The sequence below is a fragment of the Luteolibacter yonseiensis genome (assembly GCF_016595465.1).
Classification (GTDB): Bacteria; Verrucomicrobiota; Verrucomicrobiia; order Verrucomicrobiales; family Akkermansiaceae; genus Luteolibacter; species Luteolibacter yonseiensis.
The window spans coordinates 1-55,975 of sequence record NZ_JAENIK010000011.1 but is presented as its reverse complement, the minus strand read 5'-3'; the positions used below and the strand labels follow the sequence as shown (position 1 = coordinate 55,975).

56 protein-coding genes (1 of these 56 cut by a window edge) are annotated in these 55,975 nt (G+C 60.4%); 30 read left to right on the top strand and 26 right to left on the bottom strand.

Going from position 1 to position 55,975, the window contains the following annotated elements:
* Nucleotides 1-15, bottom strand: the beginning of a protein-coding gene (gene metE, locus JIN84_RS09935; RefSeq protein ID WP_200350899.1) for a 5-methyltetrahydropteroyltriglutamate--homocysteine S-methyltransferase. Its footprint begins 2,316 nt before the window's first position; only the first 15 of its 2,331 coding nucleotides appear in the window; its start codon is at nt 13-15; its stop codon lies off the left edge, out of view.
* Nucleotides 16-102: 87 nt separating this feature from the next.
* On the opposite strand from metE, the gene JIN84_RS09930 reads away from it, so the two are divergent.
* Genes JIN84_RS09930 through JIN84_RS09920 form a run of 3 tightly spaced genes read left to right on the top strand, consistent with a single transcriptional unit; the run spans nt 103 to nt 3,198 of the window.
* Nucleotides 103-1,020 (top strand): LysR family transcriptional regulator, encoded by a 918-nt coding sequence (locus JIN84_RS09930; RefSeq protein ID WP_200350898.1) that lies wholly within the window; start codon nt 103-105, stop codon nt 1,018-1,020.
* A gap of 7 nt (nt 1,021-1,027) precedes the next feature.
* Nucleotides 1,028-1,918, top strand: coding sequence for a helix-turn-helix domain-containing protein (locus JIN84_RS09925; RefSeq protein WP_200350897.1), 891 nt, complete (start codon nt 1,028-1,030; stop codon nt 1,916-1,918).
* Nucleotides 1,919-1,971: 53 nt separating this feature from the next.
* On the top strand, nt 1,972-3,198 hold the full coding sequence (locus JIN84_RS09920) for an MFS transporter (RefSeq protein ID WP_200350896.1): 1,227 nt from the start codon (nt 1,972-1,974) through the stop codon (nt 3,196-3,198).
* A 66-nt stretch (nt 3,199-3,264) separates the two neighbouring features.
* On the opposite strand, the gene tal is transcribed toward JIN84_RS09920, so the two are convergent.
* Nucleotides 3,265-4,209, bottom strand: a complete 945-nt coding sequence (tal, locus tag JIN84_RS09915) for a transaldolase (protein ID WP_200350895.1) — start codon at nt 4,207-4,209, stop codon at nt 3,265-3,267.
* 424 nt (nt 4,210-4,633) lie between these two features.
* Complete coding sequence (locus JIN84_RS09910) at nt 4,634-4,786, bottom strand: hypothetical protein (RefSeq protein ID WP_200350894.1); 153 nt, start codon at nt 4,784-4,786, stop codon at nt 4,634-4,636.
* A 213-nt stretch (nt 4,787-4,999) separates the two neighbouring features.
* Between JIN84_RS09910 and JIN84_RS09905 the strand changes: the two genes are divergently transcribed.
* Nucleotides 5,000-5,407 carry a hypothetical protein gene (locus JIN84_RS09905; protein ID WP_200350893.1) on the top strand — a complete coding sequence of 136 codons (408 nt, stop codon included), beginning with the start codon at nt 5,000-5,002 and terminating at the stop codon, nt 5,405-5,407.
* A gap of 14 nt (nt 5,408-5,421) precedes the next feature.
* Here the strand turns inward: JIN84_RS09905 and JIN84_RS09900 are convergent, their stop codons facing one another.
* The 6 genes from JIN84_RS09900 to JIN84_RS09875 form a co-directional block, all read right to left on the bottom strand.
* Nucleotides 5,422-5,811, bottom strand: a complete 390-nt coding sequence (locus JIN84_RS09900) for a VanZ family protein (protein WP_200350892.1) — start codon at nt 5,809-5,811, stop codon at nt 5,422-5,424.
* A 3-nt stretch (nt 5,812-5,814) separates the two neighbouring features.
* Nucleotides 5,815-6,087, bottom strand: a complete 273-nt coding sequence (locus JIN84_RS09895) for a CopG family antitoxin (RefSeq protein WP_200350891.1) — start codon at nt 6,085-6,087, stop codon at nt 5,815-5,817.
* A 20-nt stretch (nt 6,088-6,107) separates the two neighbouring features.
* Nucleotides 6,108-6,386, bottom strand: coding sequence for a BrnT family toxin (locus JIN84_RS09890; RefSeq protein WP_200350890.1), 279 nt, complete (start codon nt 6,384-6,386; stop codon nt 6,108-6,110).
* A gap of 69 nt (nt 6,387-6,455) precedes the next feature.
* Entirely contained in the window at nt 6,456-7,826 is a 1,371-nt protein-coding gene (locus JIN84_RS09885; RefSeq protein ID WP_200350889.1) for a basic secretory protein-like protein, read from the bottom strand.
* Nucleotides 7,827-8,068: 242 nt separating this feature from the next.
* The gene (locus JIN84_RS09880; protein ID WP_200350888.1) at nt 8,069-9,274 is read right to left on the bottom strand and encodes a bifunctional 3,4-dihydroxy-2-butanone-4-phosphate synthase/GTP cyclohydrolase II; all 1,206 of its coding nucleotides are present in this window, start codon (nt 9,272-9,274) and stop codon (nt 8,069-8,071) included.
* A gap of 15 nt (nt 9,275-9,289) precedes the next feature.
* A complete protein-coding gene (locus JIN84_RS09875; RefSeq protein WP_200350887.1) occupies nt 9,290-9,856 on the bottom strand; it encodes a YqgE/AlgH family protein in 567 nt (188 codons plus the stop codon).
* A gap of 179 nt (nt 9,857-10,035) precedes the next feature.
* Here JIN84_RS09875 and JIN84_RS09870 point away from each other — a divergent pair, with 179 nt between their 5' ends.
* Together JIN84_RS09870 and JIN84_RS09865 are read left to right on the top strand one after the other, a co-directional pair.
* Nucleotides 10,036-12,867, top strand: coding sequence for a PSD1 and planctomycete cytochrome C domain-containing protein (locus tag JIN84_RS09870; protein WP_200350886.1), 2,832 nt, complete (start codon nt 10,036-10,038; stop codon nt 12,865-12,867).
* A complete protein-coding gene (locus tag JIN84_RS09865; protein ID WP_200350885.1) occupies nt 12,864-14,354 on the top strand; it encodes a DUF1501 domain-containing protein in 1,491 nt (496 codons plus the stop codon). Before JIN84_RS09870 ends, JIN84_RS09865 begins: the two co-directional genes overlap by 4 nt.
* 26 nt (nt 14,355-14,380) lie before the next feature.
* Here the strand turns inward: JIN84_RS09865 and JIN84_RS09860 are convergent, their stop codons facing one another.
* On the bottom strand, nt 14,381-14,941 hold the full coding sequence (locus JIN84_RS09860) for a hypothetical protein (RefSeq protein ID WP_200350884.1): 561 nt from the start codon (nt 14,939-14,941) through the stop codon (nt 14,381-14,383).
* Between the two features lie 133 nt (nt 14,942-15,074).
* Nucleotides 15,075-16,154, bottom strand: coding sequence for a M20/M25/M40 family metallo-hydrolase (locus JIN84_RS09855; RefSeq protein WP_200350883.1), 1,080 nt, complete (start codon nt 16,152-16,154; stop codon nt 15,075-15,077).
* Between the two features lie 246 nt (nt 16,155-16,400).
* Between JIN84_RS09855 and JIN84_RS09850 the strand changes: the two genes are divergently transcribed.
* A complete protein-coding gene (locus JIN84_RS09850; RefSeq protein WP_200350882.1) occupies nt 16,401-17,111 on the top strand; it encodes a YebC/PmpR family DNA-binding transcriptional regulator in 711 nt (236 codons plus the stop codon).
* Nucleotides 17,112-17,127: 16 nt separating this feature from the next.
* Nucleotides 17,128-17,535: a DoxX family protein gene (locus JIN84_RS09845; RefSeq protein ID WP_200350881.1), complete on the top strand. Its 408-nt coding sequence runs from the start codon at nt 17,128-17,130 to the stop codon at nt 17,533-17,535.
* 11 nt (nt 17,536-17,546) lie between these two features.
* Here JIN84_RS09845 and JIN84_RS09840 read toward each other — a convergent pair whose 3' ends face one another.
* From JIN84_RS09840 to JIN84_RS09815, 6 genes are all read right to left on the bottom strand, one after another.
* On the bottom strand, nt 17,547-19,184 hold the full coding sequence (locus tag JIN84_RS09840) for an ArnT family glycosyltransferase (RefSeq protein ID WP_200350880.1): 1,638 nt from the start codon (nt 19,182-19,184) through the stop codon (nt 17,547-17,549).
* A gap of 310 nt (nt 19,185-19,494) precedes the next feature.
* Nucleotides 19,495-20,097: a 3-isopropylmalate dehydratase small subunit gene (gene leuD / locus JIN84_RS09835; RefSeq protein ID WP_200350879.1), complete on the bottom strand. Its 603-nt coding sequence runs from the start codon at nt 20,095-20,097 to the stop codon at nt 19,495-19,497.
* A gap of 113 nt (nt 20,098-20,210) precedes the next feature.
* Nucleotides 20,211-21,269 (bottom strand): TraB/GumN family protein, encoded by a 1,059-nt coding sequence (locus tag JIN84_RS09830; RefSeq protein WP_200350878.1) that lies wholly within the window; start codon nt 21,267-21,269, stop codon nt 20,211-20,213.
* Nucleotides 21,270-21,280: 11 nt separating this feature from the next.
* The gene (gene leuC / locus JIN84_RS09825) at nt 21,281-22,705 is read right to left on the bottom strand and encodes a 3-isopropylmalate dehydratase large subunit (RefSeq protein ID WP_200350877.1); all 1,425 of its coding nucleotides are present in this window, start codon (nt 22,703-22,705) and stop codon (nt 21,281-21,283) included.
* A 100-nt stretch (nt 22,706-22,805) separates the two neighbouring features.
* A complete protein-coding gene (locus JIN84_RS09820; RefSeq protein WP_200350876.1) occupies nt 22,806-23,027 on the bottom strand; it encodes a hypothetical protein in 222 nt (73 codons plus the stop codon).
* Nucleotides 23,028-23,190: 163 nt separating this feature from the next.
* Nucleotides 23,191-23,349, bottom strand: a complete 159-nt coding sequence (locus JIN84_RS09815) for a hypothetical protein (protein ID WP_200350875.1) — start codon at nt 23,347-23,349, stop codon at nt 23,191-23,193.
* A gap of 494 nt (nt 23,350-23,843) precedes the next feature.
* Here JIN84_RS09815 and JIN84_RS09810 point away from each other — a divergent pair, with 494 nt between their 5' ends.
* Complete coding sequence (locus JIN84_RS09810; protein ID WP_200350874.1) at nt 23,844-24,443, top strand: hypothetical protein; 600 nt, start codon at nt 23,844-23,846, stop codon at nt 24,441-24,443.
* A gap of 109 nt (nt 24,444-24,552) precedes the next feature.
* Here JIN84_RS09810 and JIN84_RS09805 read toward each other — a convergent pair whose 3' ends face one another.
* Nucleotides 24,553-26,790 carry an MGH1-like glycoside hydrolase domain-containing protein gene (locus JIN84_RS09805; RefSeq protein WP_200350873.1) on the bottom strand — a complete coding sequence of 746 codons (2,238 nt, stop codon included), beginning with the start codon at nt 26,788-26,790 and terminating at the stop codon, nt 24,553-24,555.
* A 226-nt stretch (nt 26,791-27,016) separates the two neighbouring features.
* On the opposite strand from JIN84_RS09805, the gene JIN84_RS09800 reads away from it, so the two are divergent.
* From JIN84_RS09800 to JIN84_RS09780, 5 genes are all read left to right on the top strand, one after another.
* The gene (locus JIN84_RS09800) at nt 27,017-27,289 is read left to right on the top strand and encodes a DUF1844 domain-containing protein (RefSeq protein WP_200350872.1); all 273 of its coding nucleotides are present in this window, start codon (nt 27,017-27,019) and stop codon (nt 27,287-27,289) included.
* Nucleotides 27,290-27,321: 32 nt separating this feature from the next.
* Nucleotides 27,322-28,140, top strand: a complete 819-nt coding sequence (gene kdsA / locus JIN84_RS09795) for a 3-deoxy-8-phosphooctulonate synthase (protein ID WP_200350871.1) — start codon at nt 27,322-27,324, stop codon at nt 28,138-28,140.
* Between the two features lie 11 nt (nt 28,141-28,151).
* Nucleotides 28,152-29,486, top strand: a complete 1,335-nt coding sequence (locus JIN84_RS09790; RefSeq protein ID WP_200350870.1) for a hypothetical protein — start codon at nt 28,152-28,154, stop codon at nt 29,484-29,486.
* Nucleotides 29,487-29,534: 48 nt separating this feature from the next.
* The gene (gene lptB, locus JIN84_RS09785) at nt 29,535-30,317 is read left to right on the top strand and encodes an LPS export ABC transporter ATP-binding protein (protein WP_425563427.1); all 783 of its coding nucleotides are present in this window, start codon (nt 29,535-29,537) and stop codon (nt 30,315-30,317) included.
* Between the two features lie 113 nt (nt 30,318-30,430).
* A complete protein-coding gene (locus tag JIN84_RS09780; RefSeq protein WP_200350869.1) occupies nt 30,431-30,937 on the top strand; it encodes an energy transducer TonB in 507 nt (168 codons plus the stop codon).
* A 13-nt stretch (nt 30,938-30,950) separates the two neighbouring features.
* Here the strand turns inward: JIN84_RS09780 and JIN84_RS09775 are convergent, their stop codons facing one another.
* Nucleotides 30,951-31,970, bottom strand: coding sequence for an acyltransferase family protein (locus JIN84_RS09775; protein ID WP_200350868.1), 1,020 nt, complete (start codon nt 31,968-31,970; stop codon nt 30,951-30,953).
* A gap of 178 nt (nt 31,971-32,148) precedes the next feature.
* On the opposite strand from JIN84_RS09775, the gene JIN84_RS09770 reads away from it, so the two are divergent.
* The 5 genes from JIN84_RS09770 (at nt 32,149) to JIN84_RS09750 (ending at nt 37,655) form a co-directional block, all read left to right on the top strand.
* Nucleotides 32,149-32,619 carry an iron-sulfur cluster assembly scaffold protein gene (locus tag JIN84_RS09770; RefSeq protein WP_200350867.1) on the top strand — a complete coding sequence of 157 codons (471 nt, stop codon included), beginning with the start codon at nt 32,149-32,151 and terminating at the stop codon, nt 32,617-32,619.
* A 75-nt stretch (nt 32,620-32,694) separates the two neighbouring features.
* On the top strand, nt 32,695-34,431 hold the full coding sequence (locus tag JIN84_RS23370) for an ATP-binding cassette domain-containing protein (RefSeq protein ID WP_200350866.1): 1,737 nt from the start codon (nt 32,695-32,697) through the stop codon (nt 34,429-34,431).
* 47 nt (nt 34,432-34,478) lie between these two features.
* Nucleotides 34,479-34,883, top strand: coding sequence for a hypothetical protein (locus JIN84_RS09760; RefSeq protein WP_200350865.1), 405 nt, complete (start codon nt 34,479-34,481; stop codon nt 34,881-34,883).
* 23 nt (nt 34,884-34,906) lie between these two features.
* The gene (locus JIN84_RS09755) at nt 34,907-36,784 is read left to right on the top strand and encodes a hypothetical protein (RefSeq protein WP_200350864.1); all 1,878 of its coding nucleotides are present in this window, start codon (nt 34,907-34,909) and stop codon (nt 36,782-36,784) included.
* A gap of 73 nt (nt 36,785-36,857) precedes the next feature.
* Nucleotides 36,858-37,655, top strand: a complete 798-nt coding sequence (locus JIN84_RS09750) for a tRNA threonylcarbamoyladenosine dehydratase (RefSeq protein ID WP_325099582.1) — start codon at nt 36,858-36,860, stop codon at nt 37,653-37,655.
* A 116-nt stretch (nt 37,656-37,771) separates the two neighbouring features.
* Here JIN84_RS09750 and ykgO read toward each other — a convergent pair whose 3' ends face one another.
* Nucleotides 37,772-37,933 (bottom strand): type B 50S ribosomal protein L36, encoded by a 162-nt coding sequence (ykgO, locus tag JIN84_RS09745; protein ID WP_200350863.1) that lies wholly within the window; start codon nt 37,931-37,933, stop codon nt 37,772-37,774.
* A gap of 173 nt (nt 37,934-38,106) precedes the next feature.
* On the opposite strand from ykgO, the gene JIN84_RS09740 reads away from it, so the two are divergent.
* Nucleotides 38,107-38,277, top strand: a complete 171-nt coding sequence (locus tag JIN84_RS09740) for a hypothetical protein (protein WP_200350862.1) — start codon at nt 38,107-38,109, stop codon at nt 38,275-38,277.
* 72 nt (nt 38,278-38,349) lie between these two features.
* Complete coding sequence (gene pgsA, locus JIN84_RS09735; protein WP_200350861.1) at nt 38,350-38,934, top strand: CDP-diacylglycerol--glycerol-3-phosphate 3-phosphatidyltransferase; 585 nt, start codon at nt 38,350-38,352, stop codon at nt 38,932-38,934.
* Between the two features lie 96 nt (nt 38,935-39,030).
* On the opposite strand, the gene ilvN is transcribed toward pgsA, so the two are convergent.
* From ilvN to JIN84_RS09710, 5 genes are all read right to left on the bottom strand, one after another.
* Complete coding sequence (gene ilvN / locus JIN84_RS09730) at nt 39,031-39,576, bottom strand: acetolactate synthase small subunit (RefSeq protein ID WP_200350860.1); 546 nt, start codon at nt 39,574-39,576, stop codon at nt 39,031-39,033.
* A 105-nt stretch (nt 39,577-39,681) separates the two neighbouring features.
* Nucleotides 39,682-41,409 (bottom strand): biosynthetic-type acetolactate synthase large subunit, encoded by a 1,728-nt coding sequence (gene ilvB, locus JIN84_RS09725; RefSeq protein ID WP_200350859.1) that lies wholly within the window; start codon nt 41,407-41,409, stop codon nt 39,682-39,684.
* A 175-nt stretch (nt 41,410-41,584) separates the two neighbouring features.
* Nucleotides 41,585-42,145 (bottom strand): hypothetical protein, encoded by a 561-nt coding sequence (locus JIN84_RS09720; RefSeq protein ID WP_200350858.1) that lies wholly within the window; start codon nt 42,143-42,145, stop codon nt 41,585-41,587.
* A 108-nt stretch (nt 42,146-42,253) separates the two neighbouring features.
* Nucleotides 42,254-43,510, bottom strand: a complete 1,257-nt coding sequence (locus JIN84_RS09715) for a TIGR03118 family protein (RefSeq protein ID WP_200350857.1) — start codon at nt 43,508-43,510, stop codon at nt 42,254-42,256.
* Between the two features lie 154 nt (nt 43,511-43,664).
* Nucleotides 43,665-44,519 (bottom strand): QcrA and Rieske domain-containing protein, encoded by an 855-nt coding sequence (locus JIN84_RS09710; protein WP_200350856.1) that lies wholly within the window; start codon nt 44,517-44,519, stop codon nt 43,665-43,667.
* Between the two features lie 165 nt (nt 44,520-44,684).
* Between JIN84_RS09710 and JIN84_RS09705 the strand changes: the two genes are divergently transcribed.
* From JIN84_RS09705 to JIN84_RS09670, 8 genes are all read left to right on the top strand, one after another.
* Entirely contained in the window at nt 44,685-46,598 is a 1,914-nt protein-coding gene (locus JIN84_RS09705; RefSeq protein WP_200350855.1) for a hypothetical protein, read from the top strand.
* Between the two features lie 68 nt (nt 46,599-46,666).
* The gene (locus JIN84_RS09700) at nt 46,667-47,284 is read left to right on the top strand and encodes an NF038129 family PEP-CTERM protein (RefSeq protein WP_200350854.1); all 618 of its coding nucleotides are present in this window, start codon (nt 46,667-46,669) and stop codon (nt 47,282-47,284) included.
* A gap of 257 nt (nt 47,285-47,541) precedes the next feature.
* Nucleotides 47,542-48,693 (top strand): hypothetical protein, encoded by a 1,152-nt coding sequence (locus JIN84_RS09695; RefSeq protein ID WP_200350853.1) that lies wholly within the window; start codon nt 47,542-47,544, stop codon nt 48,691-48,693.
* A gap of 14 nt (nt 48,694-48,707) precedes the next feature.
* Nucleotides 48,708-49,358: a MotA/TolQ/ExbB proton channel family protein gene (locus JIN84_RS09690; RefSeq protein ID WP_200350852.1), complete on the top strand. Its 651-nt coding sequence runs from the start codon at nt 48,708-48,710 to the stop codon at nt 49,356-49,358.
* Nucleotides 49,355-49,768, top strand: coding sequence for an ExbD/TolR family protein (locus JIN84_RS09685; RefSeq protein ID WP_200350851.1), 414 nt, complete (start codon nt 49,355-49,357; stop codon nt 49,766-49,768). Before JIN84_RS09690 ends, JIN84_RS09685 begins: the two co-directional genes overlap by 4 nt.
* 104 nt (nt 49,769-49,872) lie before the next feature.
* On the top strand, nt 49,873-50,775 hold the full coding sequence (locus JIN84_RS09680; RefSeq protein WP_200350850.1) for an alpha/beta hydrolase: 903 nt from the start codon (nt 49,873-49,875) through the stop codon (nt 50,773-50,775).
* 136 nt (nt 50,776-50,911) lie between these two features.
* Nucleotides 50,912-51,118 (top strand): hypothetical protein, encoded by a 207-nt coding sequence (locus tag JIN84_RS09675; protein ID WP_200350849.1) that lies wholly within the window; start codon nt 50,912-50,914, stop codon nt 51,116-51,118.
* 17 nt (nt 51,119-51,135) lie between these two features.
* Nucleotides 51,136-51,369: a CDGSH iron-sulfur domain-containing protein gene (locus tag JIN84_RS09670; protein WP_200350848.1), complete on the top strand. Its 234-nt coding sequence runs from the start codon at nt 51,136-51,138 to the stop codon at nt 51,367-51,369.
* Between the two features lie 12 nt (nt 51,370-51,381).
* Here JIN84_RS09670 and JIN84_RS09665 read toward each other — a convergent pair whose 3' ends face one another.
* Nucleotides 51,382-54,069, bottom strand: a complete 2,688-nt coding sequence (locus tag JIN84_RS09665; protein ID WP_200350847.1) for a PVC-type heme-binding CxxCH protein — start codon at nt 54,067-54,069, stop codon at nt 51,382-51,384.
* Nucleotides 54,070-54,179: 110 nt separating this feature from the next.
* Here JIN84_RS09665 and asnS point away from each other — a divergent pair, with 110 nt between their 5' ends.
* On the top strand, nt 54,180-55,541 hold the full coding sequence (gene asnS, locus JIN84_RS09660; protein ID WP_200350846.1) for an asparagine--tRNA ligase: 1,362 nt from the start codon (nt 54,180-54,182) through the stop codon (nt 55,539-55,541).
* The last annotated feature ends 434 nt before the right edge of the window (nt 55,542-55,975 follow it).

The following is a 55,975-nucleotide window of genomic DNA, read 5'->3' as shown; positions in this document are numbered from 1 at the left end:
GCGGATGCTTGACATGACTCCCATTGTTGGAAATCCACCACCATTCACCAAATGCATTTAATCTTGGATCATCATCGGATTTGATTATGATCCCCGCCGGACATGATCGACATCCGCCAGCTCCGCTCCCTCATCGCCATCGCCGAAACGGGCAACCTTTCCAGGGCGGCACAGCGGCTGAACCTTTCCCAACCCGCGCTCTCGCACCAGATCAAGCTGTGGGAGGACCAGCTCGGAGCGGAGTTGTTCGAGAGGAAAAGCCAGCCGCTGAAAATGAGCCCGGTGGGCCAGCGCCTGCTGGAAGCCGCCTATGACACGGACCGCATGCTGCGCCAGGCGGAGCGGGATGTCTTCAGGATTCTGGAAGGGGTTTCCGGGCAGTTGAGGATGGCGGTGGAGTGCCACTCCTGTTTCGACTGGCTGATGCCCTCGATGGATGTCTTCCGCGAAGGCTGGCCCGAGGTGGAAATGGATCTCGTCTCGGGTTTCCACCCCGACCCCGTCGGGTTGCTGCTGGAGGACCGCGCGGATCTGGTGATCGTATCCCGCGCAACCCCACGGGCGGGCATCGCCTATCATCCGCTTTTCAAATACGAGGTGCTGGCATTGATGGCGCACCGCCACCCCCTGGCGGCCAAGCCGTGCCTGCAGGCGCGGGATTTCACCCGGGAGACGCTCGTGACCTATCCCATCCCGGACGAACGCATCGACGTGATCCGCGAAGTGCTCAAACCCGCGGGCATCGAGCCGGAAAGAAGGACCACGGAGCTGACCGTCGCGATCCTGCAACTGGTGGCGAGCATGCGCGGCATCGCGGCGATGCCCGGCTGGGCGGTTCAGCCCTACCTGGACCGGGACTATGTCGCGTCGCGTCCCATCCGCAAGAACGGGTTGTTCGCGAATCTCTACGCCGCAACGACACGGGAGGCGGCGGAAACGCCCTACATGATGGAATTCCTGTCCATCATGAAACGGGTGAGCTTCAACACCCTCACCGGTGTGGAAAAAATCCCAAGCTGACACCACGATGAACCGGCGCGAGATCCCATTGATCGAGATGATCGACTACGGCGAGGAGCACCTGCGCCGGGAGGGATTCGTGGTGATGCCGTTCGATGACTCGTTCAAGAAGGACCCCATGCGGATGAGTCCGCATTACCATGACTTTTTCCAAGTCTCGCTGCTGACGGGGCGTGGCCGGCTGATGCATGATTTCCGCGAGACGGATGTGACGGGCGACACCCTGTTTTTCCTCAGTCCGGGCCAGGTGCATACGGTCCGCCCCGCGCCGGGAACGGATGGGACGATCGTTTCCTTCACCCGCGAATTCCTGGATGATCCGTCGGGAAAACTGCTGGAACTGCCATTCTACTTCGCGACGAACGGCGTGCCCTGGCTGTCCGTTGATCCGGAACACCGTGCGGAAACCCGGGCGATTTTCGACGAGATGCAGGAGGAATTCGACGCGGCGAAACCAGGTGCGGCGGAGATCCTCAGGGCCCTGCTGCACATCCTGTTTGTAAAGGCCGCGCGCTGGTATGGAGCGGGGGAAGAAACGGTCCACGCACGACGGAGTCATGTGATCGTCCGTAAATTTCATCAGGAGGTGGAACGGCACTTTCATGAATGGCAGTCGTTGGAGCCGTATGCGGCATCGCTGGGAGTGAGCGTGAACCACCTCAATGACGTGGTGAGGGAGACCACCGGGGAGTCGGCGGGAGAACACGTCAGGTTGCGCAGGTTGTTGGATGCGAAGCGCTTGCTGCTTTACTCCGAACTGAGTGTTTCTGAAATCGGCTACCAGCTCGCATTCAAGGATCCGTCCTACTTCAGCCGCTTCTTCCGGCGTTACGAAGGAACGACTCCGGTGGAGTTCCGCAGCCAGATCCGAGAAAAATACCAGCAAGAGACCGGATAGCACCGTTGGTGGTGATTGCCTGCCGCAACCTCCCGGAGGACGGTTCGCGCCGCATGAAAGATTCCATCGCAAGCACCTCAATGGAGGTGGGAGAGCCGCCGGCGCTGAACACGGTTTACACCATGTTGTTCGCGATCAGCTTTTCCCACATGCTCAATGACACGATCCAGGCGCTGTTGCCTTCGATCTATCCGTTGCTGAAGTCATCTTACCAACTGAGCTTCGCACAGCTCGGGATGATCACCTTCACCTTCCAGCTCACCGCCTCGCTGCTCCAGCCGTTGGTCGGATTCATCACCGACCGCAAGTCCATGCCCTACTCCCTGCCGGTGGGCATGGGACTGACAGGCATCGGCCTGATCTCGCTGGCGATGGCTTCCAGCTTCGCCACCATCCTGCTGAGCGCGGCGCTGGTCGGCTCCGGTTCGGCGATCTTCCATCCGGAAGCCTCCCGCATCGCCCACATGGCGGCGGGGAAAAGACGCGGATTCGCCCAGTCGTTTTTCCAGGTCGGCGGAAATGCCGGCAGCGCGATCGGTCCGTTGCTCGCCGCATTGATCATCGTGCCGCACGGCCAGCATTCGCTTGTGGGCTTCTCCATCATCGCGCTGGTGGGGGTCGCCGTTCTCTATCAGATCGGAAAATGGCAGGCCTCCAATCACCACCGCATCCAGCGGAAACCGAAGGATGTGGCAAACGCGGCCTTCAATCCATATCCGAAAAAGACGGTGGTCCGGGCGATCTCCATCCTGGTGGCGCTGACATTCTCCAAGTATGTGTATCTCTCCTCTCTCACGAGTTACTACACCTTCTACCTGATCGACCGTTTCCATATCACGAAACAGAGCGCCATGCTGCATTTGTTCGTCCTGCTTTTCGCGGTGGCGGTCGGCACGATCGTCGGCGGACCGGTGGGAGACAGGTTCGGCCGCAAGCGGGTGATCTGGGCGTCCATCCTGGGAGTTGCTCCCTTCTCCCTGCTGCTGCCACACGTGGGTCTGGAAATGACGACGGTACTGAGCGTGTTCATCGGACTGATCCTGGCCTCGGCGTTTTCGGCAATCCTGGTTTACGCGCAGGAACTCATGCCCGGGAAAGTCGGGATGGTGGCGGGGCTGTTCTTCGGCCTGGCGTTTGGAATCGCGGGAATCGGGTCGGCGGTTCTGGGCAAGGTGGCCGATCACACCGGAATCAATTACGTGTTCCAGTTGTGCGCGTATCTGCCGTTGATCGGATTGCTGACGGTGTTCCTGCCCAACATCGAAGGAGACAAGAAATAACGCTTCATGAAAAAGCCACGGGGCATTCCCCGTGGCTTTTTTGTAACCTTGTCCTTGATAGGCGGCTCAGCCGAGCAGTTCGGTGATGAGCTTTTCAAGTTTCACGATGTCCGCCGAGAACGCGCGGATGCCGTGGGCCGTCTTCTCAACCGCCATCGGATCCTCGTTGAAGAGGAAACGGAAATCACTCTCGTTGAGAGAGATTTTCTCATGATCGCTGGCAGCGGCTTCCTCCGCGGTGAGGCTCGGGGTGACGGCTTCTTCCGAGGCCTGGAGCTCGCCCAGGAGGCCGGGGCTGATGGTGAGCAGGTCGCAACCCGCGAGGGCGAGGATCTCGCCCTTGTTACGGAAGGAAGCTCCCATGACCTCGGTCTTGTAGCCGAATTTCTTGTAGTAGTTGTAGATGGAACGGACGGAAATGACGCCCGGATCCTCGTCCCCCTGATAGTCCTTGCCGGTTTCCTTCTTGTGCCAGTCGAGAATGCGGCCGACGAAGGGAGAGATGAGCTGCACACCCGCTTCGGCACAAGCGACGGCCTGGGCGAAGGAGAACAGGAGCGTGAGATTGCAGTGGATGCCTTCCTTTTCAAGAGCCTCCGCCGCCTTGATGCCTTCCCAGGTGGAGGCGATCTTGATGAGGATGCGGTCACGCGAGTGGCCTTCCTTTTCGTAAGCGGCGATGAGTTCGTGCGCCTTGGCGATGGTGGCCGCGGTGTCGAAGGAAAGGCGGGCGTCCACCTCTGTGGAGACACGGCCCGGGACGATTTTCAGGATTTCCAATCCAAAGAGGATGAGAATGCGATCAAGGATTGCTTCCAGTCCGCCGTCCTTCGCCTCGTTGACGGCTTGCTCGAGGAGATGCCTGTACTCGGGTTTGCCCGCGGCCTGGAGGATGAGGGAAGGATTCGTGGTCGCGTCCTGGGGCTTGTAGATTTTCATCGACTCGAAATCACCGGTATCGGCGACGACGGTCGTGTATTGCTTCAATTGATCGAGTTGGTTCAGGCTCATGATGGGACTGAATTAACGCCGCCGCGCGCTGAATGAAAGGTGAAAAGCCTGCCCGATCGGGGTAGCGCATGAATCCTATTCCAGACAGGGATGAGACAGTCGGAAAATGGGGGGATGGGCGGCGCAAAATCCATGCCCATGAAGGAGGAGCACGGCCAAATGAAACCGACCGGCGTTTTCAGTTGGAGATCGGAGATGAATCGCTAGGGTATCAAACAGTCCACATGGCCAGCCTTTTCCACCAGTTGAAAGAAACAGGGTCACGGATCATCCGATGCTGCCGCAGGGTGGCCGGCGGAGGATGGTGGATTCTCTCGATTCCGTTGATCATCGGTTGGGTTGCCGCACAGGTCACCGGCGTGCCCTTTTCCGATCCACCCTTGATTTTATTGGCCGGTACGGCGCTGGCGGTCCACTTCATCATTCAGTTGCTGTTGAGGCCACGCCTTCTCCAGCCTGTGAGAGGAAGGGTTTCCAGTTTTTTGGCAAACTCTTCACCCATTCTGGGTTTCTCGCTTCTGATATTTGTCGTGATGGCCGCGATGATCACCGAGGTGATCTTGCTGAGAAGTTTCATCCCCCCGGCCGATTCCTGGAACTTTGTCCTCCTGGGATTCCTCTTCGGCATCATGGATTCCGTGATGGGCCGCATGCGGGAAAAATCCGACGCCCGCCAGGAAACCCGGGTTCCGGAAGATCTGGAAGCCCCCGCTTGGATCCGGTATAGCCCCTCCCCTGCCCAGGCTTTCCGCTCGAAGCATGATCCAGGTGCGGAATCTTGATCTGGAAAATGAAGAAACCGCTCGTCATCGTTTCTCTGCTGGCCCTGTGCGCGGGCTCCCTCCTCTTGAAGACCCGCATCGGAAACAGCGCACGCACCGACGTTGATCTCGTTGCCCGGAGATTGGATCCGCTTTCCCTGGAGCTGGATCACTCATATCCGCCATTGATTCATTCGAAGCAGGTTTCGGGCGACGTACAGACGGGTGTGGTCAGGCTCGTCGGCGGAGAAAACGTCAAATTCTGGTTCATCGCACACCATCGCTCCGGTTCCGGGTGCGCCCGGTTCGACTTCGGCGACGGCACCCGAAAATACATGAGGGGGAGCTATTTCTGCTGTGAAGTCCGGATTCCCGATCAAGAAGTCAGATCCCGCGAGGATCTGCTAGCCTTTATCGAACGGCACGATGAGCCATAGTTCCAAGGCCTGCCTCACTTCAGGCAGCGATGCACCAGTCGGAAAACAAGCGCACCGGCGGCGGCCCCTGACACGTCGGCCAGCCAGTCAAACGGGTCATTTCCACTCCGCCCGGGGGTGAATGTCTGGTGGAATTCATCGATCACGCCCACCAGCGCGATCACGCCGACGGTGGTCAGGATGATTTTCGTCCAATCCGGGTTCCCGGGATTTCTACGGAAAAGCCAGGCACTGAACAACCCGCCGCCGCCGAAGAAATAACCGAAATGTTCGAATTTATCGAAATTGTTGACCGGTGGTTGGTAGGTGGTGGAGAGGGTCAGTGAGGAGAGCACCCAAAGCACCACGAACCAGAGCAGGAAGGCGGCCAGCCAGAATTTCGGTTGGCGGGGAAGCCAAGCCATGGTTCAGAGCTTGCGCATTTCGTCCTCAAGCCGCTCGGCCAGCCACTGCTTCATCATCGACTGGTAGTTGAGGAAGCGGGAGCGGGCGATGCGCTTGATGCGGGAGAGCATGCGCGGGTCGAAACGCAGGGTGATCGTCGTGGACTCCCGCGAGTCCGCCTCATGCACGGAGGCGGCCATCAGCCGACCGTCGAGTTCATGGGTTTCCCAGTAACGGGCTTCCGCCGTTTCATCGGCGAAGTCGGGGATGTCGGACCAGCGGGTGATGGCGTTCATGGTGGTTCAGGAAATGGGGTTCAACGGTATTCCGCGTATTTGCGGTCGTAGAATTTCTGTTCAGCTTCGGACATCTCGCGTGCCGCGACAACGCGGTTGGTTTTTCCATCCGTCCAGAAAGCGAAGAACAAATACCGGTCGGACACGGTGCGTCCCAGCCCATAGTAGCGGGAAGCACCGTCCATGCGGTCGTTGTCAGGCAGAAAACGAACGGAAAAAGGGTCCTCGAAAGCTTCTTCAAGCTCGCGGGGTTTGATGTTACGAAGATCGAATTGAACGTCGATAAGGTCGAGTTCCATGGCGTCAGTCTGCGGATGAGCGGGGAAAGTGCAACAAAGACTTTGTCGAAACGACGGGAGAGACCAGGACTATTCTTTCAATCCGAGGCGCTCGAAATTGGCCTTTTTCCAATCCGCACCCAGTTCCTCGAGGGTTTTTCCGGTCCATTCCTTCCAGAGCTCTTCGGAATAACCCTCGTGGGTGGCCACGTTGAGCTTCCGCATGAGGTCTTTTTCGTGATTCTTGATGACCCAGTCGAAGAAGTTCCCGGTGACGCGGTAGCTGTCGTCATATTTCGCCCGGCGGACGTTGCGTTCGGTGATTTCCGCGCCCTTGCTCTGAGGCTCGTAGAGGAACCAGCGGATGTAGTCCGCCACACCTTCGGTGACCCATGTCGGCGGGCGTTTCACGCGTTTGCGTTCCGCCGCCTGCTCCCTGTTTCCGCCGAACTGGACCACGTGGACGATCTCGTGGATGCCGGCACCGATGGCCTCGCCGGATTTCTCGGCGCGCATGAAGTTGATGTTGAACACCACGGAATTCCCGCTGGCGTATGCGGGCACGCCTTTGAGATGGCCGGGAAGGTTCGTCGAATCCTTGAGCGTGAAGGTGATGTCGTGTGAAGGGGTGATGCCGTCGACCGGCAACATTTCGATGATTTTCGGATACCACTCGTCCAGCACGGGGATGAGGTGCTTGCCGCACCACTCCTGCAGGTCCGGCGCTTCGGTGGCGTCGAGGGTGTAGCGGAATTTCTTGTCCTTGGAGGTGAACAGTTCCTTGATCACCTTCGGCTTCTCGATGCGGACCAATGTCGGACCGTTGGCGTCGGTGATGTCGATCTCGCTGAAGAAGGTGTTGTTGAATCCGGATTCCTTGTTCGGCTGGATGTCGAACAACACGTAGCGAAAGCTGCCGAGGGATTTGCCGGAGTCGGGTGAGATGACCGCGGCATGTTGGCCGGGCTTGTTCGCGGAAGTGTCCACCTTGCCGATGAGACTCCAGCCGCTTTTTTCCGGGGCCACATCCGCGCCGGGTTCCGCCACGAAATCCTTGGCCGTGCCGTCCGCGGCATAAACCTGGTAGTTCTGTGCGGAGCGGGAGCCGTTGTGCCACGAATACGTCGCCAGGGTCGCGAGATCAATGGGCTTGCCGAGATCCACCAGAAGACGTCCGCCGCTGCCGGAGAAAAAGAAGTTGGAGGAAGGCTCATCCTCGTCACGCGGGATTTTTCCATCATTCAGCACGGAAACGGGTGCGCTGTTCGGGTCGGCTTTTCCGGTGATGACCTTGAAGGTCGCGCCTGTGGCGGCATCGTTCGAAGCGGGTGCGGGAGTCGTCTCGGTCTCGAACGAGGTGTTCTCCGGGGAGCTGCCGAAGCTGACTTTCCCGGAGGCGGCGGACGAAGGGACGATGCTTGCGGCCAGCGGGATGAGGATGACGAGAGGTCTGAGTTTCATGGGAAATAGCGTGGTTTTGACTGATGCATGAACCGTGCCTGATCCAGCGCGGTGAACGTCCGCTAACGGCACAAAGCCGTTCATTTGTCTATTTGGCGGCAAGATTTCGCAACATTGGCAGGAAATGACCGGCATCGCCCCGGATCACGACAGGCAGATGCCTGAAGCGGGGAATTCATTTTCCAAAAACGGGAAGCGGACGGCCGAGGCGGGCAAAAAACGGGAGGAACGCCCGCTCCCTCTCAGAGCGTGTGTCCCATGCGGATGCGTTTCGTTTCCAAGTAGCGCGCGTTGTCCGGGTTCGCGGGGAGGCGGATGGGAACCTGCTCGACGATTTCCAGACCGTAGCCTTCGAGTCCGATGATTTTTTTCGGGTTGTTCGTCAGCAGGCGCATCTGCCTGACGCCAAGATCGTAGAGAATTTGCGCACCCATGCCGTAGTCCCGCAGGTCGGAGCCGAAGCCGAGTTTCTCATTTGCCTCGATGGTGTCGTAGCCTTCCTCCTGCAGCTTGTAGGCATGGATTTTCGCGGGCAAACCGATCCCCCTGCCCTCCTGACGCAGATAGAGCAGCACACCTCCCTCCTTGGAAATGCGCTCAAGCGCGGCGGCAAGCTGGCCCCCGCAATCGCAACGGCGGGACTGGAAAACATCGCCTGTCAGACACTCCGAATGGACCCGGACGAGGGTCGGCTTGTGCGGGTCGATGTCGCCCTTGGTGAGGGCAAGGTGATGGCTGGCGTCGGTCTTGATCCGGTAAAGATGGCAGTTGAACTGGCCGAAGTCCGTCGGCATGAGGATGGTTTCCTCGCGATACACGAGCTTTTCCGACCGCCTGCGGTACTCGATGAGCTGGGCGATGGTGCAGGCTTTAAGTCCATGGCGCTTCTGATAGTCACCGAGCTGGCCGACACGGGCCATGGTTCCATCGTCATTCATGATTTCACAAATCACCGCCGCTTTCGGCAGGCCGGCGAGAGAGGTGAGATCAAGCGCCGCCTCGGTATGGCCGGTGCGGCGGAGCACGCCGTCCGGCACGGCCTGCAAGGGAAAAACGTGGCCGGGCTGCACGAAATCATCCGGCTTCGCGTTCGGATCGGCCAGAAGGCGGATGGTATGGGCGCGGTCCGCGGCGGAAATTCCGGTGGTGATCCCTTCCGCCGCATCCACACTGACGGTGAAGGCGGTCTTGTGGCCCTCGCGGTTCCTCCGCGTCATCTGCGGCAGCACGAGTTCCTCCGCCCGCTCGGCGGTGAGCGGCGCGCAGATCAGGCCGCGGGCATGAACCGCCATGAAATTGACCATCTCCGCGGTGCAGAGCGACGCCGCGCCGACGAGATCCGCTTCATTTTCCCGGGATGGATCGTCCGATACGATGACCATGCGGCCGGCGGCGATTTCCTCGATGATTTCCGGGATGTGGCTGAAAACTAAAGGAGTGTCTGACATGGTGAGGGTGGAATTTCAGTTGAGCGATGGATCGTCCGGAGCTTCGGCGAGAATGCGGTGGAAAGGCGAAAGGTGGCGCATCAATCCGACCCAGAGGCCCATATCGTGCTCTTGGCCGAGGAAATCCTTCTGTGGCCGGGCGGCGACCCATGCGTTCCGGCGCAGCTCGTTTTCAAGCTGTCCCGCCGTCCATCCCGAGTAACCGACGAAAGCCCGCACGATGCGCCCCGGCCGGTGCGAATGCGCCACCGCTTCGTCGGCGGAAATGCGGATCGCCCACTTCAGGCCCTGTTTCGGGCTCCACCAGAAGGATGAAAACGTCAGTTGATCCTGCGAAACCGGCCCGCCCTGATGCACGGGAAGCTGCCTCAGCGCTGCGAACGCCTCGTCATGGAGGAAATCCCCCACCGTTTTTCCCGTGGGGTGGTTCAGGATGAGACCATAGGCCCCCTCGTCCGGCTTGTGCTCGGCGAGCAGGATCACGGAACGGTTGAAAATCCCGTCCTTCAACGACGGATCCGCCAAAAGGAGTTGCCCTTGGAGCTGGATCGGTGAGTCGGAGTTGGTCGGAGCGTCGGCCACGGCAAAATGCTAACCCCCGCTCCGGCGTACGCCAACCGCAGATTGCGGGAGATTTTGCGGATGGGGATATCCCCGCTGACCGGTGAAACACACGAAACCACCACCATCGCGCGAGAGAATCATATTACCCATTTGGAGATGATAGCCGCTTCATTCGATTTGCGTTAATACATCCCCTGATGATCCGCCCGTCCCTATTGCTACTGTCATTCCTCCTGCCCGTCGCAGGAGAGACGCGTGTGGAGTTCAACCGCGACATCCGGCCCATTCTGACGAAACACTGCACCGCCTGCCATGGAGGGGTGAAGGAAGCGGGCGAGGTTTCATTCATCTATCGGGAAAAGGCGCTCGCGCCGGGCGAGTCGGGAAAAGCGCCCATCGTGCCCGGCAAGCCCGCCGAATCGGAAATGTTGCACCGCATGCGTAGCAAGGATCCTGACGAGGTGATGCCGAAACCCAAGCATGGCCCGCCGCTGCCCGAAGCGGAAATCGCATTGATCGAGCGCTGGATCGCCCAAGGCGCGGAGTGGCAGGAGCACTGGGCATTCATGCCGCCCAAGGAATCTCCGGTCGCCGCGGTTTCCAACGAAAAATGGCCCTCCTCCCCGCTGGACCGCTTCGTCCTCCAACGGCTGGATCAGGAAAAACTCTCCCCCTCTCCCGAAGCCCCTCCCGAGGAGTGGCTGCGGCGGGTGTCGTTCGACCTGACGGGACTCCCCCCTTCGCCCGAAGATTTGAAAAACTACCAGGATGGATTCGCGAAAGACCCGGCGACCGCCCGGAACACGGTGGTGGACCGTTTGTTGGCGTCCCAGCAGTTCGGCGAACGCTGGGCCGCGGTCTGGCTGGATCTCGCCCGCTACTCCGACACCTATGGTTTTGAAAAAGACCCCGGCCGCGACATCTGGCCGTTCCGGGACTGGGTCATCCGCGCGCTCAATGCGGACATGCCTTACGACCGGTTCACCATCGAGCAACTCGCGGGCGACCTGTTGCCGGACGCCACCGCCGACCAGCGGCTGGCCACCGCCTTCCACCGCAACACCCAAACCAACACGGAAGGCGGCACGGATGACGAGGAGTTCCGGATCGCCGCGGTCATCGACCGCTCCACCACCACCTGGACCACCTGGCAGGCGACGACCTTCGGCTGCGTCCAGTGCCATTCGCACCCTTACGACCCCATCGAACACGACGAATTCTACCAATTCCTCGCCTTTTTCAACAACACCGAGGATCATGATCAGGACAACGACTCCCCCCGCATGAAGGTCCCGGCGGACCCGGCGAAATTCGCCGAGGCATCCTCCATGGAAACCAACCTCCGAAACCTGCGGGAACAGCTCAACGCGCCGGGGCAGGTGTTGGAAAAATCCACCACGGACTGGAAATCCTTCACGCCGGACACCTTCGCACCGAGCCACGGGAAACTCGCGGTTGCCGGCGATGGTACGATCCGCAGCGAAGGAACGCTGCCCATCGGCAACATCCACAAATTCTCAGGCCCGGCGACGGGATTCAACGCGCTGCGGCTGCGCATTCTTCCGGAGGAGGATGATCCTAAAAAATGGCCGGAACGGGGGGCGTTCGTTTCAAAATTCCAGGTAAGCGTGATCGACCCGGCGGGTGTGGCGGTGCCGGTGGCGATGAAAGAGGTTTTCGCCGATCGGCTGGGTGATCTTTTCGATCCTTCGCCGGGAGGTGAGGTCGGTGCCTTTCCGAAACTCGAAGGACCACGCTGGTTCGTTTTCGTCCCTGAAAAACCCGTCGAAGCCGCCTTCGGTTCGAGGTTGGAGATTTCGATGACCCAGAACGCCCAGACGGCGGGAAATCAAGCCACTCCCGCAAGGCGTTTCGCACTGGAGATTTCCAAAAACCCGGAATGGACCCTGCTCGTCAACGAGCCCCAGCGCCTCGCCACCTGGAAATCACGCGATGAGATCGGAAACGCCTACAAGGCGATACCGGGCGAGATGGTCCCCGTCATGGCCGAGCGCGCGCCGCGCGAGACCCGCGTGTTCGCCCGGGGAAACCGCCTGATGAAGGAGCATGTCGTCGCGACCGGCGTACCGAAGCTCCTGGCGGACAGCAGATCCAAGGAAGGAATGTCCCGCCTCGACATGGCACGGTGGATCGCGAGCAAGGAGAATCCCCTCACCTCGCGGGTCATGGTGAACCGTCTGTGGGGCGAGCTTTTCGGCACCGGCATCGTCCAGACGGCGGAGGATTTCGGCACGTCCGGCACGCCTCCGAGCCACCCGGAATTGCTGGATCACCTGGCGCTGCGGTTTGAGAATGATTTCAACTGGTCGATCAAATCCATGCTGCGCGAAATGGTCCTTTCCTCGACCTACCGGCAGACCCACAACGCGTCGAAGTCCCTCGTCGCACGCGATCCCAACAACCGCCTGCTCGCCCGAGGGCCGCGCAACCGCCTGTCCGCAGAGATGGTGCGGGATCAGGCGCTCGCCGCCGCCGGGCTGCTCTCCACGAAAATGGGAGGGCCGCCGGTTTTCCCGCCGCAACCCGCCGGGGTCTGGCGGTCGGTTTACAACGGCTCGAAGTGGGAGGACTCCAAGGGCGAGGACCGCTACCGCCGTGGCATCTATACCTACTCGAAACGCACCAGCGGTTTCCCCGGCTTCCTGACCTTCGACGCGCCGAGCCGCGACCTCTGCAGCGCGCGGCGGCTGGTGAGCAACACGCCGCTGCAGGCGCTGGTCACCATGAACGATCCCGCACACATCGAGGCCGCGCAGGGCCTGGCAAAACGCATGTCCGCCCATCCGGGAAATCTCGCGGAGCAGCTTTCCTTCGGCGTCCTGCTCGCCACCCAGGAGACCGCGCCAGCTCCCATGCTGGCCGAACTGGCGTCACTTCATGCGGCCGCCCTCTCAGACTATCAGGCGGATCCGACATCCTCTTCGAAACTCGCCGCCGCACCGGAGGCCGCGGCGATGGCGCTGGTCGCCAATACCATCCTCAACCTCGACTCCGCCCTCACCCGATGAAAGCCGAACATTTCGCCAGGCTCCAGCACGAGCAGCTCCAGCATCTCACGCGCCGCCACTTCCTCTCGAAATGCACCACCGGTCTCGGGGGCATGTGGCTTGCCGGCACGGCGGGCCGCGTCTGGGGGGCTTCCGGGGCCTTGCAGAAAGACCCGGCCAATCCACTGGCCCCTGCGGTGCCACAGCATCTTGGCAAGGCGAAGCGGGTCATCTACCTGCACATGGCAGGCGCGCCCTCGCAGCACGAACTCTTCGACTACAAGCCGGATCTGCAAAAACTCAACGGCAAGGACTGCCCGCAGGAATTTCTCGCAGGCAAGCAGTTCGCCTTCATCCAAGGCGTGCCGAAAATGCTGGGGCCGCAGTTCGAGTTCAAGCAGCATGGCCAATCCGGCGCGTGGGTGTCCGACAGGCTTCCACATTTTTTCTCCGTGGTGGATGACGTCTGCTTCATCAAGTCCATGCACACGGACCAGTTCAACCACGGTCCGGCCCAACTGCTGGTGCATACCGGCACGCAGAACCTCGGCGCGCCGTCCATCGGCGCGTGGGCGACGTACGGCCTTGGTTCGGACAACCAGAACCTGCCCGGCTTCATCGTCCTGACCTCCGGCGGCAGGAACCCTGACGCGGGAAAATCCGTATGGGGCGCGGGCTACCTGCCATCCGTCTACCAAGGGGTGCAATGCCGTTCGGAAGGCGAGCCCGTGCTTTACCTCGCGGATCCGGAAGGCATCACCCGCGACATCCGCCGCCGCTCGCTGGACACCCTGGACCGGCTGAACCAGAAGATCGCCGAAGAAACGGGCGATGCCGAAACCGTCACCCGCATCGCCCAATACGAGATGGCCTACCGCATGCAGATGCACGCCACGGACGCCTTCGACCTGAAACAGGAGAACGAGACGACCCACGCGCTCTACGGCACGGAACCCGGCAAGGAATCATTCGCCAACAACTGCCTGCTGGCCCGCCGTCTCGCCGAGCGCGGCGTGCGCTACATCCAGCTCTTCCACTGGGGCTGGGACTCGCACGGCTCCGCCGCCAGCGAGGCTCTCAACAAGGGATTCTCCGACCGCTGCAAGGAAGTGGACCAACCGATGGCCGCGCTTCTCAAGGACCTCAAGCAACGCGGCCTTTTGGAGGACACGCTCGTCGTCTGGGGCGGGGAATTCGGCCGCACGCCGATGCAGGAAAACCGTGGCGGTGTGGACAGCCCTTTCGTCGGACGGGATCACAACCCGGGAGCCTTCACCATCTGGATGGCGGGCGGTGGCGTGAAGCCGGGCATCTCCTACGGCGAAACCGACCCCATCGGCTACGAGGCGATCCAGGACAAGGTCTCCGTGCACGACCTCCACGCGACGATGATGCAGCTCATGGGATTCGATCACGAGAAGCTGACCTACCTCTCCCAGGGAGCGGCGCAGCGCCTGACCAACATCACCAAGCCCGGAAGCAAGGTGGTGAAGGGGATTCTGGCGTAAGGGCGGAGCCGCCGCCCCCCGGCCGGTCAGTTGGCCAGGACCGAGGCTGCGATGGTGACGACCACAATGGCAACGATAACCCCCAGAACGATCCAGACCACTTTGGGAGTCTTATATCTGAGGTGGGGGGTTGCGGCGATGATCTCCTTGTAACGCTCGGAGAAGACCATCTGGCCCTTTTTCGAAAATATCAGATAGAGGATGTAGCCATTGATGATGGTTCCGACGGGAAATCCCAACAGTCCGATGCCGGAGAGTATCCCTACCGCGATCCGCGCCCATGTCTTGAACTTCCTGACGGCCATGCCGGTGACGAACTGGAACACCGCCAGGGCGCCAAGCAATGCCACCCCCGTCAATTCCGCGGCACCAACGACGCCGGTATTGTCGGTTTCGCCAGAACCCGATGCCATGAGCATGGAGAGAGCGATTACCAAAATTCCAATACTGCCGAGATAGTAAAGTATCCCGATGGATTTGATGGAAGCTTCGGTCTTGAGGTGTTCCTTGCGGATCAGTTCCGCCTCTCCATCCTGGGATGGCGGAATGTCGAAGGTCTGGGGGGCTGTGTATGGGTTTTCAGACATGTGGATCGTTGGTGTGGGTGACTGGCCCACAGATCCTCTAACATCCCCGCCGGACCAAATCCATCACTCAATCGAGGATCGGAAGATTTTTATGGAATAACGGAGGCGCAATCTCCGCGACCACTCCGGCGGACTACCGCAGCCTCTGGCTGAAGCTGTCCTTTTCATCGAGAGAAAGCACGAAGTCGGTGAGGAGATCGATGGTGTGCTGGATGTCGTCAAGGTGCGCGGTTTCCACGACGGAGTGCATGCAGCGGAGCGGCAGCGAGACGAGCGCGCTGGGAACACCCTCGCGGCTGTGGAAAATCTTGTCCGTATCCGTGCCGGTGAAGCGGCTGCTGGCTTCGTGCTGGATGGCGAGCTTCGATTCCGCCGCGACGTCGATGAGGCGTTGCACGACGAGGGGATGGCTCGCGGTGCCGTGGGTGATGCTGGGACCGCCGCCGAGTTTGACGCTGCCGAATTTCGCCGGATCAAGACCCGGTGTGTCGGTGGCGTGGGTCACATCGAGACAAACGCAGACGTCCGGTTTGAGGCGGTAGGTCGCCATGATCGCTCCGTTGCCACCGACCTCCTCCTGCACGGCATTGAGACAGACGAGGGTGAAGGCGGGTTTCTTTTTCCCCCCGGCGATGCGTTTCATCACCTGGGCGATGATGTAACCGCCGACGCGGTTGTCGATGGCGCGGCCGATGAGGCGCTTGTGTGCGATTTCCATCGGCCCGTCCTGATAGACCGCGGGGTGGCCGACACGAAGCCCGAGCGCGGCGACTTCCGCGGCGGACGAGGCTCCGACATCCACCCAGAGATCATGGACGGCGGGGGCTTTTTCGGACCCTGCCTCGTCCCGGCGGAGGTGGATGGCGGTATTGCCGATGATGCCGGTCACGAATCCCTTGTCTCCGAGAATGGTGAGCCGGCGGCCACGGGCGGTGGCGGCGTCCGAACCGCCGATGCGGTCGATGCGGAGGAAACCTTTTTCGTCGATGTGCTTGATCATGTAGCCGATCTCGTCGGCGTGGGACTCCAGCATGACGACACGTGGCGATTTACCGGGAAGCGTGGCCCAGGTGGAGCCGTAGGAATCACATGCGACCTCCGGCGCGTGGTTCCGGATCCAATCCGCCCAGACCTGCTGCCCGCGCATTTCGAAGCCGGTGGGGCTGGGGGTTTCGAGGAGATGGAACAGGAACTCGCGGTCTTCTTTTTTCATGTCGGGGAAAAGTAGAGGCAGACGGGGCGGAGGTGACAAGGGGAATGGAGGACCGGAAATTGTGTCATATGCGAGATTTCACCCGCAGCTCCACAGTGGCGAAATTGGAAACTCCGGCCGCGGCCCTTGCGGATGGTCCCTGATTGCCCGGATTCCGCGCAGCACTTCACTTGCATCCTGCCGCCCGCGTGTTTAGATCTCCGGCCCGGCGAACCGCCGGACAATTTCCTCCAACCAACCGAACTTATGGGAAGACACTTCGAATGCCGCCGACGGGCCAAGGAATCGCGATGGGCCACCATGTCCAAAGTTTTCCCGAAACTCGCGAAATCCATCACCATGGCCGCGAAGAACGGCGGCCCGGACCCGGAGTCCAATGCCCCGCTGCGGGTGGCCATCAACAACGCCAAGGCGCAGAACCTCTCCAAGGAGAACATCGAGAACGCCATCAAGCGCGCGGCAGGCAAGGACGCGGCGGACATTTCCGAAATCACCTACGAGGGCAAGGGCCCGCACGGCTCGCTCTTCGTCATCGAGTGCGCCACGGACAACTCGAACCGCTCCGTCGGCAACCTGAAGATCATTTTCAACAAGAACGGCGGCCAACTGGTGAATTCGGGCCAGTTGGATTTCATGTTCAACCGCAAGTCGGTCATCGAATTTCCCGTGCCCGAGGGGCGGGATCTTGAGGAGCTGGAACTGGAACTCATCGACGCGGGTCTTGAGGAGCTTTCGGTGGATGACGGCGTCGTCACCATCATCGGTGAGTATGCCGCATTCGCGAAACTCACCCACGCGGTCGAAGGGCTCGGCATCATTCCTACAAAATCCAGCCTCCAGCGGCTGCCGACCCAGCCGATCGAACTGACCGAGGAGCAGATGGAGGAAGTGGAGGCGATCCTTGACAAGATCGAGGACGACGACGACGTGCAAGCCGTCTTCACCAACCTCGCCTGATTTCCCTTTTCCCCAGATGAAGTCCCTCCTCTCCCTCGGATTCCTCCCCCGCAGCACGGATCTCGCGCTGCTTTTGCTCCGGCTCTGGCTCGGCCTCACCATGCTGATCCTCCACGGCTGGCCCAAGCTTCTCAAACTGACCTCCGGAAAGCATGAATTTCCGGATCCGCTCAAGATCGGTAGCCTGCCCAGTCTCTCCTTGGCGGTGGCCGGTGAGGTGGCCGGAGCGATCCTGCTCGTGCTCGGACTCTGGGGCCGCATGGCCGCCCTCACGCTCGCCATCACCATGGGTGTCGCGTGGGGCATGACCCATCAGATGAAACTCACAGGAGATGGCAGCGGCGAGCTTGCCTTCATCTATATGGCCGGGTTTCTCGCGATCCTCTTCGCCGGCAGCGGAAAATTCAGCGTGGATGGCAACTGAAAGGTGGACCGCTAGGGCGTCACATCTTCCTGCTTTTGCCTGATTCTTTCGTAATCAAACGGCCAGCCTTGCGGTTCTCCAGATCTTGGCTCCATCGCCTTCAGGGCTGCGGCGTAGTCTCCCGCCATTTCCAGGATCAAAGCCTTGTCGTGGCCGAAATGATTCCAATGGGCGGGATTGGTTTTGGGATTGATCCGTTGCAACCGCAGGTAGGATTCCACGTCAGCCATCCTGCGCAGTCCTTCCGCCGGACCTTTCACGTGGGCCACCGCCCGTGCGTAGCGCCCCATGCAGGCGGTCTCGGCCAAGGTGAAATGGCCTGTGGGCAGTTCCCGGGCGGGAGCCAGCGCACCGAGACTGGCGATGAACCTGCGCCGCACCTCCGGAAAGTCCCTCTCGTGCCTTGCGATCACCTCCTGCCATCTCCCCGCCTTGAGATCCCGGTCCTGCAGTTCCCAGATCGCCCGCGCCTGTGCGGGATACTGCCTCAGCACATCCTTCATGAGCAGGTCCAGATCGTGCCAGAGAAAGGACCGTTGCGCGGACAAAACCGCCAGTCCGCCCAGCAGGACCACGACCGCACCCCGTGGGGAGACATGAGCGAACAGCCACTGCCACGCCGCCGCCAGCACCACCGCCGCACCAAGGCAGAACCAGGGCAGGCCGGGATAAATCCGGTATTCCGGCATGAACTCCGGAATCAGATAAAACACCCGGAAAGCAATCGTGCCCACGAAAAGTGCCAGACACACTCCCAACACCCGCCACTTTTCGCGACAGGCGAGCACCACCCCGAGCGCACCCAGCGCGAGCATCCCCCATGCGGAAGCAATCGCCACGCGGTCCGGCACGTTCCAATAGCCCACCCCCTTCGGCACCAGTGTCTCGGCGATGTGGTGGTCCGCACTGAGCGCCACCGGCACCACGGACCGCCACGCGAATTCCCAAAACACCCGCGCCACGGTATAACCATGCCCGATGAATCTCGGCTCCTGCCACCGGGCCAGCCCGTTCAGCGCGTTGCCAAAAATCCCCGCGCCCCAGACCACCAGCAGCCCCAGAACCGCCAGTCCCGCGATCCACGGCCATGCCCGTTTCCCGCCCTTCGGAAAAAATGCAAGCACCACCATGGCCACCGCCATCACCGCATGGAGGAATCCGGGTCCTTTGGAAAATGTCGCGCCAGCCACCGCGAGCGCGCACCAGACGAGTTTCCGCCACCGGTGGGTTTTTTGAAAAACCGGGATCTGCCCGTCCTCACCTCTCACGAGTTCCCATCCACCCTCGCCCAGGTAGCGCAGCATCGCCCATGCGGCCAGAAGTGAAAAGAGCGTGACCCACGCCAGATCCTGTGTCCGCGCGTAGTTGGGAATCTCGCTCGCCAACGGATGCACCGCGAACAGCAGCGCTCCGAACCACGCCACACCCGCAGGCCATTTCCCCCGCAACAGGTCCCGGCCGAGGCCGAACAACACGCACGCGACCGCGGTGTGCAGCAGCCAGTTCACCGCATGGAAGCCGGCAGGAGAAAACCCGAAAACCCGGGCCTCCAGGAAATACCACATGTTCGTCCAAAGCTGGGTTTTCGTGTTCCAGAACGCCCCGGTGCGGATCGCCTCGTTCTCAAGGATCGCCGGAATGTCATCCATGTAGAATTGTGATCCGAGGCACCATAAATGCGCCGCGGCGCTGGCCACCACGATCCACAGGAACGGCCACCACGCGCGCTTTCCGCCCCCAACCCCTGCCGTGTCCTTCTCCTGCATCACACACACCCTAGCAAACCCGCCCCACCCCTCCGCAACTTGAAAGTGGAGCGCCTGCGGACCAAGTGCCGGGTTGGAACACGTGGTCCCACATCACTCGCCGCGCGATGCAGGAGAACGGGGTCCGGGCTTTTCATTCCGACGAATCCGGACGGCGGGAATAGGAGAAGATTCCTGCGGGTCCGAAGCCAACTCACACGTAGTGCAGTTCGACGGCCTTCTTCTCGATGGCCTTGTCATTATCGAGCAGCTCCTGGATCGGATCCCAGCGACCGGAAAGCAGCGCCTCGCGCGCGGAGTCCGGCATCGTCACCGGGATGTCGAGACCGCTGGAAGTACGCACCTTGAGGTCCTTCACATCGATGGTGACCTCAACCGCGGGATCCGCCTCGATGGCATTCTGCAGGGCGACGATGTCGGCGGCACCGGCCATCACACAGGGCATGGCGAGTGTGGTGGAGTTGCCATAGAAAATCTCCGCGAAGGACTCGGCGATGATGCCGTTGAAACCATATTTCCGGAGCGACTGCGGGGCGTGTTCACGGGAAGAACCGCAACCGAAGTTCACACCCGCGACGAGGATGGAGGCTTCGCTGAAACGCGGATCGTTGAGAGGGTGGTTGGTTTTTTCACCCGTTTCCGAATCATAGCGGACGTCGTAGAACGCGAATTCGCCGAGGCCGTCGAAGGTGACGCATTTCATGAAACGAGCCGGGATGATGCGGTCGGTATCAATGTCTGCGCCGGGGATGAAGACGGCGCGGCCTGTGACGGTGGGGACGGGATCGAGTGCCATGGTGGTGGAGATGAGAGATTGGATTGGAGATGGAATATGGGAATCAGGCCGGACAGGAATCATCCGGCCGGATCCAGGATGACAAATTGGAGTTCATCACCTGGAAGAAGGTTTCATTCGGTAATGCGGGTGATGCGGTAGCCTTTGGTGATCAGTTGGCCGGGAATGCCGGGTTTGCCGGTGAGATGGGCGGCGCCCACCGCGAAAAAATGTGTCTTGTCCGGCGAGCCCTTCAGTTTTTCGTCGATGACGGAGGCAATCGCGGCGTCCCGGTCGGTGAGGAAACGTTTCATGAAGCGCTCGCCCAGCTCCTTGTTCTCGCCTTCGGCGCTGCGCTGCATGGATTTGTTCACCTCATCCAGGACCCGCTTTTCGTCGCCGGAAACATAGGCGGCGATGAGGCTTGCGGTGGCGTCCGTCCCAGCCTCCCGGTCTTCACGGAGCTGCTTCAGGACATCCCCCAACATACTGGTCTGTTCGGCCTCGGTGAAATCCTCGAACAGCTTCAACTGGCTTGCCACCGTTTCCAGCGAGCCGGTGGCCTTCCCTTCTTTCGTGGCCCGTTCCCATATCTTCGCGTCGAGGGGCTGCTCTCCTTTCAGCTGGTACGGAAGCATGGGCACGGTCACCGCCACACCCCATGTCTTCAGACTCTGGAAAGGTGTCGAGTCGAGCTGCGGATTGACCTGTTTCAGCTCGTCGTTCAGTTCCTTGGCAAGCTTGTCGCCAATGGACTCGTCCAGTGTTTTGCCGTCCTTGCGCATCAGCATCGGAACAATCTCCATCTGGGTGGCGGTGTCCAAAGGGATCTCGGTGCAAACGACATCCGCCGCCTTGAACGCCGTCTCCGCGGCAGGATGCAGCGTCCCGACGGGCGGAACGGAAAGATGGATGGTGCCGAACAAATAGGACGGTTGCTTCAGTCCATCTCCCTCCACTTTCCACAGCAGCGGCTTGACCGGATGCTCCGGGGCGGCGGCCAGGGATGATCCGGCGATGCCACCAAGCGTCAGAACCATGACGAGTGACATCCGGACCGCGCGGAGGGAGTGGCTGGAAAACAAGCCACGACCTCCCCTTCCGCCCACGAAGCCACGGCGGATCTCCGGCGGGCGCTCTCCTTCGAGATGCCCGGCGGCGGTCATCGGCGGTTTTTTCGCGGAACGGCTCATGGCGGCGGGAATCAGGCTACGGCGGCGGGAGCTTCGAGATCGAAGACCTCGCGGGCGTCGGCCAAAGAACCTTGGATGGCCGCGGCGGCCACCATCACCGGCGACATCAGCACGGTCCGACCGGTCGGAGAACCCTGGCGGCCCTTGAAGTTGCGGTTCGAGGACGACGCGCAGAGTTGGTCGCCGACGAGCTTGTCCGGATTCATCGCGAGGCACATGGAGCAACCCGCGCCGCGCCACTCGAAGCCGGCATCGGTGAAGATTTTCGGCAGTCCTTCCTTTTCAGCCTGGATGGCGACGACCTGGGAGCCGGGAACGACGATGGCCTGCACGCCTGGCGCGACCTTGTGGCCTTGGATGAATTTCGCGACCTCGCGGAAATCCGAAATACGGCCGTTCGTACAGGAGCCGATGAATGCGACGTCGATTTTCACACCCTTGATCGGCGTACCCGCGGCGAGTTTCATGTAGGCGAGGGCTTCCTCGATGGTTGCCTTCTCCTGCGGGGTCGCGGCTTTCGCGGGATCCGGGATGTTTTCGGAGATGAAGATGCCGTGGTCCGGGGAGATTCCCCAGGTGACGGTCGGCTCGATGTCGGACGCGTTGATTTTCACGATGTCGTCGAAAACGGCATCCGCATCGGAGGCGAATGACAGCCAGCGGGCGGCGGTGGCGTCGAAGTCGCTCATGTCGACATAGGGACGGCCGCTCAGGTAGGCGATGGTCTTCGCGTCCGGGTTCACGTAGCCGCAGCGGGCGCCACCTTCGATGGACATGTTGCAAACGGTCATGCGCTCCTCCATGGACATGCGGTCGAAAACGTCTCCCGCATACTCATAGGCGTAGCCGATGCCGCCGTTCGCGCCGAGAAGGCGGATGATGTGGAGGATGACGTCCTTCGCATAGACGCCGGGACGGAGATCGCCATTCACCTCGATGCGGCGGACCTTCATTTCCTGGAGGGCGATGGTCTGGCTGGCGAGCACGTCGCGGACCTGGCTCGTGCCGATGCCGAACGCGATCGCGCCGAACGCGCCGTGCGTCGCGGTGTGCGAGTCGCCGCAGGCGATGGTCGTGCCGGGCTGGGTGATGCCTTGTTCAGGACCGACAACGTGCACGACGCCTTGCTTTCCGGAAGCGAGGTCGAAATAGGTGACACCGAAGTCGTCGCAGTTCTTGCGGATCGCATCGATCATCTCCGCCGCGAGGGGATCCGCAGGCTGGTCCTGATTGATGGTCGGGACGATGTGGTCGATGGTGGCGAAGGTGCGCTGAGGAAATTTCACGCTCAGTCCGAGATCGCGGAGCATGCCGAACGCTTGGGGTGAGGTGACCTCGTGAATGAGGTGCGTGCCGATGAAGAGTTGCGTGCGGCCGTCGGCGAGAGTTCCGACGGTGTGAGCGTCCCAGACTTTTTGGAAGAGGCTTTTACCCATGGTTGAAATCCGCCGTGGTTCGCGGCGGGGCGGGAAATTGCCCATATGCGGCGGGAATGTCAAAGCCACATGTAATTCCGCGGCAGAAAGGGCTTGGAAATCAGACCAGTTCGGACGTCAACCCGGCGAGGATCGCCACCAGTGCGAGCACGGCGGCGGCGATTCCGATGATTTTCGGCCAGTTCCTGGTCTTGTCGGATTTGGGAGGGGTGTCACCCACCCACTCGTCCCACGTGCGGGGGTGGTTCGAGCCAGCGCGATGGTAGTAGCGCCGTGTGCCGGCAAACCGGGATTCCGTCTTGGGGAGGGGGGCGTGCTTCATGACAGACATCCCGATAGCAAACAACAGACCTCGTTAAAATCCAAAAAGCCTGTTCCAGACGTACGCGATGACGTATGTCGGGGCCGGCCCCGGAAAAAAAAGCGCCCCTCCGGAGACCGGAAGGGCGCGCGATGGTTTTTCGTGAAACGAAAGGGATGTCGAATTACTTCGAGTAGTTCACTTCCTGGGAAGTGGTGGTCTGGATCTCCTGGAACTGTGGAAGAGGACGGAGGCCCGGAGCTTTTGGCTCGCCGGTGCAGCAGCACGAGGCGGAGAGAAGCGCGAAGACGGAAGCGACGAGTGCGGTGAGGATACGGATCATGATGGCTATGGAGCAGGTTTTGAGAGTGTGGATGCCCGGCGATGACTCACGCCGGGCGGGAGAAATTATTTCGATGGGGCCACGTAAGCTGGCTGACTGGGAGCTGGAGCGGAACTTGGGCAGCAGGAAGCGGCGAAAAGCGCTGCAGCGGCGGCGATGAAGGCAAGTTTCATGTGGTCGTGAGTTGGTTTTTATTTGCTGAAATGGCGGGAATCGCACGTCAGTCAGCCGCGAGACTAGCGGCGCGACCCATCCCTGCAAGGCAAAAGACGTGGCGGACGCATGGATTGCAGGGTTGTCAATACTTTGTCGACGTCAGGGATTCGGAGGCGGATGGCCGGACCTCCCATCCCTTGTCCGCCGTGCCGTCCCGACGGGCGGGAACCCACCGGCGCCACAATTCCAAGGATGATCGCCCCGCCCGCACATCGACGGTTTCCACCATGGCCTGCGTTCTCGACAGGCACGCAAAGATCGTCAGGATTCCATCCAGCATGAACGAACCGTCTCCCTACCTGCCGCCGCTTCCGGAAGAGTCGTCGCACAATCCCTATGCCTACGCCGGCGAACCGACGGTGGTGAAGGTGTTCGGCATCCTGCACCTCGTATTCGCCGGCCTCGGCATTCTCGGCGGCCTCTGGGGACTGTTCGCCACTCTCTTCGCGGACCGGTTGATGAAACTCCTCCCGTCCTCTCCCGAGCTGGATCAACAGATCCAGGCCCAGGCCGCCATGCAGGAGAAATTCCATGTGACGAGCCTCGCCTCATCAACCCTGACCCTGCTCGTCGCGGTCCCGATGATCATCGCGGGCATCCAGCTCTTGAAACATCGCAAGACCGCCCTGAAGTGGTCGAACATCTACGCGTTTTCATCGATCACCACCAAGGCGCTCAACCTCGCCATCACACTCCTGTTCGTTTTCCCGGCGATGCGGCAGATGACGAGCGGCTTGGGCAGCAGTCCCATGACCGCCACCATGACCGGCGGAGCCGTCGGGAGCATGTTGGCTTTATCCGCATATCCTGTCCTGACGCTCATCCTGCTGAACCGTCCCCCGGTGAAGGCCTGGTTCAAGCAACTTCCTGACCGTTAGGGAGGAGCCGCCGCCGGGGCAGACGCGCCCCCCGCACTCCAGCGGTGGGCGGATCAAAAACCGCACGCTCGGACAAGCCTGCGACCGAGGGTCCCGGGTGCCTGAAGTCTCAACGCACCGGAATTTCCAACATCCCCCGCCCTTCCGCCAGACCGGCCCCATCCTTGCCCAGCACCCTGCGGACGCCGCCTTCCTGGACAAATGTCAGCTCGCGACCTCCGGAAGGAACATTCTCCAGCCTGAAGTCCTCTTTCGTGAGCGGATCGAAGATCACCTTGTCGCGCTTGTCGGTCACCCGGATCCCCGCCCAGTAGCTGAAGGTGGAGTCCAGCCACGCGCTGTGGAAATAATCGACCACCTGGCGGCGGAAGTTCGAGCCGTCGGTAGGCCGCAGATGCTCCATCGCGCAAGGCACCGAACGGTCTCCATAAACGAAATGACTCTCCGACCAGCGGCGGTGGAATTCCAGCCATCCGTCACGGAAGCGCTCTCCGCCCGACGAAGTCGCGACAGAACCAAGCGCCTCGCACATGGCGGAGTTGTTGTAATTCCACATCGGGCCGTTCCAACTGCACGGGTAGACATGGGGCTTTTCAACACTTGATGCGGTCGGCCCCGCGATGGCGTTTCCGCTCCAATACATGGGATTGTTTTTCGCGACGGTGGTGATGGGGAATTCCGACCAGAACCACTTCGGATCGAAGAATTTGTCGAACGCGGCGAAATATTCCGGCTTCTTTTCCATGCCGAAAAGAAATGGCAGGAAGCCGTCATAACAGGCGGCCTGATCCGCGAGCGCGTGGGTTTCCGGATCGGTGGAGTAGAAGAATCCATCCTTCCAGTGTTTCTCCTCGATGGTTTTCAGCATGCGGTCCGCCTGGTTCCTGCTGTCGGTGAAGCTCTTTTTGTTATCCAGCAGTTCCATGAAGTTCGCCGCGCCGTAAAGATTGGCGATGGTGAAGCTGGCCTTGTCCAGCCGGACGGATTCCGCGATCGGAAACCCCTCGCCCGCCCCCTGCGCGTCGTGCCGCCAGTCCCACGGCTCGGGCTTGGTGAACTGGTAGAAATTCGGCTGGTACTCGGCACCGGTCGGCCAGCTCCCCCGCTGTACCGGAAGCTGCGGCTGTCCATGCACCGGGACGTCCTTCCACGCGTAGTCCGTGGCGGGCTGGGCCACGGCGTTGAGGATCTCCGCATCCGGGTGGATCTTGTAGAAGTTCCACAAGGCGGCGGGCGTGAACTGGAGGTATTCACGATATTGATAATGCACGTTTTCCGCCCAGTTCAGGATATGATTCTTTCCCGGAGTGATGTCACGGAGCCAGCGGACTTCCTGAACCTGCACCGGGATGGGCAGGCCGATGACCGCGCAGAACCAGTCGCCGATAGGACTCTCGTAAATCGCAGGACGTTTGTAGGGATGTCCCGGAATGAATTTTTTCGGATCGTGGATGGCCCGTTTCACGAGAAACCAGCGGTAATAATACAGCTTGAGGATGTCCGGATCGCTGGTGGAGAACGCCGGGACGTTTTTGACAAACCAGGAGTTGAAATCCGCTTCATTGCGCTTGAAGGGGTCCGTCTCCGTCAAAGCGGCGGCGACACGTTCCTCCGCGTCCGTGGTGCCGACGTGATCGACGGCGAAGGCGTATCTCAATCTGAGCGTCCGCTGTGGCGGGATGATGAGGTTTTTACCAAAATCAATATCGCCACGGGTGGAGAGCCAGCCACTCCCGTTGATTTCCCAACCCCTGCCGTCACGGGCGATGCCACCGACATTCGTGACAGCGGTGAAAGTGACGCGTCCGCCGGTCCGGTTGAGTCCGGGATGGATCAGCTCGATGTCGAAAGGAGCCGCCTCCCTGTGGTCGTTCAGGATTTCCAGCTCACCGACGAACACGTCCTCCGGAGTGACGCACTTGGTTTCCTTGATCGAAAGCGCTCCTGCCAGCGGCGAGGTTCCGGGCCTGCCGGAAGGCAGCGCGCGGTAATAGCTGAGCGACCATGCGGGAGTCCATTGGTGGCGCGTCACCACGAGTTTTTCGCTCGTTTCGATGGAGATGAGATTTTCCAATGGTGTCTGATGACCGGCGCAGAACACGCCCTGCATCCCGAGCCCCGGCCTGCCCCAGTTTTCCTCCGGCATCTGCGGCATGCCCGACTCCGGCGTATCCGGGCGACCGACACGTCCGTCATTGAGCTCCCTGAGGGTGGTCCACATGTCCGGTCCGATGACATCCGTGCGTGCCGAGTTGGAGAGGTAGCGGTTGACGTTGCCGATCGGATGCGCCGTGGCCAGGGCTCCGGCAGCGGCGCAGGCGAGAGAAATGAGAAAATGGGTTTTCATGGGTGGCGGAGCACAGTCATCCACCACAACGCGCTTTTTTGGGAAGGGAAACCCGCCCCCTCAATCGGGTGGAGCTGACGGATCGCGGGGATCCGGCGGCCGGTTCGGTTCCTCCCGCCAGGCCCGGCCCATCGGCTCCGGTTTCAATTTCGATACCGGAATCGCCGCATGCCGGACCCGCGTCTTCCCTCTTGTCATCCTCCCGGAAACTCAGGAACCTCCTCCCATGTCAGCAGCGCCCGAAGCCGATCCCCGCTTCAATGAATTCGTCATCCTCCAGGCCCAGAACGCCGGTCTCTTCCTCGGCCAGATTCCCAATCCGCACACCGGGGAAAAGCAGGTGAACCTCCGCGCGGCGAAATCCGTCATCGATTCGCTGGAGATGATTTCCTTCAAGACACTCGGGAATCTCACCCCTACTGAGGAGAAGCTTCTCGCAACCGCCCTCGACAACCTCCGCCCGCTCTACCAGACTGCGCTTGCGTCCGCCCAGCACTGACGCGCAACCGTTCACACCGATCACCCATTCAAATGACTTTCGACCCTTTCCACATCGGCAATGTTCCTGTCGGCGGTCCAGCGCCGTTTTTCATTCTCGGCCCATGCGCGCTTGAGTCCGAGGAATTCGCCTGGGACATGGCGCGTTCGCTCAAGGAAATAGCCGACCGCACCGGCATTCATTTCATTTTCAAGGCCTCGTTCGACAAGGCGAACCGCACTTCGGTCGGAGCCTTCCGCGGACCGGGGGTGCTGGAAGGCTGCCGGATCCTCGGCGAAATCGGCAAGGAGCTCGGTGTGCCGGTCACCACGGACATCCACACCATCGAGCAGGCGGAGATCGCCGCCAGCTTCGTGGATCTCCTGCAGATTCCCGCGTTCCTCTGCCGCCAGACCGACCTGCTCGAAGCCGCCGCGAAGACCGGCCGCTCCGTGAATGTCAAGAAAGGCCAGTTCCTCGCACCGCTCGACACCGTGAACATCGCCGGGAAAATGCGTGCGTTCGGATGTGAGAAATTCCTCATCACCGAGCGTGGCACCACCTTCGGCTACAACAATCTCGTGGTCGACATGCGCTCGCTCTACTGGATGCGTGAGGAGGGGCTGCCCGTCATCTTCGACGCCACCCACTCCGTCCAGCGGCCGGGAGGCCTCGGCGGCGCCACCGGCGGAGATGGCGTGCTCGCCCCGGTTCTCGCGCGCGCGGCGGTGGCCACCGGCATCGACGGCCTGTTCATGGAGGTCCATTCCGATCCTGCGAACGCCGTCTCGGATGGTCCCAATCAAATTCCACTTGAATTTATCGAGGACCTGCTCGTCAAACTCATCGCCATCCACCACGCCTCGCACTGACACTCCTCCCGATGCTCCGCCTCCTCACAGTGCTTCTGCTCGTCTCCCCTGCCATCGCAAGGGAGACCGGAGGCAATGGGAAAAAAAGCGAGGGCATGCTGGGCCTGCTCCCGGACGGAAGCCAGCTCAAGGGCATCATGATCCCCCGTTACGACGAGAACCGCAAACTCGTGGGGGTGCTGAGATCGAAGGTGATGACGCTCGTCAACCCCGGCCAGATGGCGGGGAAGGAAGTTACCATAGAGCTTTACAACGCGGACCAGACCTCCCGCGGCCACATCAACCTGAACAATGTCAACTTCTTCGAGGAGAAGGCCGCGACGGGACAGGGGAAACCACCTGTCACCAAACAGCTCCTCGTGGCGGACGAGGCGGTGGAAATCAAGATCGATGGCATGACGACCCACGGCACCGGCCTTCACTTCGATTTCCTCCGGGGCAAGGGCTTTCTCCACGGCCCCGGCACCACCACCCTACCCGAGAATTTCCAGAAGACCATGAAATCCAAGCCCGTCTCCCTCCGCGCCACCGCAGCCGCCAGCCTGGCTCTTGCCACAGCGCTTCCCGCCGCAGCCGAGGAAAAACCGGAGGTGGCCTCCCCATCCCAGGCCGCCGCGATCGCCGAGGCAGGCAAGGCGACCCGGGCGGAGCTGCGCGAGGCTCTGAAAAAATCCGAAGACGCCACCCGGGCGGCCACCGAATTTCTGGATCAACAGGACCTTCTCGCCGACGGAACTGGCGCAAATCCGGCCCCCACCCCCGTTCCGCAGCCGCCGGACATCGCTCCGGACAAAAATGGCAACACCATCGATTTCGATGGTGGATTCTACTTCGACATGGAGGCCGGACAATGCACGTTCCTGAAGAATGTCCGGGCCTCCACTACGGATTTCGATCTTACCGGCGCGGACGAGGTGAAACTCTTTTTCGGGAAAAAGCCGGAAAAGCCGGAAAAGCCGGAAAAGCCGGAAAAGCCGGAAAAGCCGGAAAAGTCCCCGGAAGCTCCCGAAGCAGACAAATCGAAAAAACCGTTCGGAGATTTCGGCGGAAAAATGGGAGAACTGGAGCGGATCGTCGCGACAGGCGGCATCCTCATCAAACAGAAGAACCTCAAACCCGGCCAGATTCCCGCTCAAGTCAGCGGAAGGGTTTTCACCTACAACGTCAAAACCGAAGAGATCGTTGTCACCGGCGGCCCGCCGTGGTTCAGCCAAGGGAACGCCATCCTGCGTGGGACCAAAGATGGCAATACGGTGCGCGTCTCGGACTTCAAAAATTTCAAGATCAGCACCCCCGGCGGCGGATTCCAACTCTACGTTCCGCCGGAAGTGCTCAAAAAGAAATAACCGCCCGGGCGTCGCCATCGTTTCAGCTCCATCCCCTTCATTCCCGTGATCCCGAATCCCTGCAAGTCGCACACGCCCGGCTCCACCTGCTCGAACACCGACAAGGCCGTGCTCTTCGCCAACGGCCTGCGCAAGACCTATGGCGGCCGCGCGGTCGTCGACGGTGTCTCCATCACCGTCCAGCCCCGCGAAATCGTCGGCCTGCTGGGACCGAACGGCGCTGGCAAAACCACCTCCTTCTACATGATCGCCGGGCTGATCCCGGCGGACGCCGGCTCCGTCTGTTTCAACGGCCACGACCTGTCAAAAATGCCGATGCACCGCCGCGCCCGCCTCGGCCTCGGCTACCTGCCGCAGGAGGAATCGATTTTCCGCAAGCTTTCGGTATTGGACAATCTCCTCGCCATTCTCGAAACCCGTCCGAACCTCAGCCGCTCGGACCGCAAGGACCGCGCGCACGAACTGCTGGAGCGGTTCAAGATTTCCAGGCTCGCCAAGTCCATCGCCATCACTCTCTCCGGTGGGGAAAAGCGCCGCCTCGCCATCGCCCGCTCGCTTTGTTCGGACCCGACCTTGCTGATGCTCGACGAGCCGTTCGCCGGCATCGATCCTCTCGCGGTCGAGGACATCCAGAGCATCGTCCGCGAGCTGCGCGAGCGGGATGGCCTGGCCATTCTGATTACCGACCACTCCGTGCGGGAGACGCTCAGCATCACCGACCGTGCCTTCCTCATCCATGATGGCCGCGTCATCCTGGAAGGAAATTCCGCCGAACTGGTGGATGATCCGACCGCCCGCAAATACTACCTCGGAGAGGATTTCCGGATGTGACGCCGGGACGGCGGCGTCGCCGCCAATGCCAAGGGGACGATTTCCCAAAGATCAGTTAGATTCCCGCCGGAATCTCATTGAACCGTGCCGGGGTCATCGCCAACTTCGCGCGCATGAAACAGCCGCACGGCATCAAATCGCATTTTCACGTATTCCTCGGCATCATGATTTTCGCGGCTCTGCCCGGTTGTGCTCCGGAAAAAGCCCCGACCCCATCAGCCGGAAAACGCCTGAAAACGAAGAGCTCCCTCGTGGAAGTTGACATGGGCGAAGGAAAACACGGCCTGTTGGTGAGGAAAGAGCTGGATTTGGACGATTACAACCGCTCCGTCCATTCCGACCGGAGGGGGCTGGATGAACCCCCACGGATCATCTTGATGTCCCAGCCCCGTTATCCGGCAGCCTTGAAAGAAAAGAAGATCGAGGGATTCGCGAAACTGGTTTTCGTTGTGGACGAAAACGGCGCCGTGGTTTCCGCGAAAGTAAAGAACGCCTCCCGCCCTGAGTTCGGTCTTGCCGCGGTCCAATCGGTCCTGCGCTGGCGGTATCTGCCGATGAAAAGGAACAATGTGCCCGTCAGAATGACCTTCACCCAGACCTTCGACTTCAGCCTGGATTGAATCCCGCTGAAACTCAAAGATTCCGATCATACCGGATCCGCGACGATGCCCTTTGCGAGGGACTTTCCACCCACCGGTAACAAACCCACGCAGCCAGCGAGGAAACACCGAGGGCGGCGGCGACGGTCAGGATCTGTCCGGGCATGCCTCCCACTCCGAAGTGCGATTCGCGGACGACCCACACGCCGATGATCGGGTGCAGCAGATACAACGAATAGGAGATGGTCCCGAAATCCACCAGCACCCTGGGGATCCTGATGTTCACAAAAGTCACGCACATGGCTGTGGCGAGGCCGACCAGCGCCTGAGGCAATCCCAAGGTGAAGTAGCTGGCGGCCGCCGCAGCCAGAATTTCCACGTAAAATAACAAGGGCGGAATGGTTCCACGGTGCCGCAGGAAAACCAGGACTCCGAAGATGAACAAAGGCAGGTGGGGGACGATCCAATTCCAGGATACCGGAGCGAGCGACAGACACAAGAGCGCGGGGATCACAAAACGATGACCCGCCTTAGGATGATTCAAAAGAATGGGCACGAGTGCGCCGATCAACAGGTAGAACTGGAACTCGATCGCCAGCGTCCAATAGACCTGGCTCAGCCATGGCACTCCGAGTATCCCGTTGAGCAAGCCGGCATGGAGAGCGAACTGCCTGCAGGCTGACGAGACCGAAGTCCAGTTCAGGCCGATCAGGATCATGACGGTCAGCAAGTAAGGCGGATGAAGCCGGACGATCCGCTTCGAAATGAACTTCCAATAATCCTTGGGAAAACGGTAACCGGAGCGGGCCAGCGAGTGGGGCATGATGAAGCCGCTGATCACGAAAAACACGACCACCCCGGTCCATCCCCACCGCGCGACCTTCTGGAACAGGGTCGGCTCCATTTCCACGGTGAAATGAACCAGCGTCACTCCGATCGCCGCCGCTCCGCGCAAAGCATCGAGCAGTTCCAGACGGGATTTGGCGGACGCGGACATTCTCAATGGCGGTTGGAAGCGGATCACCACCGCCAGAAAAGGATTCAGGCCCGTCATGCGGTGGACGGCACGGTGGCTGGTAGGGTTTTATCCGCGAATCTCTTCCGGTCGATTCATTAATCCGGTGGACCGGCCGGCATCCCGAGCCGTTCATGCCCCGGATCCGGGCACCGTGGCCGATGGCTGAGGTTTGTCTCGTAATTGTGGGTTTTTCGCCGAGAATCCTCCTAACAAAATGAGTTCTTTCGAAACAAAAGTGAAGGAGGCGCTGGCCAACCCGCTCAATCAGGGCGAGCTCGCCGATGCTGATGCCGTGGGCACCGTCGGATCGCCGGAGTGTGGCGACATGCTGCGGATGTGGCTGAAATTCACCGAGAAAGACGGCAAGCGGGTGATCGACCGCGCGTCGTTCCAGGCATTCGGCTGTCAAACCGCCATCGCGGTGGCTTCGATGGCCACGGAGCTCCTGCGTGGAAAGACCGCGGATGAAGCGAAAATTCTCACCGCCCAGGAACTCACAGGAGATTTGGGACCGCTCCCGCCGATGAAAATCCACTGCGGCCAGCTCGTGGAAGGCGCGCTGCGGAATGCCTTGGACAACGACGCCCCCGCTGCCGCGCCAACGACCGGCAACATGTCTCCGACGCTGTCCTCCGCGCTGAATCAAAAGCCCGGCGGCAACCTTCGCATCGTGCCGATCGATTGATGTGTTTATTTTTGAAAGAAGACGATAAAGATCCCGCCCCCGCGCCGTTAGTTATTCTTCAGCCCCAATCATCTCGTGCTAGAGCTCAAAGAAGTCAGTTTCGCCATTCGTAAAGACGGAGAGGATGTGCCACTTGTGGATCGGGTGTCGATCCGTGTGCCAAAAGGACATTTCATGGCGATTGTGGGACCTTCCGGGTGCGGCAAGACAACTTTGTTGAAAACCATCGCCGGACTGAACCCGGAATCCGGCGGAGCACTTTTCTGGGATGGTCGGGACCTGTCGAAGGAAGGGGATTTCTCTCCTTCGGAAATCGGTTATGTCCCCCAGTTCTCCATCGCCTACGACCCGCTGACGGTGGACGAGTCCGTGGAAGCCGCCACCCGCCTGCGGGTGCGTTGCGAAGATACGGAGGAATTGGACCAGCGCATCGACCGCGTGCTGGAGGAAACCGGGCTGCGCCCGATCAGCGACCGGCGTGTGAAAGTGCTTTCCGGCGGGCAGAAGCGCCGTCTCGGACTGGCGATGGAGCTGGTTTCAGATCCGAAGCTCCTGCTTTGTGACGAGGTGACTTCCGGTCTCGATCCACGTTCCGAGAGGGAGATCGTGCGATTGATGTATGATCTCTCGCGCAAGGACGGGCGGATCGTGCTTTCCGTGACCCATTCGCTGGCTCATCTGGAACTTTACGACTCCATTCTGGTACTGCACGAGGGCCGGGTGGCCTTCCATGGCCCACCGGACCAGATGACGCATTATTTTTCCGTGAACGATACCGAGGAAATTTATCCCCGGCTCGCGACCCAGCCCTCGGAACGCTGGCACTCGTCATGGCAGAAGCACAGCGAATCCTACCAGAAGATGATGGATAAGAACCGCGCCCGCCTGATGAACACGGGCGAGCTGATCGTGCCGGCGGCACCCGGCGCGGATGAGCCTGCGGAGTCGAAGGACGTGGCGCTGCCGGGCTTCTTCACGCAGTTCGCCACCCTTCTGTCCCGCCGCTGGCGGATCTTTTTCCGGGATCGGGGGCAGGTGTTTCTCCAACTGGCGATCATCCTGATATTCCCCGTGCTTGTCACGATTTTCAGTGAGAAGGCATCAGGAAACATCCGGCGGTTCTCTGACACGAGGTCGGACGACCTGATGGCGGAGATCCAGGAACAACAGAGCGTGCGCTCGGACCAGGCCAAGGTCGGCTCGGCCATTTCCGGAATCATCATGTTCCAGGTGGTGCTGCTTTCCCTGATGGGATCGAACAATTCCGCGCGGGAGATCGCCGGAGAGCGGCCGATTTACGAAAAGGAAAAATTCGGAGGGCTGAGGCCGTCGGCCTACCTGACCTCGAAGGTGGCGTTTCTCGCGTGCCTCGTCATCGGCCAGTCTCTGTGGATGGCGTTTTTCGTGAATTTCTTTGGCACGTTCCGAGGGGATTTCATCCAGCACGCGGGCTTCCTGCTGCTGGTGAACGCGGCCATGACGGCGATCTGCCTTGCCGTCTCCTCGCTCATGCGCACCGCCGAGCAGGCATCGCTGCTCTCGATCTATCTCGTTGGTTTCCAACTTCCCCTTTCCGGCGCGGTGCTCGCACTGCCTGAGAGTGTGGAGATCTTCACCCGTCCGTTCATTTCCGCCTACTGGGCATGGTCCGGCTCGGTCGAGGCGTTGCAAACACAGGTGCACGACGCGGTGAAATCCGTCATCGACACCAGCCTGTCCGCCCAGGAAGCATGCCTCTACGCGCTGGGTGCCCATATCGTCGTCGCACTCATCGCCACATGGGCCGGTGCCCGCCGCCCGCAGTGGGATTGATTTCTTCCAGCATTTCCTCCATCTTTCCACCAACCCTCCGAAAAACCATGGCCCGCCGCGCAAGTTCGAACATCCATCCCGGCATCATCATCGGTGCCGTCGTCGCCATCGCCTTGGCCGTCATTGCCGGGAAATCCCTCATCGGCAAAAAGTCCTCCGGCTTCGGGGATGTCGCGAAACTCAGCGTCGACGAACTGCTGGAAAACGGCAACAGCCTGCGTGGGAACGAATACGTCGTGGAGGGACAGATCGACGAGAAGCTCCAGTGGACCTCGGATCGCGGCCAGCTCGTCAGCGTGAAGGTGGACTCGCCGGGCGGGGATGAGTTCGTGGGCATCGAGATTCCGCCGGAATTCAGCAAGCTCAACATCGACTCGAAGCAGAAATACGCGTTCCGTGTGAAATTCAAGCAAGGCGGCATCGCCGTGGCCACCGGAGTGAACCGCCTGTGACAAGACCCCACCCCTCCATTCTCATGAAAGCCCGTTTTCTGCTCCCTCTCTGCCTTGCTTCCCTCGCCCAGGCCCAGGTTTACACACCGCCTCCCGAGGAGAACAAACCCGCTCCCGCAGCCGCGCCGGCGGACACCCCGCCGCCTGCGGAGAAAAAACCGGCCGGACCGCTGGGACAGGAAATCCCGTTGCTGGATCCGGCTGCCGAGACCATCACGGTCGGTGGCGTCTCCATCCCCCTCGGGGACAACCGGGTGCTCAGGGCGCGTTTCGAAAAATACCTCAACCAACCGCCTGAAAGCGACGAAGCCGCGGAGAAGTACCGGGCGGACATCGCGCAGATCCTCGCCACCGTCTCGCCCTTCAGAACCGGCGGACCGGATCTCTACTCGGCCTTCAAGCTGTTGCCCGGCGCGTCTTCCTATCCCGGCGACGCCAACCTCTGCGGCTCGCTCGCTGAATCCATCTACACCGCCATGCTTGCCAAGCAGGACGTGAACGGGTTGAAAAAACTCAACAAGTCCATGGAGGACGAAAAGAAGGCGATCATCGCCGAGGGCGACTGGAAAGCCGCCACTGAGAAAAGCGTCTCCATCACCGAATCCAAGGGTAAGGACGGCGAAAAGAAAACCACCACCGCAAAAGAGGGCCTGGGCATCACGTCGCTCAGATATGCGAACACCCTCAAACGCATCGGGGAGATCGAGACATTGAAAAAGGCGAACATCGTCCGCACCGAAGCACAGACCATCCAAACCAAGGCACAATACCAGGTCAGCATGATCCAATGGTTCGTGCAGCGCCGTTATGAACACGTGCTGATGGCCGCCCGATTCTACAACCAGATCTGGAAGGATGGGGATGCCACGCTGCGCATCGACAAGGACTCGGATGTTTCCAAGCTGTTTTCCCAATCCGTCGGTGTCAGCCCCACCGTCGCGTCGCTGGACTCCCTTTCAAACGAAGCCATCCGCGAGACTTCGAAATACATCGAAGCCTTCGAGCTGATGCTCGCGCGCGACGAACTCCACTCCGCCTCGCAGCGGCTGATGGAGGCCTACGCCCTCGGCGAATATCTCGCTCCGGTCGCCACGCTTTCGCTCGAGAAGAAGCGCCGCATCGCCAACTATTTCCGCGATCTGAACGAGCTCTACGGCACGCTCCAGGCGCACGATTACACAAAGACGATGGAACTCGCCGCGCGGCTGAAGCAGTCCGCGAAGGATTTCCCATCCTCGAAGGTGGACAGCGCCATCGCCGGTTACACGCTGGCTTCCGACCTGGCCATCGAGGAGGCGAAGAGCCATCTTCTCGCAAAAGAAGGCGACAAGGCCGCCGAGAAGATCAAGGCGGCCGCCGAGATCTGGCCGACAAATCCCAAGCTCAAGGAGTTCCGCACGCTGGTGAACAATACCGGCGGACTGGTCGCCTACCGCAATGACTTCGACCGCTTGCTGAGCGAGGGCAATTTCCGCGAAATCGCCCGCCGCCAGTATGAACTCGCCCCCGCCATCCAGGGAGATGCGAAGCGTGAGGAGGCTTTCAAGGAGATCATGACCAATCTCACGAAAATCGAGGCGGCCATCGGCAAAGCCTCGGAGTTCAGCAAGATGGGCCAGGATTACGCGGCTTGGGAGCAACTGGCCAAGCTGCGTGAGGATTTCCCGGACGATCCCAAACTCGGTCGCGAGCTCGAGCTCCTGGCTCCGAAAGTCGCGGATTTCACCCGCGCCCTGGACAAGGCGCAGCAGTTTGAAAAACGGAACCCGAAGCAGCTCGGCTCGGCACTCTCGTGGTATCTCAAGGCCCGCAGCATCCATCCGCAAAGCGACCTCGCCGAAGCAGGAACCCAGCGTCTTTCCGACGAAATTCTCACTCCCGACGGCGGTTCGAGGAAGTGAGCGCCGGCGGAAGTTCCACGGTTCCCTGAAATCCGGTCGTGACTCCCGCCGCCATCGGTTGCAGCTTCCGCGCGTGACCGACAGTGAATCCCTCAACCACCGATTCGGCGGCATCGCGCGGCTGTACGGGCAGGCGGCGTTGGACCGCTTCATGAAATCCCGTGTCGCCGTGATCGGCGTCGGCGGCGTCGGGTCATGGGCGGTCGAGTCCCTGGCCCGCTCCGGCATCGGCCACATCACGATGGTCGACCTGGATGAGATCTGCGTGACCAATGTGAACCGCCAGCTCCACGCGATGGACGGGCAGATCGGACGGCAGAAGACCGAGGCCATGGCTGATCGCGCGCTGGCGATCCACCCGGCCTGCGAGGTCGTCGTGGTCCCCAAGTTTTTCAACGAGAAGTCCGCGGCGGAAATCCTCGACGCGGGATTCGACGCCGTCATCGACGCCATCGACTACGCACGCCACAAGTCCCTGATCGTCGCGGAGTGCCACCGGAGAAAAATCTACGCGGTCACCTGTGGCGGGGCGGGCGGGCGGCGCGACCCCACGCGCATCCGCGTGACCGATCTTGCCTACAGCGGGATGGATCCGCTGCTGCTCCAGCTCCGGCGCGGACTGCGCAATGACTATGGATTTCCGAAGACTCCGAGAAACCAGGATCCTGTGTTGTTCGGTATCGATGCGGTTTATTCGGATGAAAAACCGTATTACTCGCACTGCGATGGCACGGTTTCCAAGGAGGAGCCGGAAGAGATCGCGATGAGACTGAATTGCGCGTCGGGCTTCGGCTCCGCCACCCATCTCATCGCCAGCTTCGGATTGATCGCCGCAGGGCGCGTCTTGGAAAACATCGCGGCACGCGTGTAGGCCTGTCCTGGAGGGGGAAAGCGGCCTCCATCACACGAAGCCTGGAATGCGGGCACAAAAAAAGCGGCCCCAAGGGGGCCGCTTTGAAAAATGATGTCCGGAGACGGTTCCGAGGATTACAGACCCTTCTTCGAAAGGCGGGTGCCTGGGGTCGCGCCTTGGCGGGCCTTGAACTTCGGATTGGATTTGCAGATCACGTAAACCGTGCCTTTGCGTTTCACGACTTGGCAATCAGCGTGACGGCGTTTTGCGGAGGCGAGGGATGAGAGAACTTTCATGACGTGAGATGGTTAAAATGGACCGATGGCACCAGCCGCCGGGGCGCGGAAAGTAGCCAGCCTGCCCGCCATGTAAAGGCATTTTTAGCACGTTCTTGTATTTCTCAAAAAAGTCATTAAGATCTCCTTACTTTGTTCTTTGGAGCCTCAAAAAATCACATTAAACCGAAGTCATGAAACTGCTCATCATCCTTGTCGCGGCACTCGCGCTGAACTCCTGCAACACCTTGATCGGCATCGGTCGTGACACGAAACAAGGCTACCAGTGGACGAAGGAGAAGATCCAGAACAGCGGCGGCGGAGGTGGTGGCGGTGATGAGAACTACGGCGCTCCGGTTTACTGAGACGCCTCCCTGCCGGCCGCCCGCGCGAAGTTTCCAGTTTCCCAGCAGGCTTGACTCTGCTTTGTTGGAGATGTGACCTTCGCCAGTAAAATCACCATCGCCCGGATCTGCCTCGTTCCGGTGTTCGCCGTGCTGGCGTTCTGGTATGGGAGCACGGTCAAAGCCGGTGCGCCGGACGAGCCGTTGCGCTGGTGGGCCCTGGGGGTGTTCGTGCTGGCCGCCTCCACGGATGGCGTGGACGGCTGGGTGGCGCGACGTTTCAACCAATGTTCGAAATTCGGGGCGTTCATCGATCCCATCGCGGACAAGGCCCTGCTGCTGACGGGGGTCATCACCCTGTCACTGGTGGATTGGGGCTCGCCCGGGTGGCACCTGCCGCCATGGTTCGCCGCGATCGTCATCCTGCGGGATTGCATCATCCTCGGCGGCGTGCGGATTTTATGGAACCACCACCGGGAGGTGAAGTTCGCGCCACACTGGTCCGGCAAGGTCTGCACCGTGACGCAGATGTTCGCGCTTGGCTGGGTGATGCTGAGGGTGACGTTGTTCTCCCCCACGATCCCCTGCGCCATCGCCGCGGTGTTCACCATCTGGTCGAGCGTTGCCTACATCCGCCAGGGATACGGAATCTTGCGCGGGAGAGAATTGCCGCAGTAGGATTCCCCTTTAACGAAGCACCCCAGACAGGGCATCCCGCCGTTGCGGAAGCCTGCCTGGGGTGAATGGAATTCCGGTTCCTTGAAAAACCGCGGATTATGTCGGCTGCTCGCCGCGTGCCATCACGATCTTGCCCGTGCGGACGGTCTCGATGATTTCAAACTGCGAGAACATGCTGATGGCGGCATCGATCTTGGAGGAGTTTCCGGTGACGAGCGCGATCATCGAACGCGGGGTGAGATCGACGGTCTTGCCACCGAAGTGCTCGATGATCTGGAGCGCCTGCGTCTGCTGGTCCGCATCGGCGAGGAATTTCACCATGATGAGTTCCTTCACGACGGCGTCATCATCGTTGTGCTCCGAGCAATGGATCACGTCGATGAGCTTGCTGACCTGCATGATGATTTGCGAAAGCCCCTGCGGATCACCGGACACGCCGATGGTCATGCGGGAGAAGTTCGTGTTCCGGCCTTCGGAAACGACGAGCGAGTCGATGTTGAATCCGCGGCGGGAGAAAACCTGGCAGATGCGCATGAGCACGCCCGGCTCGTTGCTCACGAGCACGGAGAGGGTATGCGTCGGGCCACGGGTCTTCGCCGGGGCCGGAACAGGGGTGTCGGTGGTGACAATGGTCTGGGACATGGAAAGATTTTGGATAGGAGATGGGAGATAATGGATGGAGATGAAGAGATGGCTGGAAAGGAGGCCGGAGATTTTTCATCCCCGATCTCCTGTCCCCAATCTTCTTCACGTGGAACCGATCGGCTTCGCCATCTTCGTCTTCGGCGCTTCCGTGATCATGTCTTCCAGTGCCGCTCCGGCGGGGATCATCGGGAAAACGTTGTCCGTCTTCACGCACTCGGCGTGGATGAGGATCGGACCGTCATTGTAGGCGAGGGCTTTCTCAAGCTGCTTGGTGACATCCGCAGGGCGCTTGATGTGCACGGACGGGATGCCGTAGGCGGCGGCGAGCTTGCAGAAGTCGGGGTTTCCGATGAGGTCCACACCGGAGGTGCGGTCTTCATAGAAAAGCTCCTGCCATTGGCGGACCATGCCGAGGTAGTGGTTGTTGAGAACCACGATCTTGATCGGCAGCCTGTGGATCTGGGCGGTCGCGAGTTCGAACAACGTCATCTGGAAACCGCCGTCACCGGAGATGGAGATGACGGTTTTCTTCGGATGCGCCAGCTGTGCGCCGATCGCCGCAGGGAAGCCGAAGCCCATGGTGCCCGCTCCGCCGGAGGAGAGCCAGTGGAAGGACTCGGAATTCTTGTAGAACTGGGCGGCCCACATCTGGTGCTGGCCCACGTCGGTGGAGACGATGGCCTTGCCTTCGGTGAGTTCGTAGAGTTCGTCGATCACCTGCTGCATGCGGAGTCCTCCCTGCTTTTTATAGCCGAGCGGGAACTTCTTCTTGTAGCCGTCAAGCCTCGCAAGCCAGTCCGTGGTCTCGAGCGGTCCGATCTTCTCGTTGATTTCGGTGAGCGCGGCCTTCGCATCGCCCACGATCATCACGTCCGGCTTGATCATCTTGCCGGCCTCGGCGGGATCGATGTCGATGTGGATGATCTTCGCGGTGGAGCAGAACTTCGATGGATTTCCGATGATGCGGTCATCGAAACGGGAACCGATGTTGATGAGCAGGTCGCACTCGATCATCGCCTTGTTCGCATAGGCGGTGCCGTGCATGCCGAGCATGCCGAGGGAAAGCGGGTGGGTTTCCGGGAAAACACCCTTGCCGAGCAAGGTGGTGGTCACGGGAGCGTTCAACGTTTCCGCCAGATAGCGCAGTTCCTTGTCCGCACGGGCGATCATCGATCCCTGGCCGGCGAGAATCACCGGGCGCTTCGCGTTCATGATGAGGTTGGCAGCCTCTTTCACACCGGCGGCATCAATTTGGAACGAACTGCTCGTGTCGTAGCCGGGGAGCTGGAACGGAGGGTTCATGTCACCCGTGAACGCACCGGAAGAGATGTCCTTCGGGATGTCGATAAGAACCGGCCCGGGGCGTCCCGTCGTCGCGATGTGATACGCCTCGCGGGCGATCCGCGGCAGCGCGTTCGATTCCTTCACCAGGTAGTTGTGCTTCACCACCGGAATGGTGATGCCGAAAATGTCAGCTTCCTGGAAGGCATCCTTGCCGAGCATCCAAGTCACGGTCTGACCGGAAATCACGATCATCGGCACGGAGTCCATCATCGCGGTCATCAGGCCGGTCACGGTATTTCCCGCACCAGGGCCCGAGGTCACGAGCACCGCCGCCGGGCGGCCGGTCGCACGGGCATAACCATCAGCCATGTGGACGGCACCCTGTTCATGGCGGACAAGGATGAACTTCATCTTCGTCTTGACCGTCTCGAGTGCGTCGAAGATAGGAATTGCCGCTCCACCGGAGTAGCCGAAGATATATTCGATGCCGAGGTCATCGAGTGTTTTGATGAGCGCTTGTGCGCCGTCCATTTTTTCTTTGCTCATGAAAATTGAGGTTGAGGGGCAAACTTGGGCATTATTTGGCGGATGCACAATCCAAAAATTGAGACAATCGTATCAAATTGGGGAAATTCGCTCCCAGAACGATTCAAAAATGACGATTTTCACACCAATTCGCCCTTCACTTGGGAGGCGGTCAGTGAAACACCCTCCGAGAGAATCAATCGTCGGCCGCTCCGTTGAGAAGTGCCGCCACGCGGTCCGGAGAAAAAGGCGCGGCCTGGATCTGTTCGTCCGACAACCAGTGATAGCGCCTTCCGATGGCGTAAATTTCGTAAACAGTCTGCTCCCGGACAGGACCTTCATCCAACAGCCCGGCCCACGCCAGAGCATCGGCGGGACTGCCGGATTCGGCGATGTTTTTGGAAATGATGGAAATGGCCGGCTGGAAATTTTCGAAAGATGGCTGGCTCTCCAGCCACTCGCGCGCGGCGGAAGGGTCAGTTGAAAACCATTCACAGATTGCCGTCTGGGCCATGCGGTCCTCCCCGGCGGCGAGCAACCGGAGAACGTTGCCTCTCCGGTCTTCGGGCGGGACAAAAGGCGCCAGATCCCCGTTGAAGCCGTGGACGGCCGGAGAAGCGGCGGAGCGGGAGTGTGGCTTTCCTTTGAAAGAAAGCTCTGCGCGGCGGGCCGGAGCGGAGCTTTCGGGTTGCAAGAGAAGAACTCCTGCGATGGCGAGGGAGAGAGCACCCAACCCGATGATGAGAAGTCGGTTCAATCGCTGGCGGACGGTTTTAAAATTTTCAACCACGGATCAGCGGATCACAAAAAACAGGCGGGCATCCGCTCGAAATGCGCATGATCCGTGGCCATCAGGCGTCTCCAATTATTTCGCCACGGCCAGGCGACCGAAGATTCCGTCCTGCTCGACGTTCGGTCCGGCAGTGAAGTAGAGTGACAGTGTGTCGCCGAGGCTCACACCATTGCCGAAGACGATGCCCCAGATGCCGTCGATGAGGATTTGTTTCCCGTCGCGATCCCGGAGATAGTCGTGGAACTCACCGTTCTTGTGGTAGGCGGCGATGCTGCCGTCACCGAAATTCGCCACGAGCAAATTTCCTCCGAAGTTGCCGAAGCCTTCCGGCGCGATGCAGACGCCCCAAGGGGAATTGAGTTTCCCCGCGTCTGCCACGGTGCTGAGGAGTTTGCCATCGCGGTCGAAAAACGCGATGCGCCCGAATCCTTCGCCCGGCAGGTCCTCCGCGGGATCATCCGCCTCCGTGTTCAGCACGGCGTAGGTGACGCAGAGTTTGTCCCCCAGACACTGGATGTTGTAAGGGCTGTACTCTTCCGTCAGGCCCGGAGGCTTGGCGAAGACGACCTTGTCGGAGATTTCCTCCCAACGATTGTTGAAGGTGCGGATCTGCCTCTGCTGGAAATCCGTCACATAAAGGCGGTTGTCCGCCGTTGCCTTGCCATCGGCGTCTTTTTTGAAGGCTTCGGTGGTCATGGCCACACCGGTGAAGGCGGGGAATTTGCGGTTCGCCGGGTCGTGATGTTTGCCCTTGTCAGAGAAATCCTTGACGATGACGGCGCTGTCCATGCTCTCGGCCGTGCCGGAGCGCCAGGCGTTGATCGTACCATCCGTGGTGACGAAAACGAATTTCGCGGAACCGGAGCGCTCGCCCAGCGGGACGGGCTTGCCGCTTGTCATGTCGCTCGTCGGCCCCTTGACGGGAAACTCGACGGGCTGGTCCGGAATATCGCTGGCGGCGTTATACACCTGACCGGTCACATTGCAGAGACCGTCTTCGTAAGAGTAGAGCGGACCGTCGATGGGCACGGCCTTGAGTCCATCCTGATGCAGCGGTTGTCCGTTGGCGTCGCCGATATATAAAGTCGTGGAGGCGTTGCGGGCGTTGCTGATCCATATGTGCCCGCCTTTTCCGGGGGGACGCAAGGCGATGCCCCAGGGATTCGTCACGCGCACGTCGACGAAGGCGGTCGGCTTGAATTCCGGGCGGTTCGCCACGAGCACCGTCTGGTCAAAGCGGTTCCCGGTTTCGGCGAAAGCCGCTTGAGGCAGGGAGGAGAGGCCGAGCAGGGCAGATATGGCAAGGGAGCGGGTTGTCTGGATTTTCATCGGGATCAGAAATAGTTATCAGGAAGGTTCACACGCCGCGGATGATGATATCCATGCGCGGAATGAAACGATTTTGTTCCATAGTATCACTTTGCGGAGGTCCGGTTTTCACCTATTTCTATAATGGATGGTTTATTGTATATCGGTATTCCATTCAATACTGCGCCTGTTTGAGGACCAGTCCCACCATGAAAAATCCGGACGCCCCCTCCGCATCCACATAAACAGTGGAAAGCTGGTCACTGAAAGTGGAGAGTGACGTTTGGTCCGCCACTCCATTCGGAGTCAGCGAGAAACGGACCGGCGTGGAGGGAGTTGTGAAATCCTTGGTATGGCTGATTTCATATTCCGAAAACGCGGTGACCGGGAATTCCAGCTTCAGGCGGACCATTTCACCCGGCCCCTTCCGCTCGACTTTCGTTGATCTGATGTGCAGCGCGAGATCCGGAATGGTGATGCTCACGATGTCCGCGGCAGGATCGTAGGATGTTTGGAAGCGATTGAGATCGGCCTTCGCCGGTTCGGTGGACACGCCTTCCGCATCGCGGAAAACACGTCCTTCGATGTCGTACCGGGAGCCGTGGCATCGGCAGTACATGTAGCTGCGATGGATAGGCACCGGAGGCTGCACGCTGTCATCCATACCCACCTCGAAGCTTTTATAGCGTCCCACCGTGCAACCCTGGTGTTTGCAAACGGAGTCCAAGGTGACGAATCTGTCAGATTCCACACGCGTCAGCGTGAAGGGTGGGAACCCGGTGTTGAACTGATATTGTACGGATCCTCCCGGGACGGCCAGCACCGCGACGGGCCGGGGGGTTCCCGCTTCATCGGGTATCATCACGAGAAGGTCCGCCACCTTCAACCGGATGACGGCGGCACCGGGGCCGGATGTCGTGACTTCCGCACACACGTTCCCGGATCCCCGCAGGCCCACAAGCGTCGTCGCGGTGCCGATGATGAACTGCTTCACCCACCGCCTTCGGGTGGGATGCGAAAGGGAATGCATGAGATATATGAATCATTTTCCGGAACCCGCCGCCAAACATACAGTGCGACAAATTTGATACACTAGAGGAATGGCGCCGCACCGCGATTCGATTCGTTATCGGGATGGAAGGGAGACCGGATGCCATTCCGTTTTTTCCCTGCCGTTATACAACTACTACTACCGATGAAATATAAAACCAAACTCAACCCTCTGCTGGGCATGCTCGTCGCGGCGGCGGCGAACACCGCCAGCGGCCAATTCACCGGCCCAAGCACCGCGTCCTCTCCATACGCCCTGCCCACCCAGCCTGGTTACGAAACCATATCGATCCTGACAGTCGACAACACCGGTGCCATCCCGGACGACACCGTGCCGAAGGTCGGCGGCGGCACCTACAGCATGGCCGGCATCCCGGACGGTACGGGCGCCTTCGACAATGGAGACAGAACCTTCACCCTCCTCGTCAATCACGAGCTCGGCTCCGGCACCGCCGGAGCGCTCCACGCCCATGGTTCCAGAGGCTCGTTCGTCGCCCGTTACGTGATCAACAAAGACACTCTCGCCGTCGTCTCAGGCGAAGATGCGATGAAAGAAATCTATCGCTGGGACTCCGTGAACCAGGTTTCGTTCACGACTCCGCAGACCTTCGGCTTTTCCCGCTTCTGCTCCGCGGACCTCCCCGCCGCCAGCGCCTTCATCAATCCCGGAGGTACCCTGGGCACCTCCGCCCGCATCTTCATGAACGGTGAGGAAGGCGGCAACGGCTGGGCCGTCGGCACTGTCGTCACGGGAGCCGACGCCGGAAAAAGCTACGTGCTGGGCAAATTCAACCTCAGCACCAACGGCAACACGGACGGTGTCACCGGTTCCGGCTCATGGGAGAACAATCTCGCCTGCCCCACCTCTCAGGACAAGACCGTCGTCATCGGTCTCAACGACGGCGGTTCCAGCATCATGAACAACGCCCTCTCGATCTACATCGGCACCAAGACCAGCACCGGTTCCGAAGTGGATAAGGCAGGACTCACCAACGGCATCCTCCGCCACATCCTCGTCACCGGAAATCCCGTGGAGATCACCAACTCCACCTCCCGCGCCACCAACATCACGAACGGAACCCGTTTCACCCTCTCGGCCACCGCCTCCACGGCGTTCTCCCGCCCGGAAGATGGCGCATGGGATCCCAATCCCGCCCGCCCGGGCGTGTTCTACTTCGTCACCACCGACCGGCTCGACAACGCCTCGGACGGTCTCGGTGCCCAGATCGGCCGCAGCCGCCTGTGGCGCATGACCTTCGACGACATCTCCAACCCGGAGGCCGGCGGTAAGATCGACATCCTCATCGACGGCCGCGTCGTCGACGGCGAGCTCATCAACATGTTCGACAACATCGCCATCAACGCCCAGAACGGCCACCTGATCATTCAGGAAGACGTCGGCGGCGCGGAACACAATGGCAAGGTCTGGGACTACGATCCGGCGACCAATTCCATCAAGAAAATCCTGAAGCACGATCCAAAGCGCTTTGGTGACCGCGTGGCCACCGGCAACGGCTTTCCGTCCGGCCTGACCACCGCCGCGACCGCCCCGTTCACCAATGATGAAGAGGCCTCGGGACTCACCGACATCACCGCCATCATGGCCACCAGCACCCGCCACAAGGGCAACCCGGGCGAAGCATGGTATATCAGCTCGGATCAGGCCCACTATGTGAACGGGATCACCACGGATCAGGTGGAAGGCGGCCAGATCTTCGTCCTGCATGACATCGCACCGGCTGTCACCGTGAAGCGTGGTGGCTTCCTCCGCGACCGCCGCACCGGCCTCTTCGCCCAGGACGTCACCTTCACGAACAACAACGCCGGTCCGCTGACCGGGCCGTTCCACCTCGCGCTCGATGGCCTCAGTTCGAATGCAACGCTTTCAAACAAGACCGGCGACACGAGTGCCGCCCTCCCGGCGGGCAGCCCTTACATCACGGTCTCCGGCGGCAATCTCGCCCCCGGTGCTTCCGCCACCGTCACCCTGCAATTCGCCAACCCGAGCAACGGCACGATCACCTACTCCGCCCGTCCGCTCGGCAATACCGCCCCTTGACGCCCCCACAGGTTGCCGTGCCGTTTCATGGCACGGCACCTTTTTCATTCAAAAAACGATTCACGAAAATGAAAACCACACTTCTCAAAAACACATTCCTGCTCGCCGCCGCCGGCCTGATCCTCAGCTCCGCCGCGCAAGCCGCCGTCTACCACGTCAGCATCAACACCTCCACCCTGAGCACCACCGGCAACGGCCCGTTCTACCTGGACTTCCAATTGAACGGCGGAGACACCCCCAGCAACAACTCCGCCACCATCTCGAACTTCAACTTCGGTGGCGGAAGCGCTGTCGACGGCACTCAAACCACCATCGGCAGTGCCAGCGGCAACATCGGATCCACCCTCACCCTCACGAACACCAGCGCTTTCACCGAGTTCTTCCAGGAATTCGTTCCCGGCAGCTTCCTCAAGTTCGACCTGACCGTCACCCAGAACCTCGACAGCATCACCCCGGACCTCTTCGCCTTCTCCATCCTCGACAAGGATCTGTTCGCGATCGATACCACCGACGATTTTGACAGCCTCATCACCTTCAATTTCGACACCGCCGGCCCCCTCAATGTCACCACCTCCCAAGGCCAGGGCGTCTATTCCGGAGTCACGCTCGCGATCCCTGAGCCAAGCACCGGTCTCCTCGGTCTCCTCGTAGGCGGTCTCATGATCGTCCGCCGCCGTCGCGCCTGATTCTCTCGAACCCTCGGAAGCCGCCTCCTCCCCAGGGGGCGGCTTTTCTGTGAAGTGGCATCGATCTTCGGCATCCGGCATCATCCGATTGGTTGCAGATCGATGAGGCGACGCGGTCACCCTGACCTGGAATTCCCGGATTGCGCCGGAAGCGTTTTCGCGCCAGCCTCTCCGCGTTGCAAGCCAGTGCCGAAAATCCGTCCCCGAGACCTGATGACGGTCGCCTGTGGGTGATCGCCCTCGCGGCGTCGCTTGCCTTGAGTGCTGTGATTTTTCTGATCGCGGCCGCCACCGTGACGATTCTGGATATCGTTTTCATCGTTGATAAGGTGATTTCGGACCGATCGGCCGTCAGGCTCGAACAGCCCGCGTCAGTCATCATCTCGCCGGAAGTGATCGAGCAGATCACGGGAAGCACGGCAGCCCTCGCGCCGACGCCCGTCGTTCCGGCCCGCACGACACCGGACTTCGCGCGGACCTCGGAGGACCAGCGCGGCAAACGTCCGGATACCACCGCTTTCATCGGCGAGCGGGATACCGAGGCGACCAGCGACCGCGCTCCCGATCCGAATGCCAAACGGCTTCCCTCCCAGCGTGGCGAAACCCCTCGCGACGAAAACGACCTCGAAACCACCCAGAGCAACTACCGCGATGGCAAACTCGAAGCCGATGGCGAAAAAGCCGCTCCCGCCCCGGCGGAAATGACACCGGCAGCCCCGCCTTCGCCTTCCGCTGCCGCCGCACGGCCCGAACCTCAGGCACCGGAAAACCCCGCCGCGGATCCAGCCGTCGCCAAACCCGCCCCACCTGTGAAGCCCGCGAAAAACATCGGCGACGAAGCAAAAGCCGAAACCGCCGGTCCCACCGAGCTTCTTCAAGGCCAGAATCCCGTGGACGTGAACGTCCCCAAGCCAGCTCCGGAACAATCCCTCGCCCCCAAGCCTTCCGCACCCGCTGCGGAAAACACCGCCGCCACCGCGAAACAGCCCTCCCTTCCCAAACCGAAACCCGCCGCCACACCCGGCGATCCCGGTTTCCGGGGCAACCAGCGCAAGAAAGCCATCCAAGGCTCCATCTCACGCAGTGGCCGTAGCGCGCTGGATGTCGCGGACACCCCGCTTGGCCGTTACCAAGCCGCCATCAGCCGCGCCGTCGAGCAAGAGTGGCAACGGAACTGCGTGCGTCACCGGGATTTCATCACTCCGGGATTCCTCACGGTGCGCTTCTACCTCCTGCCGACCGGCAAGGTGAAGAGCGTGCAATTCATGGGCGACATGCAAACCGGCGAGGTCCAGAAAGGTTTCACGCTGAATTCCATCCGCGACGCAGCCATTCCTCCCATGCCCAAGGAAATCCGCGCCGACTACCAGGATGAGGCGCTCGAAATCATCTTCAGCTTCTATTTCTAACAAAGCCTCACTTCATGATCCAAGCCATCACCCTCCTCGCCGCCATCCCGGGATTCGACTCCGTCTGGGGATTCTTCCAAAAAGGCGGAATCTTCATGATCCCGCTCGGCATCACCTGCATCGCCGGGCTGATGGCCATCGTTTACAAATTCCTTTCCCTCGGTGGCGACCGCGTCATTCCCGTCGGGCTCGCCCGGGAAATCGCCACGCTTGATCCGGACACCTCCACCGCCGCGATCCGCGAATTCCAAGAAGGAAAAAGCACGCTTGCCCGCCTGGGTGCCGTCGCGGTCAAGCACCGGGGCAAGCCGGGCGCGAAGATCACCGCCGCCATCGAGGCCGCCGCCCGCGAGGAAACCGTCCACCTCCACTCCGGCATCGGCATTCTCGATATCGTCATCACCATCGCCCCGCTGCTCGGACTCGTCGGCACCGCGTCGGGACTCGTCGTGATCTTCGAGGGCCTGGGAGACACCAGCGACCACACCGTCATTTCACGCGGCATCGCCGAAGCCCTGAGCACCACCATTTTCGGCATCGCCATCGCCGTGCCGGCCGTCATCGCCCATGGTTACTTCCACCGGAAAATAGAAAAGCTCACCGCCCGTCTCGAAAGCCTTTTGGCCGATCTCACCCGCGCCGTGGAAAGACCGGAACGTCCATGAAATTCTACCGCCCCGCCCGCACCCGGCACAATATCCAGGTCATTCCGATGATCGATATCTGCCTCATCCTGCTCATTTACCTCGCCGTCAGCACCGTTTTCAAGAAACCCCGCGACATCCTCCATATCGAGCTTCCCACCGTGCGCGAGATCGCCTCCGACACCGTGGCGGACACCCGCTCGGTCATCGCCGTGGATTCTCTCGGAAACATCACGCTCGATACCCTCTCCGTCCCCGAGGGGCTGCTGGAAAGCTACCTCATCGCCTACCAGAAACAAAACCCGGGTCGCAAGCTCGAGCTTGAAGCTGACAAGAAACTCCCGCTCGAACGTCTGCTCACCGTTTGGGACGCCCTTACCAAGGCTGGCATCCCGATCAAGGAGGTCCCCGCCAGGATCAAGCTGAAATGACGGTAGACGTAAGAGAAGAGGGAGATACGCGTAAATGGAGCATCGCAAACCATCCGCGTTTTCCTCATCTTCCATCCTCCATCTCCCATTCATTATCCTTCCGAATGAAAGCCCTCGCCCTTCTTCTCGCTCTCACCACCCTCGCCTCCGCCGAATGGACCAACCTCTGGCCCGCCGAGGCACCCGGTGCCAAACAGCCACCCTCCGGCACGGAAAAGGACAACGGCGGCCGTCTGACCGATATCGAGATCCCTCAATACCAGGTTTACCTCCCCGAGAAAAACAAGGCCACCGGAGCCGCGGTGGTCATCCTTCCCGGTGGCGGCTACGGCATGCTCGCGAGCAATCATGAGGGCCACGACATCGCGAAATGGCTCACCGGCCAGGGCATCGCCGGCATCGTGGTGAAATACCGTGTCAGCGGAAACGCCGCGCTCGGCTATCAGTTCCCCGTGCCCTTCCTCGACGCCCGCCGTGCCATCCGCACCGTGCGGGAAAAATCCGGAGAGTGGGGTGTCGACACGAAAAAAATCGGCATCATGGGCTTTTCCGCCGGTGGCCACCTCGCCAGCCTCTGCACCACCCGCTTCGCCGACACCTTTCCCGAAGAAGGGAAGGACGCCGTCGACAAACAGGATTGCCGTCCGGACTTCTCCATCCTGATCTACCCGGTCATCTCCATGGACCCGGCGCTCGCCCATGGTGGCTCGCGCAAGAATCTGCTGGGGAACAATCCCGATCCCGAGATTTCTGCAAAATACTCCACCGAAAAAGCCGTCACAAAGGACACCCCACCCGTCTTCCTCCTCACCACCGCCGACGACGGCGTGGACTGCCGCAACAGCCTGGAATTCGCCATTGCCTGTAAGGCGAACAACGTTCCTGTCTCGCTGCACCTCTTCGAAAAAGGCGGCCACGGCTACGGCCTCAACGGCAAGGGAGATCTGGCCGCATGGCCGCAGCTGTTGGAAAAATGGCTGGCAAGCCACCTGCCCGCAGGAAAGTAACGTCCTGCCACCGATGAATATCCGCCTGATTTCCGGTCACCCCGTCCATCAATTAGGATCACCATATCTTTAAGATTGCTATTTCGACTCCGGCGAATCAGAACCTCGCCAGAGAATCCGCCCCCGGTATAAACTCATGAAAACCAGCAGTTTCGTCAGTGGTTCATCCGTCATCCTCGCGGGGTGGCTCGCAGCGACATTTCTCAACGAGGTGCCGGCCCAGCGCTATCCCAAGCTGGATAGGAAACCTGCGACCGCGTCCGTGGAAGAAGCGAAGGAAACCTCCATCCTCGCGACCACCCAGGTGAAACCGGCCACCCGGCCGGTATCATTCTCCCGCTGATTTCCGCAAACCGCGGCATGGCTGCCAAGCCCATCATCTGCGAGGTCGGGCCCGGCATCCATTGGTGGTGCTCCTGCGGCCGGACCAGCCATCCGCCGTTCTGCGATGGCTCCCACAAAGGCACCGGCAGGCAGCCGGTGAAATTCAATCTCGCGGAAAAAACCACCGTCCGCTGGTGCCGGTGCGAACTCACTGGAGATTCCCCGGACTGCGGCGGCCCGCATCCTTGCTTGCCGCCGCAGTGTGACTAGGAAGCTGCTGTTTCAATAGGTCTTCAGCCACGCGACAACATCCGCCACATCTTGCGCGGACATGCCCAACTGATCCGCGCCCAGCATGAGCGAGCGGTCCATATCCTTCCGGCTGGCGATCTGGTTTTTCGGGACACGTTGTGTCAGTCCACCGGTCGCACGGATGACCACCGGATCTCCGTCTGCGACAATGTGGCCATCGATCCATTTTCCGTCCTTGAGGTTGATCGCCGTTCCTTCGAAACCATGGGAAATGTCAAACGATGGGTCGACGATGGAACGTGCGACGATCTCCGGTGCCTGGCGGCTGCCGAAGCCCTTCAAATCAGGACCATAGTCAGGACCGTCCTTGCCGATCTTGTGGCACATCACGCAACGGGCCGCCACGGTTTTACCGCGGCTGGCGTCGCCCTTGAGGGCCATCACGTCAGCAACGGTGAATTTGGTGCTCTCCGGTTTCGCGGGAACGATGACTTCCACCAGCGGCACGGCATCTTCGATCAGCTTGCGCTTTTTCAGCTGCTCTTTCAGACCGAACGATGACCACTCGCCTTCGCTCCGGTTCACCAGCCACCACAACGCCTGATCTCTGACAGCGGAACCTTCCGCCGCAAGGTCCATCAATGCATCCGCGGAATCCTTCGACTTGATGAATGCCAGCGAATCCACCGCGAGCTTGCGCTGCGCTTCGCTCAAACCTGCCGCGGCGGCGCGTGTCTTGAGAGACGGCACGGCGGCTTCCGGCATCAACCGCCAGGTGAGACGGGCGAATATGTCCGTCCAATCCGCAGGCGCGCCGGGCTTCATCTTCTGGCCGATTGCTTTCCAAAGGGCTTCGGTATCATGACCGGCTCCGATTCCGATCGACTCGAGGTAGGCGCGGTCCTTGCCGTCATACTTTTCGGCCACCGCCACCAGCACCTCGCGGGATTCATCGAATTTCCGATAACGCATCGCACGGGCGGCCTCCGCCCGGACTTCCGGCGAGGAATCGGTCGCAAGCTTGCGGGCATACGGCAGGTCCTCGATCGCTCCGTCCGTCCGGCGGATCGCACGGAAGGCGGTGAGACGGTCCCCGGCGTTGGTACCGGTCAGGATGGAATTGAGTTTCGCGCGGCCTTTCTCACCGAGATAGGGCATCAGCCAGATACCCCGCGCCGCGACAAACGGGTTCGGATCCTCCAACACTTTCGCAACGGCGTCATACGCCGAGGCTCCGGTGGTTTTCAACTTTTGATAGCCAAGGTAACGCACGTTCACCGCGGGCGACTTGAGGGCGAGGATGGCTCCATCCACTTTGCCGAGATCAATCTTCGGAACGACGGATTTGAATCCCTTCGGCGCGATCCGGTAGATGATGCCCGATGCGGCTTCGTCCTGGGTGTCATGACCACCGACACGTGGGTCGGTCCAGTCGGTCACATACAACGCGCCGTCCGGTCCCACACAGACGTCGGACGGACGGAAATTGAACTTCAGTTTGTCCTGGTCCGGTGCGGCTTTTTTCTTCACGCCACCGGTGAAATCCGCACCGTCGAACTGCTTCTCGGGATTGGTGGTCAGGAAATCCGTGCGATCCAGCTTGAATCCGGCTCCATCCGTTTCCGGTTTGTAGCCGAAGATGACATTCCTTGCCGCCTCGCACGACAACAATGTGCCGTTGAATTTTTCACCGAGCGCGCCATTCTCATAAAACGCCACCCCTGTCGGAGATCCGCCACCGTAGACATCCCCCGCAGGCATGGAACCGGGATTCTCCTGGCGCCAGTGGGCCGTCGGCGTGTCCTGGCCGGGACGCTGGTCGGCATTCCAGAAGCGGGTGCCGTCGTTGGAGAAATAACCCGCGTTGCCATACTCCAGAACATTGCTGGTCCGGCAGGCCGGAGGGTCGTCATTGTCATTCTGGAAGACATAACCCAGCGAGTTGATGGTTTGTTCGTAGGAGTTCCGGTAATTATATCCCACGATCTCCGCGTGGGTCGCATCGGGATTCATGCGGACCGTGAAGCCTCCCACATAAACGAAGCCATCATCGCTTTTCTCACCGGAAACAGCCTTGGTATCGACAGGCCACTCACCACCGCCGCTCTTGTAGTAATAGCTGCCGACACGGAACGTTTTTCCAGACTTGTCGGTGAAAACAGCGCAGGTGTTGCCTTGGTTGAAATAAAATTTGCCATCCGGACCCGCGGTAAGCGAATGCAGCGAGTGGTCATGGTTCTTGCCGTTGAATCCGGTAAGCACCACCTCACGCTTGTCACCGGATTTCGGATCAAATTTTCCATCCCGGTCCGCATCCGTCAGTTTCAGCAGGTTCGGTGGCTGTGAGACGTAAACCACATTGTCGAAGACCGCGATCCCGAGAGGAGACACGAGTTCCGGGTCCTGCCAGAACACTTTGGAACTGTCGCACTTCCCATCTCCATCCGTGTCCTCAAGGATGACGATGCGGTCCCCTCCTTCCTGGCGGCCGGCCTTGCCACGGTAATCCACGCCTTCCGTCACCCAGATGCGGCCGAGATGGTCGATGTCGAGGTTGGTGGGATTGAAGAGGGCCGGTGAAGCCGCCCATGGTGTGATTTCCAAGCCCTCGGGAAGCTGGAACGAATCCAAAGGCATCGCCGGTGGCTCCTGTCCCGGAGTCCAGGCGTGGGCCGCGGGCATCGTTGCGAGAATCAGGAACCGGTGGAGGAATTTCATGGGTTTCATAAATCAGATTTGGGAACGCTATTACACCGGTTGGTGGGGTCAACTATCAACAAATCCCCTGCCTTCTTTGACATTCGTGCGGCCGCCCGCTACTTAGGGCCATGCGATCGCTGATCAAACACGTCCTCAAACGAACGGACCCTTGTGATGAACTCCATGTCGCCGGCTGGGTCCGCACCCGCCGCGACTCCAAGGCGTTTTCCTTCCTTGAGTTGAACGACGGCAGTTGCCTCGGAAACCTGCAGATCGTCGCGGACGCGGGCATTCCCGGTTATGAGGATATCGCCAAGATGAGCACCGGAGCATCCATCGAGGTCCGGGGCAGGCTCATCCCTTCTCCCGCCGCCGGACAGGCTTGGGAAATGCAGGCGGAGTCGTTGAAATTGCTGGGCGGTGTGCCTGAGGATTATCCGCTCCAGAAAAAAGGCCATGGCCCCGAGTTCCTTCGCGGCATCGCCCATCTCCGCCCGCGCACCAATCTCTATGGGGCGGTCTTCCGCATGCGCAGCCGCATGGCCTTCGCGGTGCACGAATTTTTCCAAAAGCGGGACTTCATCTATGTCCATACGCCCATCATCACCGCCAGCGACTGCGAAGGAGCGGGCGAGATGTTCCGCGTGACCACGCTTCCGGATGACAAGATTTCAAAAGCCGAAGACGATTTCTTCGGCAAGCGAGCCTACCTCACGGTCAGCGGCCAACTCGAGGGGGAGACCTTCGCCTGTGCGCTGTCCAACATTTACACCTTCGGTCCCACCTTCCGTGCGGAGAACTCCAATACCTCGCGCCACGCCGCGGAATTTTGGATGATCGAACCGGAGGTTGCGTTCTGTGACCTTGAAGGAGATATGGATCTGGCGGAAGCGCTCGTGAAACATCTGGTCACCGAAGCCCTTACGAAAAGTGACGATGACCTCACGATCTTTGAAAAATTCGTGGATAAGGGCCTCCGCGAGCGTCTTGAATTCGTCGCCAGCCGCCCCTTCGAACGCATCAGCTACACCGACGCGGTCGAACTGCTGATCTCCAGTGGTAAGAAATTCGAATACCCGGTCGCATATGGGTTGAACCTGCAATCCGAGCACGAGCGCTGGCTCACCGAAGAACACTTCAAGAAGCCGGTGACCGTTTTCAACTACCCGAAGGAAATCAAACCCTTCTACATGCGGCTCAACGATGATGGCAAAACCGTGACGGCGATGGACGTGCTCGTTCCAGGAATCGGCGAAATCATCGGCGGCAGCCAACGGGAAGAGCGATTGGACGTATTGTTGGAAAACTTCAAAAAACACGACCTCGATCCGGAAAACTACTCATGGTATGCGGACCTGCGGAAATACGGAAGTGTCCCCCACGCCGGATTCGGTCTTGGATTCGAGCGGTTGCTCATGTTTGTCACCGGCATGGCCAACATCCGCGATGTCATCCCGTTTGCCAGAACTCCCGGGCATTGCGAGTTTTGAAAAGCCCGCATTGTCGGGTGGAAACTCCGACGATCTGCCGAACTTCCGGTTGGAAAATGTTCTCCTGCAGGAAGTCTGAAGCCTGGCCAACGCCGAGGCCCGGGCGCGGGGTTCCGGGTTTGCGTAACAACAAAGCCGCCGGGATAAACAAAGCCGCCGGGATATTCCCGGCGGCTTTGTTTGTGTAAATAATCCCGAGTGCGGTTGTTCTGGATTTACCAGATTATTCCCCTGCCGGTATTTCGCGAAACGCTTTAATCCCAAGTCCTGTCGGTGTGGTCCCCACGTCCGGTTGTTTCTTCCCCCCCGTTTTGTCCCTTCTACCCCGGTTGTGCTCCGCCGGTTATGCTCCTCCTCTCTCCACGATCCTTTCCACCCTTTCCACCCTTCCCTCTCTCCTCCCCCCGCACAAAAAAAGAGCCCGGCTCCCTTTT

What these genes read in the sequence shown, in the direction of transcription:
- JIN84_RS09930 (WP_200350898.1), top strand. Translation starts at nt 103, where the DNA reads ATGATCGACATCCGCCAGCTCCGCTCCCTCATCGCCATCGCCGAAACG.
- JIN84_RS09925 (WP_200350897.1), top strand. Translation starts at nt 1,028, where the DNA reads ATGAACCGGCGCGAGATCCCATTGATCGAGATGATCGACTACGGCGAG.
- JIN84_RS09920 (WP_200350896.1), top strand. Translation starts at nt 1,972, where the DNA reads ATGAAAGATTCCATCGCAAGCACCTCAATGGAGGTGGGAGAGCCGCCG.
- tal (WP_200350895.1), bottom strand. Translation starts at nt 4,209, where the DNA reads ATGAGCCTGAACCAACTCGATCAATTGAAGCAATACACGACCGTCGTC.
- JIN84_RS09910 (WP_200350894.1), bottom strand. Translation starts at nt 4,786, where the DNA reads ATGAAACTTCTCAGCAAGATCACCTCGGTGATCATCGCGGCCATCACG.
- JIN84_RS09905 (WP_200350893.1), top strand. Translation starts at nt 5,000, where the DNA reads ATGAAGAAACCGCTCGTCATCGTTTCTCTGCTGGCCCTGTGCGCGGGC.
- JIN84_RS09900 (WP_200350892.1), bottom strand. Translation starts at nt 5,811, where the DNA reads ATGGCTTGGCTTCCCCGCCAACCGAAATTCTGGCTGGCCGCCTTCCTG.
- JIN84_RS09895 (WP_200350891.1), bottom strand. Translation starts at nt 6,087, where the DNA reads ATGAACGCCATCACCCGCTGGTCCGACATCCCCGACTTCGCCGATGAA.
- JIN84_RS09890 (WP_200350890.1), bottom strand. Translation starts at nt 6,386, where the DNA reads ATGGAACTCGACCTTATCGACGTTCAATTCGATCTTCGTAACATCAAA.
- JIN84_RS09885 (WP_200350889.1), bottom strand. Translation starts at nt 7,826, where the DNA reads ATGAAACTCAGACCTCTCGTCATCCTCATCCCGCTGGCCGCAAGCATC.
- JIN84_RS09880 (WP_200350888.1), bottom strand. Translation starts at nt 9,274, where the DNA reads ATGTCAGACACTCCTTTAGTTTTCAGCCACATCCCGGAAATCATCGAG.
- JIN84_RS09870 (WP_200350886.1), top strand. Translation starts at nt 10,036, where the DNA reads ATGATCCGCCCGTCCCTATTGCTACTGTCATTCCTCCTGCCCGTCGCA.
- JIN84_RS09865 (WP_200350885.1), top strand. Translation starts at nt 12,864, where the DNA reads ATGAAAGCCGAACATTTCGCCAGGCTCCAGCACGAGCAGCTCCAGCAT.
- JIN84_RS09860 (WP_200350884.1), bottom strand. Translation starts at nt 14,941, where the DNA reads ATGTCTGAAAACCCATACACAGCCCCCCAGACCTTCGACATTCCGCCA.
- JIN84_RS09855 (WP_200350883.1), bottom strand. Translation starts at nt 16,154, where the DNA reads ATGAAAAAAGAAGACCGCGAGTTCCTGTTCCATCTCCTCGAAACCCCC.
- JIN84_RS09850 (WP_200350882.1), top strand. Translation starts at nt 16,401, where the DNA reads ATGGGAAGACACTTCGAATGCCGCCGACGGGCCAAGGAATCGCGATGG.
- JIN84_RS09845 (WP_200350881.1), top strand. Translation starts at nt 17,128, where the DNA reads ATGAAGTCCCTCCTCTCCCTCGGATTCCTCCCCCGCAGCACGGATCTC.
- JIN84_RS09840 (WP_200350880.1), bottom strand. Translation starts at nt 19,184, where the DNA reads ATGGATGACATTCCGGCGATCCTTGAGAACGAGGCGATCCGCACCGGG.
- leuD (WP_200350879.1), bottom strand. Translation starts at nt 20,097, where the DNA reads ATGGCACTCGATCCCGTCCCCACCGTCACAGGCCGCGCCGTCTTCATC.
- JIN84_RS09830 (WP_200350878.1), bottom strand. Translation starts at nt 21,269, where the DNA reads ATGAGCCGTTCCGCGAAAAAACCGCCGATGACCGCCGCCGGGCATCTC.
- leuC (WP_200350877.1), bottom strand. Translation starts at nt 22,705, where the DNA reads ATGGGTAAAAGCCTCTTCCAAAAAGTCTGGGACGCTCACACCGTCGGA.
- JIN84_RS09820 (WP_200350876.1), bottom strand. Translation starts at nt 23,027, where the DNA reads ATGAAGCACGCCCCCCTCCCCAAGACGGAATCCCGGTTTGCCGGCACA.
- JIN84_RS09815 (WP_200350875.1), bottom strand. Translation starts at nt 23,349, where the DNA reads ATGATCCGTATCCTCACCGCACTCGTCGCTTCCGTCTTCGCGCTTCTC.
- JIN84_RS09810 (WP_200350874.1), top strand. Translation starts at nt 23,844, where the DNA reads ATGAACGAACCGTCTCCCTACCTGCCGCCGCTTCCGGAAGAGTCGTCG.
- JIN84_RS09805 (WP_200350873.1), bottom strand. Translation starts at nt 26,790, where the DNA reads ATGAAAACCCATTTTCTCATTTCTCTCGCCTGCGCCGCTGCCGGAGCC.
- JIN84_RS09800 (WP_200350872.1), top strand. Translation starts at nt 27,017, where the DNA reads ATGTCAGCAGCGCCCGAAGCCGATCCCCGCTTCAATGAATTCGTCATC.
- kdsA (WP_200350871.1), top strand. Translation starts at nt 27,322, where the DNA reads ATGACTTTCGACCCTTTCCACATCGGCAATGTTCCTGTCGGCGGTCCA.
- JIN84_RS09790 (WP_200350870.1), top strand. Translation starts at nt 28,152, where the DNA reads ATGCTCCGCCTCCTCACAGTGCTTCTGCTCGTCTCCCCTGCCATCGCA.
- JIN84_RS09780 (WP_200350869.1), top strand. Translation starts at nt 30,431, where the DNA reads ATGAAACAGCCGCACGGCATCAAATCGCATTTTCACGTATTCCTCGGC.
- JIN84_RS09775 (WP_200350868.1), bottom strand. Translation starts at nt 31,970, where the DNA reads ATGACGGGCCTGAATCCTTTTCTGGCGGTGGTGATCCGCTTCCAACCG.
- JIN84_RS09770 (WP_200350867.1), top strand. Translation starts at nt 32,149, where the DNA reads ATGAGTTCTTTCGAAACAAAAGTGAAGGAGGCGCTGGCCAACCCGCTC.
- JIN84_RS09760 (WP_200350865.1), top strand. Translation starts at nt 34,479, where the DNA reads ATGGCCCGCCGCGCAAGTTCGAACATCCATCCCGGCATCATCATCGGT.
- JIN84_RS09755 (WP_200350864.1), top strand. Translation starts at nt 34,907, where the DNA reads ATGAAAGCCCGTTTTCTGCTCCCTCTCTGCCTTGCTTCCCTCGCCCAG.
- ykgO (WP_200350863.1), bottom strand. Translation starts at nt 37,933, where the DNA reads ATGAAAGTTCTCTCATCCCTCGCCTCCGCAAAACGCCGTCACGCTGAT.
- JIN84_RS09740 (WP_200350862.1), top strand. Translation starts at nt 38,107, where the DNA reads ATGAAACTGCTCATCATCCTTGTCGCGGCACTCGCGCTGAACTCCTGC.
- ilvN (WP_200350860.1), bottom strand. Translation starts at nt 39,576, where the DNA reads ATGTCCCAGACCATTGTCACCACCGACACCCCTGTTCCGGCCCCGGCG.
- ilvB (WP_200350859.1), bottom strand. Translation starts at nt 41,409, where the DNA reads ATGAGCAAAGAAAAAATGGACGGCGCACAAGCGCTCATCAAAACACTC.
- JIN84_RS09715 (WP_200350857.1), bottom strand. Translation starts at nt 43,510, where the DNA reads ATGAAAATCCAGACAACCCGCTCCCTTGCCATATCTGCCCTGCTCGGC.
- JIN84_RS09710 (WP_200350856.1), bottom strand. Translation starts at nt 44,519, where the DNA reads ATGCATTCCCTTTCGCATCCCACCCGAAGGCGGTGGGTGAAGCAGTTC.
- JIN84_RS09705 (WP_200350855.1), top strand. Translation starts at nt 44,685, where the DNA reads ATGAAATATAAAACCAAACTCAACCCTCTGCTGGGCATGCTCGTCGCG.
- JIN84_RS09700 (WP_200350854.1), top strand. Translation starts at nt 46,667, where the DNA reads ATGAAAACCACACTTCTCAAAAACACATTCCTGCTCGCCGCCGCCGGC.
- JIN84_RS09690 (WP_200350852.1), top strand. Translation starts at nt 48,708, where the DNA reads ATGATCCAAGCCATCACCCTCCTCGCCGCCATCCCGGGATTCGACTCC.
- JIN84_RS09685 (WP_200350851.1), top strand. Translation starts at nt 49,355, where the DNA reads ATGAAATTCTACCGCCCCGCCCGCACCCGGCACAATATCCAGGTCATT.
- JIN84_RS09680 (WP_200350850.1), top strand. Translation starts at nt 49,873, where the DNA reads ATGAAAGCCCTCGCCCTTCTTCTCGCTCTCACCACCCTCGCCTCCGCC.
- JIN84_RS09675 (WP_200350849.1), top strand. Translation starts at nt 50,912, where the DNA reads ATGAAAACCAGCAGTTTCGTCAGTGGTTCATCCGTCATCCTCGCGGGG.
- JIN84_RS09670 (WP_200350848.1), top strand. Translation starts at nt 51,136, where the DNA reads ATGGCTGCCAAGCCCATCATCTGCGAGGTCGGGCCCGGCATCCATTGG.
- JIN84_RS09665 (WP_200350847.1), bottom strand. Translation starts at nt 54,069, where the DNA reads ATGAAATTCCTCCACCGGTTCCTGATTCTCGCAACGATGCCCGCGGCC.
- asnS (WP_200350846.1), top strand. Translation starts at nt 54,180, where the DNA reads ATGCGATCGCTGATCAAACACGTCCTCAAACGAACGGACCCTTGTGAT.